General features: G+C 66.2%; 45 protein-coding genes, 1 tRNA gene and 1 pseudogene (1 of these 47 running past the window's edge). 23 read left to right on the forward strand and 24 right to left on the reverse strand.

Annotation, left to right across the window (positions count from 1 at the left end; all coding sequences use genetic code 11):
• From AC1DOP_RS08220 to AC1DOP_RS08240, 5 genes and pseudogenes are all read left to right on the forward strand, one after another.
• Window positions 1-324 (forward strand): annotated as a pseudogene (locus AC1DOP_RS08220) (aminopeptidase); the annotation flags it as partial.
• Window positions 325-330: 6 nt separating this feature from the next.
• Window positions 331-2,781 (forward strand): M1 family metallopeptidase, encoded by a 2,451-nt coding sequence (locus tag AC1DOP_RS08225; RefSeq protein WP_477250739.1) that lies wholly within the window; start codon window positions 331-333, stop codon window positions 2,779-2,781.
• The gene (locus tag AC1DOP_RS08230; protein WP_441934835.1) at window positions 2,778-3,287 is read left to right on the forward strand and encodes a DUF6702 family protein; all 510 of its coding nucleotides are present in this window, start codon (window positions 2,778-2,780) and stop codon (window positions 3,285-3,287) included. The genes AC1DOP_RS08225 and AC1DOP_RS08230 overlap by 4 nt, the downstream gene beginning before the upstream one ends.
• Window positions 3,288-3,298: 11 nt before the next feature.
• Window positions 3,299-5,362, forward strand: coding sequence for a TonB-dependent receptor (locus AC1DOP_RS08235; protein WP_477250740.1), 2,064 nt, complete (start codon window positions 3,299-3,301; stop codon window positions 5,360-5,362).
• A gap of 23 nt (window positions 5,363-5,385) precedes the next feature.
• Window positions 5,386-6,138: a 2OG-Fe dioxygenase family protein gene (locus tag AC1DOP_RS08240; protein WP_441934833.1), complete on the forward strand. Its 753-nt coding sequence runs from the start codon at window positions 5,386-5,388 to the stop codon at window positions 6,136-6,138.
• A gap of 302 nt (window positions 6,139-6,440) precedes the next feature.
• On the opposite strand, the gene AC1DOP_RS08245 is transcribed toward AC1DOP_RS08240, so the two are convergent.
• Complete coding sequence (locus AC1DOP_RS08245) at window positions 6,441-7,688, reverse strand: DUF1501 domain-containing protein (RefSeq protein WP_477250741.1); 1,248 nt, start codon at window positions 7,686-7,688, stop codon at window positions 6,441-6,443.
• Between the two features lie 22 nt (window positions 7,689-7,710).
• On the reverse strand, window positions 7,711-9,279 hold the full coding sequence (locus AC1DOP_RS08250) for a DUF1800 domain-containing protein (RefSeq protein WP_441934831.1): 1,569 nt from the start codon (window positions 9,277-9,279) through the stop codon (window positions 7,711-7,713).
• A 149-nt stretch (window positions 9,280-9,428) separates the two neighbouring features.
• On the opposite strand from AC1DOP_RS08250, the gene AC1DOP_RS08255 reads away from it, so the two are divergent.
• Window positions 9,429-10,550 (forward strand): efflux RND transporter periplasmic adaptor subunit, encoded by a 1,122-nt coding sequence (locus AC1DOP_RS08255; protein ID WP_477250742.1) that lies wholly within the window; start codon window positions 9,429-9,431, stop codon window positions 10,548-10,550.
• A 10-nt stretch (window positions 10,551-10,560) separates the two neighbouring features.
• The gene (locus AC1DOP_RS08260) at window positions 10,561-13,674 is read left to right on the forward strand and encodes an efflux RND transporter permease subunit (RefSeq protein WP_441934829.1); all 3,114 of its coding nucleotides are present in this window, start codon (window positions 10,561-10,563) and stop codon (window positions 13,672-13,674) included.
• 153 nt (window positions 13,675-13,827) lie between these two features.
• Here AC1DOP_RS08260 and AC1DOP_RS08265 read toward each other — a convergent pair whose 3' ends face one another.
• From AC1DOP_RS08265 to pepN, 4 genes are all read right to left on the reverse strand, one after another.
• On the reverse strand, window positions 13,828-14,610 hold the full coding sequence (locus AC1DOP_RS08265) for an ElaB/YgaM/YqjD family protein (RefSeq protein WP_441934828.1): 783 nt from the start codon (window positions 14,608-14,610) through the stop codon (window positions 13,828-13,830).
• 291 nt (window positions 14,611-14,901) lie between these two features.
• A tRNA-Thr gene (locus AC1DOP_RS08270) sits at window positions 14,902-14,977 on the reverse strand.
• 64 nt (window positions 14,978-15,041) lie between these two features.
• A complete protein-coding gene (locus tag AC1DOP_RS08275) occupies window positions 15,042-16,043 on the reverse strand; it encodes a class 1 fructose-bisphosphatase (protein WP_441934827.1) in 1,002 nt (333 codons plus the stop codon).
• A gap of 23 nt (window positions 16,044-16,066) precedes the next feature.
• Window positions 16,067-18,721 (reverse strand): aminopeptidase N, encoded by a 2,655-nt coding sequence (pepN, locus tag AC1DOP_RS08280; protein WP_477250743.1) that lies wholly within the window; start codon window positions 18,719-18,721, stop codon window positions 16,067-16,069.
• A 211-nt stretch (window positions 18,722-18,932) separates the two neighbouring features.
• On the opposite strand from pepN, the gene AC1DOP_RS08285 reads away from it, so the two are divergent.
• A complete protein-coding gene (locus AC1DOP_RS08285) occupies window positions 18,933-19,574 on the forward strand; it encodes a DUF4136 domain-containing protein (RefSeq protein ID WP_441934825.1) in 642 nt (213 codons plus the stop codon).
• A gap of 163 nt (window positions 19,575-19,737) precedes the next feature.
• On the opposite strand, the gene AC1DOP_RS08290 is transcribed toward AC1DOP_RS08285, so the two are convergent.
• Genes AC1DOP_RS08290 through AC1DOP_RS08305 form a run of 4 tightly spaced genes read right to left on the reverse strand, consistent with a single transcriptional unit; the run spans window position 19,738 to window position 22,195 of the window.
• Window positions 19,738-19,884, reverse strand: a complete 147-nt coding sequence (locus AC1DOP_RS08290; RefSeq protein WP_441934824.1) for a hypothetical protein — start codon at window positions 19,882-19,884, stop codon at window positions 19,738-19,740.
• Window positions 19,885-19,889: 5 nt separating this feature from the next.
• Window positions 19,890-20,864, reverse strand: a complete 975-nt coding sequence (locus tag AC1DOP_RS08295) for a quinone oxidoreductase family protein (protein ID WP_441934847.1) — start codon at window positions 20,862-20,864, stop codon at window positions 19,890-19,892.
• Window positions 20,865-20,885: 21 nt separating this feature from the next.
• On the reverse strand, window positions 20,886-21,263 hold the full coding sequence (locus AC1DOP_RS08300; RefSeq protein WP_441934823.1) for a methylglyoxal synthase: 378 nt from the start codon (window positions 21,261-21,263) through the stop codon (window positions 20,886-20,888).
• 8 nt (window positions 21,264-21,271) lie between these two features.
• Window positions 21,272-22,195, reverse strand: a complete 924-nt coding sequence (locus AC1DOP_RS08305; RefSeq protein ID WP_441934822.1) for a DMT family transporter — start codon at window positions 22,193-22,195, stop codon at window positions 21,272-21,274.
• Between the two features lie 108 nt (window positions 22,196-22,303).
• Between AC1DOP_RS08305 and AC1DOP_RS08310 the strand changes: the two genes are divergently transcribed.
• The 3 genes from AC1DOP_RS08310 to purD all read left to right on the forward strand — a co-directional run bounded on the left by AC1DOP_RS08310 (window position 22,304) and on the right by purD (window position 25,165).
• Window positions 22,304-23,074 (forward strand): DUF2182 domain-containing protein, encoded by a 771-nt coding sequence (locus tag AC1DOP_RS08310; RefSeq protein WP_441934821.1) that lies wholly within the window; start codon window positions 22,304-22,306, stop codon window positions 23,072-23,074.
• A gap of 73 nt (window positions 23,075-23,147) precedes the next feature.
• Window positions 23,148-23,873 (forward strand): YebC/PmpR family DNA-binding transcriptional regulator, encoded by a 726-nt coding sequence (locus tag AC1DOP_RS08315; protein WP_441934820.1) that lies wholly within the window; start codon window positions 23,148-23,150, stop codon window positions 23,871-23,873.
• A gap of 23 nt (window positions 23,874-23,896) precedes the next feature.
• Window positions 23,897-25,165: a phosphoribosylamine--glycine ligase gene (purD, locus tag AC1DOP_RS08320; protein WP_441934819.1), complete on the forward strand. Its 1,269-nt coding sequence runs from the start codon at window positions 23,897-23,899 to the stop codon at window positions 25,163-25,165.
• Between the two features lie 103 nt (window positions 25,166-25,268).
• On the opposite strand, the gene AC1DOP_RS08325 is transcribed toward purD, so the two are convergent.
• Complete coding sequence (locus AC1DOP_RS08325; RefSeq protein ID WP_477250744.1) at window positions 25,269-25,577, reverse strand: GIY-YIG nuclease family protein; 309 nt, start codon at window positions 25,575-25,577, stop codon at window positions 25,269-25,271.
• A gap of 169 nt (window positions 25,578-25,746) precedes the next feature.
• Here AC1DOP_RS08325 and hemF point away from each other — a divergent pair, with 169 nt between their 5' ends.
• The 7 genes from hemF to AC1DOP_RS08360 all read left to right on the forward strand — a co-directional run bounded on the left by hemF (window position 25,747) and on the right by AC1DOP_RS08360 (window position 32,168).
• Window positions 25,747-26,658, forward strand: a complete 912-nt coding sequence (gene hemF / locus AC1DOP_RS08330) for an oxygen-dependent coproporphyrinogen oxidase (protein ID WP_477250745.1) — start codon at window positions 25,747-25,749, stop codon at window positions 26,656-26,658.
• Window positions 26,655-27,314, forward strand: coding sequence for a nicotinate-nucleotide adenylyltransferase (locus AC1DOP_RS08335; RefSeq protein ID WP_441934816.1), 660 nt, complete (start codon window positions 26,655-26,657; stop codon window positions 27,312-27,314). Before hemF ends, AC1DOP_RS08335 begins: the two co-directional genes overlap by 4 nt.
• Window positions 27,314-28,039: a ribosome silencing factor gene (gene rsfS, locus AC1DOP_RS08340; protein WP_477250746.1), complete on the forward strand. Its 726-nt coding sequence runs from the start codon at window positions 27,314-27,316 to the stop codon at window positions 28,037-28,039. Before AC1DOP_RS08335 ends, rsfS begins: the two co-directional genes overlap by 1 nt.
• A gap of 22 nt (window positions 28,040-28,061) precedes the next feature.
• Window positions 28,062-28,532 (forward strand): 23S rRNA (pseudouridine(1915)-N(3))-methyltransferase RlmH, encoded by a 471-nt coding sequence (gene rlmH / locus AC1DOP_RS08345; protein WP_075793150.1) that lies wholly within the window; start codon window positions 28,062-28,064, stop codon window positions 28,530-28,532.
• Window positions 28,533-28,555: 23 nt separating this feature from the next.
• Window positions 28,556-29,176, forward strand: a complete 621-nt coding sequence (locus AC1DOP_RS08350) for a Maf family protein (protein ID WP_477250747.1) — start codon at window positions 28,556-28,558, stop codon at window positions 29,174-29,176.
• Between the two features lie 101 nt (window positions 29,177-29,277).
• Window positions 29,278-30,756, forward strand: coding sequence for a ribonuclease G (gene rng / locus AC1DOP_RS08355; protein ID WP_477250748.1), 1,479 nt, complete (start codon window positions 29,278-29,280; stop codon window positions 30,754-30,756).
• A gap of 308 nt (window positions 30,757-31,064) precedes the next feature.
• Window positions 31,065-32,168: a glycosyltransferase family 9 protein gene (locus AC1DOP_RS08360; protein ID WP_477250749.1), complete on the forward strand. Its 1,104-nt coding sequence runs from the start codon at window positions 31,065-31,067 to the stop codon at window positions 32,166-32,168.
• 6 nt (window positions 32,169-32,174) lie between these two features.
• On the opposite strand, the gene AC1DOP_RS08365 is transcribed toward AC1DOP_RS08360, so the two are convergent.
• From AC1DOP_RS08365 to AC1DOP_RS08395, 7 genes are all read right to left on the reverse strand, one after another.
• Window positions 32,175-32,993: an ABC transporter substrate-binding protein gene (locus tag AC1DOP_RS08365; protein WP_477250750.1), complete on the reverse strand. Its 819-nt coding sequence runs from the start codon at window positions 32,991-32,993 to the stop codon at window positions 32,175-32,177.
• 16 nt (window positions 32,994-33,009) lie between these two features.
• Window positions 33,010-33,702 carry an energy-coupling factor ABC transporter ATP-binding protein gene (locus AC1DOP_RS08370; protein WP_477250863.1) on the reverse strand — a complete coding sequence of 231 codons (693 nt, stop codon included), beginning with the start codon at window positions 33,700-33,702 and terminating at the stop codon, window positions 33,010-33,012.
• A 23-nt stretch (window positions 33,703-33,725) separates the two neighbouring features.
• On the reverse strand, window positions 33,726-34,427 hold the full coding sequence (locus tag AC1DOP_RS08375; RefSeq protein ID WP_441934810.1) for an ABC transporter permease: 702 nt from the start codon (window positions 34,425-34,427) through the stop codon (window positions 33,726-33,728).
• 125 nt (window positions 34,428-34,552) lie between these two features.
• Window positions 34,553-35,422 carry a formate dehydrogenase accessory sulfurtransferase FdhD gene (locus tag AC1DOP_RS08380; RefSeq protein WP_477250751.1) on the reverse strand — a complete coding sequence of 290 codons (870 nt, stop codon included), beginning with the start codon at window positions 35,420-35,422 and terminating at the stop codon, window positions 34,553-34,555.
• A gap of 4 nt (window positions 35,423-35,426) precedes the next feature.
• Entirely contained in the window at window positions 35,427-38,231 is a 2,805-nt protein-coding gene (gene fdhF / locus AC1DOP_RS08385; protein WP_441934808.1) for a formate dehydrogenase subunit alpha, read from the reverse strand.
• Window positions 38,228-39,952: an NAD(P)H-dependent oxidoreductase subunit E gene (locus tag AC1DOP_RS08390; RefSeq protein WP_477250752.1), complete on the reverse strand. Its 1,725-nt coding sequence runs from the start codon at window positions 39,950-39,952 to the stop codon at window positions 38,228-38,230. Before AC1DOP_RS08390 ends, fdhF begins: the two co-directional genes overlap by 4 nt.
• Window positions 39,953-40,087: 135 nt before the next feature.
• Window positions 40,088-41,782, reverse strand: coding sequence for an OFA family MFS transporter (locus AC1DOP_RS08395; RefSeq protein ID WP_477250753.1), 1,695 nt, complete (start codon window positions 41,780-41,782; stop codon window positions 40,088-40,090).
• Window positions 41,783-41,912: 130 nt separating this feature from the next.
• On the opposite strand from AC1DOP_RS08395, the gene AC1DOP_RS08400 reads away from it, so the two are divergent.
• A complete protein-coding gene (locus tag AC1DOP_RS08400) occupies window positions 41,913-43,034 on the forward strand; it encodes a substrate-binding domain-containing protein (RefSeq protein WP_441934805.1) in 1,122 nt (373 codons plus the stop codon).
• The gene (locus AC1DOP_RS08405; protein WP_441934804.1) at window positions 43,031-44,542 is read left to right on the forward strand and encodes a class I adenylate-forming enzyme family protein; all 1,512 of its coding nucleotides are present in this window, start codon (window positions 43,031-43,033) and stop codon (window positions 44,540-44,542) included. Before AC1DOP_RS08400 ends, AC1DOP_RS08405 begins: the two co-directional genes overlap by 4 nt.
• On the opposite strand, the gene AC1DOP_RS08410 is transcribed toward AC1DOP_RS08405, so the two are convergent.
• Window positions 44,539-44,775 carry a hypothetical protein gene (locus tag AC1DOP_RS08410; protein ID WP_441934803.1) on the reverse strand — a complete coding sequence of 79 codons (237 nt, stop codon included), beginning with the start codon at window positions 44,773-44,775 and terminating at the stop codon, window positions 44,539-44,541. The two genes, AC1DOP_RS08405 and AC1DOP_RS08410, sit on opposite strands and share 4 nt — an antisense overlap.
• A gap of 165 nt (window positions 44,776-44,940) precedes the next feature.
• On the opposite strand from AC1DOP_RS08410, the gene AC1DOP_RS08415 reads away from it, so the two are divergent.
• Together AC1DOP_RS08415 and AC1DOP_RS08420 are read left to right on the forward strand one after the other, a co-directional pair.
• The gene (locus AC1DOP_RS08415; protein ID WP_441934802.1) at window positions 44,941-47,193 is read left to right on the forward strand and encodes a family 1 glycosylhydrolase; all 2,253 of its coding nucleotides are present in this window, start codon (window positions 44,941-44,943) and stop codon (window positions 47,191-47,193) included.
• Window positions 47,194-47,405: 212 nt separating this feature from the next.
• Window positions 47,406-48,350, forward strand: coding sequence for a VirK/YbjX family protein (locus AC1DOP_RS08420; protein WP_441934801.1), 945 nt, complete (start codon window positions 47,406-47,408; stop codon window positions 48,348-48,350).
• Window positions 48,351-48,569: 219 nt separating this feature from the next.
• Here AC1DOP_RS08420 and waaF read toward each other — a convergent pair whose 3' ends face one another.
• From waaF to AC1DOP_RS08435, 3 genes are read right to left on the reverse strand one after another with little or no spacing between them, the layout of a single operon-like run.
• Window positions 48,570-49,607 (reverse strand): lipopolysaccharide heptosyltransferase II, encoded by a 1,038-nt coding sequence (gene waaF, locus AC1DOP_RS08425; RefSeq protein WP_441934800.1) that lies wholly within the window; start codon window positions 49,605-49,607, stop codon window positions 48,570-48,572.
• Entirely contained in the window at window positions 49,604-51,349 is a 1,746-nt protein-coding gene (gene msbA, locus AC1DOP_RS08430) for a lipid A export permease/ATP-binding protein MsbA (protein WP_477250754.1), read from the reverse strand. Before msbA ends, waaF begins: the two co-directional genes overlap by 4 nt.
• A complete protein-coding gene (locus AC1DOP_RS08435; RefSeq protein WP_441934798.1) occupies window positions 51,327-52,307 on the reverse strand; it encodes an O-antigen ligase family protein in 981 nt (326 codons plus the stop codon). The genes msbA and AC1DOP_RS08435 overlap by 23 nt, the downstream gene beginning before the upstream one ends.
• 316 nt (window positions 52,308-52,623) lie before the next feature.
• On the opposite strand from AC1DOP_RS08435, the gene AC1DOP_RS08440 reads away from it, so the two are divergent.
• The gene (locus AC1DOP_RS08440) at window positions 52,624-53,445 is read left to right on the forward strand and encodes a glycosyltransferase family 2 protein (RefSeq protein ID WP_441934797.1); all 822 of its coding nucleotides are present in this window, start codon (window positions 52,624-52,626) and stop codon (window positions 53,443-53,445) included.
• 221 nt (window positions 53,446-53,666) lie between these two features.
• Here the strand turns inward: AC1DOP_RS08440 and AC1DOP_RS08445 are convergent, their stop codons facing one another.
• Together AC1DOP_RS08445 and dnaE are read right to left on the reverse strand one after the other, a co-directional pair.
• Window positions 53,667-55,217 (reverse strand): methyl-accepting chemotaxis protein, encoded by a 1,551-nt coding sequence (locus AC1DOP_RS08445; protein ID WP_477250755.1) that lies wholly within the window; start codon window positions 55,215-55,217, stop codon window positions 53,667-53,669.
• A gap of 178 nt (window positions 55,218-55,395) precedes the next feature.
• Window positions 55,396-57,671, reverse strand: the 3' portion of a protein-coding gene (dnaE, locus tag AC1DOP_RS08450) for a DNA polymerase III subunit alpha (protein WP_477250756.1). The gene runs 1,219 nt beyond the window's last position; only the last 2,276 of its 3,495 coding nucleotides appear in the window; its start codon lies beyond the right edge, outside the window; the stop codon is at window positions 55,396-55,398.

Genomic DNA, 57,671 nt, shown 5'->3' on the forward strand with positions numbered 1-57,671 from the left:
CTCGAGATCACGCTCGCCAGCGGCAAGAAGTACGTCGAGCGCGTGCCGGCCGAAGTGTGGCGCTACAACCCGAAGAAGATCACGAAGCTGATCATCACCGACGAGCCGATGACCAGCCTGGTGCAGGACCCGTACTGGGAAACCGCGGATACGGACCTGAGCGACAACGCCTGGCCGCGCAAGGTGACGCCGTCGCGCCTGGAGCTGTTCAAGTCGCAGCGTGGCGGTGACGACATGATGAAAGACTATAACGAGAAACTGAGCGAAAAGCTGAAAACCAAGGAAAAAGCGGACGACAAGGACGCCCAACCGATCGCGAAATAAATGAACATGACCATGAAACGCCTGCCCGCCAGCCTCGCCGCCTTTTCGCTGATCGCCGCCATCACCGGCTCGGCCTTCGCCCAGCAATTCGACGACAAATTCCGCCAGCTCGACGAGCTGCTGCCCACGCCCACCGACACCCGCACCGCCTCGGGTGCACCGGGCCACGCCTACTGGCAGCAGCGCGCCGACTACAAGATCCGCGCCCAACTGGACGAAGCGAATCGCGCCGTGAGCGGCAGCGAGACCGTTACCTACCACAACAACTCGCCGGACACGCTGAACTACCTGTGGGTGCAGCTGGACCAGAACATGTTCCGCGCCGACTCGGACAACCGCAATATCTCGAGCTACCCCTCGCGCGAGGCATGGCGCACGGCCGGCGCCGGCGGCCCGGGTGGAGCTCAACCTGGCCTGCAGTACGAAGCGGCCCGCTTCCTGGTCGAGAGCCGCAAGTTCGACGGCGGCTTCAAGATCGCCAGCGTCACCGGCACTGATGGCAAGCCGCTGCGCTACGTGATCAACAAGACCATGATGCGCATCGACCTCGACCAGCCGCTGAAGCCGGGCTCGCGCTTCTCCTTCAATATGGCGTGGTCCTTCAATGTGCCGGAGACGAACGTGCTGGGCCGCCGCATGGGCTTCGAACGATTCGATAAACAAGATAAAAACGACCTGTTCGAGATCGCCCAGTTCTATCCGCGCATGGCCGCCTACTACGACGCCCACGGCTGGCAGAACAAGCAGTACCTGGGCGACGGCGAGTTCACGCTGGAATTCGGCGACTACGACGTCGAGATCACGGTGCCGTCCGACCACATCGTCGCCGCCACCGGCGAGCTGCAGAACGAAGGCGAAGTCCTGACCAGCGCCCAGCGCGAGCGCCTGAAGCAGGCGCGCAGCGCCACCCAGCCGGTGATCATCGCCAGCCAGGCGGATGCGGAAGCCCGCGAGAAGGGCCGCGCCACCACCACCAAGACCTGGCGCTTCAAGGCGAAGAACGTACGCGACTTCGCCTGGGCCACCAGCCGCAAGTTCATCTGGGACGCGCAGGGCTTCAGGAAGGGCGGTACCGACGTGCTGGCCATGTCCTTCTATCCGAAGGAAGGCAACCCGCTGTGGGAAAAGTATTCGACCCAGGCCATCATCCACACCATCGACCAGTACAACAAGTATTCCTTCGACTACCCTTACCCGGTGGCGATTTCCGTGAACGGCCCGGTGGGCGGCATGGAATACCCGATGATCTCGTTTAACGGCGGCCGCCCGACCAAGGACAAGAAGACCGGCGAGCTGACCTACTCGCGCAGCACCAAGTATGGCCTGATCAGCGTGATCATCCACGAGGTCGGCCACAACTACTTCCCGATGATCGTCAACTCGGACGAGCGCCAGTGGACCTGGATGGACGAAGGCATCAACTCCTTCATGCAGTTCCTCGCCGAGACCGCGTGGGAAGACAATTACCCGGCCCGCCGCGGCGAAGCGCGCAACATCGTCGACTACATGAAGAGCCGCAACCAGCAGCCGATCATGACCAACTCGGAATCGATCACGAACCGCGGCAGCAATGCTTACGCCAAGCCGGCCACCGCGCTGAACGTGCTGCGCGAGACGGTGCTGGGCCGCGAACTGTTCGACTTCGCCTTCCGCACCTATGCCGAGCGCTGGAAGTTCAAGCGCCCCACTCCGGCCGACTTCTTCCGCACCATGGAAGACGCTTCCGGCACGGACCTCGACTGGTTCTGGCGCGGCTGGTTCTACACCACCGACGCGGTGGATGTGAGCGTGGACGGCATCAGCGAGTACACGATCGGGACCAAGGATCCGGAAGTCGAGAAGAAGTGGAAGAGATCCCTGAAGGACCAGGAACCGGTGTCGATCACCGACCAGCGCAACAGGGGCAGCCTGCCGCGCCGCGTCGACGCGCATCCGGAACTGAAGGATTTCTACAACGAGCACGACGACTTCACGGTCACCAACAAGGACCGCAACAAGTACAATGAAACCATGGAGGGGCTGGAGGATTGGGAAAAGGCGCTGCTGAAGGAAGGCAAGCACCTCTACCTGGTCGACTTCAGCAACAAGGGTGGCCTGGTGACCCCGCTGATCCTCGATATCACCCTGGCCAGCGGCAAGAAGTACGTCGAGCGCGTGCCGGCCGAGGTGTGGCGCTACAACCCGAAGAAGATCACGAAACTGATCATCACGGACGAGCCGATGACCAGCCTGGTGCAGGACCCCTATCTGGAAACCGCCGACATCGACACCAGCGACAACGCCTGGCCGCGCAAGGTGACGCCGTCGCGCCTGGAACTGTTCAAGAGCCAGCGCCCGCAGGACGACATGATGAAAGACTATAGCGAGAAACTGAAAACGAAAGACGCCAAGAAGGACAGCAAGGAAGCCGTGAAGGATGCCGAGCAGTCCATCGAAGCGGGCAGGAAGGTGCAATGAGCTTTCACCGTTATCGTGGCTTTATCGCCCGGTGTGCAGCGGCCGCCGTCCTGGCGGGCGCCTGCGCGCTGGCGCCGGCGCACAACTTCCACGCCGGGATCACCGACATCAGCTACAACGAGCGTACCGGCAGCCTTGAAGTCGTGCACACCTATATGGCGCACGACGTTGAGGCCCTGCTGACCAATCTGTACCAGCGCCAGTTCGACCTGTCCGACCCGGACGACCAGGCCGTGTTCCGCAAGTATGTCGAAAAGCAGTTCTGGCTGGCGGACAAGGACAAGCGCCGCCTGCCGCTGAACTGGGTCGGCATGACGGCCGACGCCCAGAGCGTCGTCGTGTTCCAGGAAGTGCAGCAGACGCCGGCCTCGAAGGTCGAGTTCCTCCACGACGAAGTGATGATCGACTTCCTGCCCGACCAGCTGAATACCGTCAACCTGACGGTGGCCGGCAGCATCCGCACCTTCGGCTTCAGCAGCAATCACCCCGAGTTTTCAGTACATTAAGTTCCAGTTCAATGCGTCTTCGAGTCCTGCCTTGCGCGCTGGCCGCGCTGTTTTCCCCATTGTTGGTTCACCCCGCTGCACATGCCGACGATTTCGTGATCCAGCGCGTACTGGTCGAAGGGTCACGCGCGAGCCAGCTCGGCCTGCTTGACTCCGCGAATGCCGGCAGCGTCAGCCAGAAAGAGCTGGAGATGCGCACCATCTACCGTCCCGGCGAACTGCTGGAAGCGGCGCCCGGCCTGATCGTCAGCCAGCACAGCGGCGAAGGCAAGGCCAACCAGTTCTACCTGCGCGGCTTCAACCTCGACCACGGCACCGACCTCGCCACTTACGTGGACGAGATGCCGGTCAACCAGCGCTCGCACGCCCACGGCCAGGGCTGGACCGACCTGAACTTCCTGATCCCGGAACTGACCGCCCGTCTCGACTACCGCAAGGGACCGTACTCGGCTCGCGAAGGCGACTTCGCCTCGGCCGGCAGCGCCTCGGTCACCTATGCGAACCGCCTGGTGCGCGATGTGGCCACGCTGAGCGTCGGCCAGAACGGCTATGCGCGCAGCGCGCTGGCGGCGTCCAGGGATGCGGCCGGCGGCGCCCTCACCTATGCGCTGGAACTGCTGCACAACGATGGTCCCTTCACCCATCCGGACGATTACCAGAAGGTGAACGGCGTGCTGCGCTACAGCCGCGGCTATGCGAACAATGGCTGGAGCGTCACCGCGATGGCCTATCGCGGCCGCTGGAATTCCACCGATCAGATCCCCGAACGCGCGGTGGACGACGGCCGCATCGGCCGCTTCGACCTGGTCGACGACAGCGACGGCGGCGAGGCGCGCCGCTACAGCCTGTCCGGCGTGTGGCGCCAGACCTCGGCCGACTCGATGTCGAAGGTGAGCGCCTACCTGATCCGCAACCAGCTCGACCTGTGGTCGAACTTCACCTACTACATGGAAGACCCGCTGCATGGCGACCAGTTCGCCCAGCCGGACCGCCGCGTGACCGGCGGCTTCAATGCCCTGCACACCTGGCATGCGCACCGCACCGACACGGTCACCTCGGACCTGAGCGTCGGCCTGCAGGCCCAGAGCGACAATATCTTCAACGGCTTGCAGCACACCCAGGGGCGCCAGACCTTGGAGACCACGCGCCAGGACCACATCGTCGAGACCAGCCGCGCCGCCTGGATCGAGAGCGCCACGCGCTGGGGCGAGTTCTTCCGCGCCATCGTCGGCCTGCGCGCCGATCACTACCGCTTCCGCGTGAAGAGCGATTTGGCCGCCAACTCCGGCAGCGCCGGCGACACCCTGGTCAGTCCGTCGATGAACCTGGTGTTCGGCCCGTGGAAGAGCAGCGAGCTGTATCTGAACTATGGCCAGGGCTTCCACAGCAACGATGCGCGCGGCACGGTCGCCACCATCGATCCGAAGACATTGGCGGCGCTCGGCCAGTCGCCGGGCCTGGTGCGCTCGCGCGGCATGGAGATCGGCCTGCGCCTTGATGCGATTCCGAAGATGCAGACCGCGCTGTCGCTGTACCGCCTGGATTTCGATTCGGAGCTGAGCTATGTCGGCGACGAAGGCACCACCGAGGCCGGCTCACCCAGCCGCCGCTACGGCATCGAATTCTCGAACTACTACAAGCCGGGGAAGTGGCTGTCGATCGACTTCGACGCCGCCTTCGCGCGGGCCCGCACGCGCGACGTGGAGCCGGGCGAGGACCGCATTCCGGGCGCGGTCGAAGGCGTGGGCCAGCTGGCCATCACCGCCAGCCAGCTCGGCAAGAACGGCGCCTGGGAAGGCGCGCTGCGCCTGCGCTACTTCGGCCCGCGTCCCCTCATCGAGGACAACAGCGTGCGCTCGCATGCCAGCACCACGCTGAACGGCCGCATCGGCTATCGCATCGCCAGGGACCTGCGGCTGGAGCTGGAAGGCTTCAACCTGGCCAACAAGAAGGTCTCGGCGATCGACTACTACTATGCGTCGCAGCTGCGCGGCGAGAGCGAGCCGCGCGAGGACATCCACTTCCATCCGCTCGAATCGCGCTCCTTCCGCCTTACCCTCATCAAGAATTGGTAGGCAAAAAGTGCTACGCTAGCGGGATGACTACACCGCAACCACCCTATACCGACCCGTCGCGCATCGCCGATGCGCTGCGCACGGACGGCTATGCGCTGCTGCGTCCGCAAGACGTGGCAAGCCTGGCCGGCTGCTCCCTCGACGAACTGCAGGCCCTCGCGCCGAGCTGGGACCGGCTGGAACTCGACAACTACCTGAAGGACGGCGGCCGCTACCGGCGCCGGCGCCACTCCTGCTTCGTCGACGACGGCGGCGCGCTCACGCAGAGTCCCCACCGCGCCCACTGGCAGCCGGTCGAATACAACGCCCTGCACGGCGGCATGCACCGCCTGTTCGTACCGATCGAACCCGGCACCGCCGAGCAGCCGGCCTGGAACAAGCTGCTGCGCTCACTCGGCGCGGTGTGCTCGACGGTGAAGGGCGAGCAGACCTGGTATGTCGAGGCGCACCAGTTCCGCATCGACACCGCCGACGGCATCGGCCGCCCGACGCCGGAAGGCGCCCACCGCGATGGCGTCGACTTCGTGGCCGTGATCCTGATCGGCCGCGAAAACATCAAGGGCGGCGAGACCCGCGTGTTCGAAGCCGAGGGCCCGAAAGGCCAGCGCTTCACCATGCTGGAACCCTGGACCATGCTGCTGCTCGACGACGCAGCCGTGATCCACGAATCGACGCCGATCCAGCCGCTGGGGGAGCATGGACATCGGGATACCCTGGTGCTGACCTGGCGGGCCGGGGCGTTCCAGGGCGATGATGTGGAGACCACGGGAGCGTAAGCCACCACGAAACGCAAGACCGTCGTTCCCGCGCAGGCGGGAACCCAAGTTCTGTCCGCGCTGACGATACGCATGCAAACTTGGATCCCCGCCTTCGCGGGGACGACGGTTTGAATCGCGGGGACGTCGTCTTTAAAGCTACGGGCAAAAAAAAACCCGCTACCTTGCGGAGCGGGCGGAATCCAGATTCCGGAGAAAACTGGAGGAGACGGTTCAACTATAGCGCCATTTATTGTGCACCGCAATACGGTAAAACTACGATAGCGCGTTGACCTCGTCCTCCAGTGGGACCGCTCCTACAATCAGGCCTTGAGCACGCGGAAGGACGCTGCTTTTTGCGGCATTGCGGGAAAGACCTGGCTCAGCTGCTTATCGCTCAAAAGTAAATGCTGTTCGGCGATTTGCGCCAGGACCGAACGGAAATCGGTCGTCACCGGCAAATCGCGGCCTTCGTTCAGCGCAGCCTCTTCCAGGCCCTGCCAGTCGCCGTAGACCCGGCCGCCGCTGACCTTCCCTCCCATTACCCACATCACGTTCCCGTGGCCATGGTCGGTGCCGCCGGTGCCGTTCTCGCGCGCGGTGCGGCCGAACTCCGACATCACGACCACCACGGTATCGTCGAACAGGCTGCCCAGGCGTTCGGCCAGCACCGCCAGGCCCTGGCCCAGCGGCGCCAGGCGGTTCGCCAGCTGGCCGGTGCCGGCGCCCTGCGCCACGTGGGTATCCCAGCCGCCCAGCGCGACGAAGGCCATCTGGATCTTCGGATCGTTGCGCATCAGCGTCGCCAGGCGCGCGGCATCGTCGGGGAAGCCGTTCGGCAGCGGCGCGCCGCGATCGGCCGCCTGCATCTGCGGCGTCTCGGCGGCGGCCATCATCACTTCGCGGTGGGCCTTGCGGCCATCCTCGTAGGCGCGGCCGAAGCGCGGGTGGCCGGCGTAGAGCTGGTCGAAGGCGGCGCCGACGGCCGGGCGGTCGAGGATGTCGGCACGGGTAGCCGAGGCCACGTTCGGCAGGTTGACGGCCGCGGCCTGGCCGGCCAGGATGCGCGGCATGACGGGGCCGATGCCCAGCAGGCGGCTCGGCGTGGCGGTCCCCGGCAGGGCCGTGACCAGGCGGTTCATCCAGCCATCCGGCGTGCTCTTGCGGCCGGGCGTGGCCGATTCCATGTAGTCCTGGGCGTCGAAGTGCGAGCGGGTGGCGTCGGGCGAGCCGCTGGCATGCACGAAGGCCAGCTTCTTCTGCTGCCACAGCGGCTGCAGGCTGGCCAGCGCCGGATGCAGGCCGAAGTAGCCGTCCAGGTCGAGCGCGCCGTTCTCCATGCCGGGGCTGGCCAGGCCGATGCCGGGACGCAGGCGCAGGTAGTTCTCGTCGCCCACCGGCGCCACCACGTTCAGGCCGTCCACCGCCCCACGCAGCATCACCACCACCAGCTTCCTGCGGGTCGGGCTGTCGGCGGTGCCGCTGCCTGTGACCGCCCAGGCGTGGCGGCCCAGCGGCAGCATGATGCCGGCGCCCAGCGCCAGCGTGTTCAGGAAATCCCTGCGTTGCATGGTCGTTCTCCAGGTATCGAGGTTAGTGCTGCATGAAGTCGGGACTGCCCAGCAGCATGGCCGCGCGCAGATTGTCCGGGCTACGCGCGATGGTGTCGGCGGTGCGCGGCGACAGCGAACCCGCCAGCGTGGCCCGCAGACTGGCCGCATCCAGCGGCACCGGCGGTGCGGGCGGCGTCGGCGGGGGCGGCGCGAACATCGCCGGGGAGGCGTCGCTGCCGGCCAGGTTCTGCATCGGCGGGGCCGGCGGCGGCGGCGCCAGCAGCGGCCTGGTCGCCAGCGGCAGCCGGCCCTGGGCCAGCGCGGTGGCGAAGGCGATGCGGCGCGTCAGGGCGTCCGGGTTCAGCCAGGCCTCCTGGGTATTCTTGTAGCCGTCCGGGGTCTGGCAGCCGTACAGCGGCATGCCGAGCTGGTTCATGGTGTTCACCAGCGGACCGACGTTGACCAGCGGCGCACTGCCGGCGCGCGCGGCCGAGACCACGAACTGGTAGGGCGTCTTGAACTTGGCGCCGGCGGCCTCGCTGTCCATGAACTCGCTGCTGGAGAACAGGGTCTTCAGCACGGCGCGAATATCGCCCTGGCTGGCCAGCCAGGTCCGGCTCATGCGCTCGACCAGGGCCGGCGGCGGCGTATCGCTGACGAAGTACTGGGCCAGCTGGAAGCTGATGTGGCGCGCGGTGGCCGGGTGCATGGCCAGCACGTCGAGCGCGTATTCGCCTTCGTCCTGGCCAGTAGGCAGAATCTCGTGCCCGAGCCAGGTCTTGGCGCCCTTGTCGTGGCGGCCGGCGTCGAAGCGGAAGGTTTCACCCATGCGCACCAGGCGGCGCTGGTCGAAGGTCCAGCCGGTCAGCATGCGCGCCAGCTCGGTCACGTCGCGCTGGGTATAGCCGGCGTCCACGCCCAGCGTGTGCAGCTCCATCAGTTCGCGCGCATAGTTCTCGTTCAGGCCTTGCGCTCTGCCTTTCGCATTCGGCCGCGGCGTCGAGGAGACCACGTTATCGAGGTAGAACAGCATTGCCGGGTGCTTGGCGGTGGCGCCCAGCAGGGCGCGGAAGGAACCCAGTGCGTAGGGACGGATAGCGTCGCGCTCATAGCTGGCCACCAGGGCGCGGTCGATGCCCTTGCCGGCGAAGACGTTGAAATGGTTGAACCAGAAGTCGACCATCACCTCCTCGAGCTGGCGCGGACTCTCGACCGCGCGCAGCAGGCGCGCCTCGGCTTCCTCGCGGGTGGCGCGTCCCTGCTCGATGCGGCGGCGCTGCTTGGCGCCTTCTTCCTCGTTGCGCACTTCCTTGCGCAGCTCGATGTAGTCGCCCAGGGCCGTGCCGGCGCTGCGCTTGACGGTCTCCAGCGCATCCAGGCGCGCCGACAATTCCGGCGGCATCGGGATGCTCTCGGGGTGCAGCTGCTCATCGATGTACTGCTGCGCACCCATGCGCTGGACGCGCTCGATGTCGCCCGGACGCGGACCGAAGGCCAGGCGGTTCAGCACATGCACCGCCTGCTGGTCGGGCGCGAGCGGCGCCGCGTGGAGCGCCGGTGTGAAAAGCAGGCTTGCTGCGAGGATGGCGAGCAAAGGACGGCTGGTCATGGTGAACGCTCCGGAGGTTTATCGAACAATCATCTCTACCAGGAAGTGTAGATAGGACTGCCTCTTTGCAAAAGTAAGGATTTGTAACCGCAGTCGCCGTACATACACGAGGCGCCGCGCCGCCTTCCTTTTGCTACACTGTCGTGACCATGACCAGACTCCGCCCCCTCCTCGTTCTCCTTCCGGTGGTCGTGCTGGCCGGCCTGGCCGGCGTCCTCGCCACCGGCCGCGCCGCCGACGACAAGAAGGCGGCGGCACCCCGTCCGGCGCTGACCGTCACCACGGCGCGCCCCGCCAGCGCACGCCTGCCGCTGCGCCTCGCCGCCAACGGCAACGTCGCCGCCTGGCAGGAAGCCGTGATCGGCAGCGAGTCGAACGGCCTGCGCCTGCGCGAGGTGCGCGTCAACGTCGGCGACGTCGTCAGGAAGGGCCAGGTGCTGGCCGTGTTCGACGCCGACGTCGTCAACGCCGACCTGGCCCAGGCCAGGGCCGCCCTGCAGGAAACCGAAGCGAATGCCGCCGCCGCTCAGGCGGACGCCGAGCGCGCGCGCGCCCTGCAAAGCTCGGGCGCGATGAGCGCGCAGCAGGTCACCCAGTACATCACCGCCGAGCGCACCGCCAACGCACGGGTGGCAGCCGCGCGCGCCACCCTGTCGCAACAGCAGCTGCGCCTGAAGTACACCCAGGTGGTGGCGCCGGACAGCGGCGTCATCTCGGCGCGCAGCGCCACCGTGGGCGCCGTCGCCGGCGTGGGCACGGAACTGTTCCGCATGATCCGCCAGGGCCGGCTGGAGTGGCGGGCCGAGGTCACGGCGGCCGAACTGCCGCGCATGAAGCCTGGCCTGAAGGCCGAGGTCAGGACCGCCGGCGGCGCCGTCGTCAAGGGCACGGTGCGCACGGTGGCCCCGACCGTCGATCCGCAGACCCGCGTGGCCCTGGTCTACGTCGACCTGCCGCCCAGCCTGTCGCCTGACGCGCCATTGAAGGCCGGGATGTTCGCCGGCGGCCGGTTCGAACTGGGCGAGTCCGATGCGCTGACGGTGCCGCAGCAGGCGGTCGCGGTGCGCGACGGTTTCGCCTATGTGTTCCGCCTGAATCCGGACAACCGCGTCAGCCAGGTCAAGGTCACCACCGGACGCCGCCTTGGTGAGCGGGTCGAGGTGGTGGCCGGGCTGCCGGCGGATGCGCTGGTGGTGGTCAGCGGCGCCGGCTTCCTCAACGATGGGGATTTGGTGCGCAACGTGGTGCCGGTCGCCATGCCGGCGCGCTGAAGGGACGGCGATGAATTTCTCGGCCCTTTCGATCCGCAACCCGATCCCGGCGATCATGCTGTTCGTCCTGCTCACGCTGGCCGGCATCCTCGCCTTCCGCGCCAACAAGGTGCAGGACTTCCCGGACATCGAGCTGCCCATCGTGACCGTCACCGCCACCCTCGACGGCGCCGCCCCGGCCCAGCTCGAGACCGAGGTCGCGCGCAAGATCGAAGACTCGGTGGCGACCCTGCAAGGCGTCAAGAACATCTACACGCGGGTGCTGGACGGCGTGGCCACCGTCACCGTCGAATTCATCCTCGAGAAGGACTTGTCGGACGCCGTCAACGACGTGCGCGACGCCGTCTCGCGGGTGCGCGCCGACCTGCCGGCCGAGATGCGCGACCCCAGCGTGACCAAGACCATCACCGCCGGCCGCGTGGTGCTGACCTTCACCGCCGAGGCGGCGCAAGCCAACGGCAAGCCGGCGCTGGATGCGCCCGACCTCAGCTGGTTCATCGACAATACCGTCTCCAAGCGCCTGCTCAGCGTGCCGGGCGTGGGCGCGGTCAAGCGCGTCGGCGGCGTGTTCCGCGAAGTGCGGGTCGAACTCATTGAAGCGCGGATGGCGGCGCTGCGGGTATCGGCCCTGGACGTCTCGCGCCAGCTGCGCAACGTGCAGCGCGAAGAGCCCGGCGGACGCGGCGACGTCAGCGGTGCCGAGCAGTCGGTGCGCACCCTGGCCACGGTGCGGACGGCCCAGGAGCTGGCGCGCATGGAGATCCCGCTGCCGGACGGCCGCCATGTGCGCCTGAACGACATCGCCACGGTATCGGACAGCATCGCCGAGCCGCGCGCCCTGGCCGAGCAGGATGGCCACACCGTGGTCGGCTTCGAGATCTTCCGCACCCGCGGCGCCGGCGAGACCGAGGTCGCGGAGGGCGTGCGCGCCGCCGTGCGCGAGCTGCAGGCGAAACATGGCAACGTGGTGCTGCGCGAAGTGATCGACAATGCCCGGCCGGTGCAGGAAAACTTCGACGCTTCGATGGAGATGCTGTACGAGGGCGCGATCCTGGCCGTGCTGGTGGTGCTGTGGTTCCTGCGCGACTGGCGCGCCACCATCGTCGCCGCCACCGCCCTGCCGCTGTCGGTGATCCCGGCCTTCCTCGGCCAGTACCTGTTCGGCTACACCCTGAACATGGTGACCCTGCTGTCGCTGGCGCTGGTGGTGGGCGTGCTGGTCGACGACGCCATCGTCGAGATCGAGAACATCTCGCGCCACCTCCGCATGGGCAAGACGCCGATGCAGGCCGCGCTGGAAGCGGCGGACGAGATCGGCATGGCGGTGATCGCGACGACCTTCTCGCTGGTCGCGGTGTTCCTGCCGACCGCCTTCATGAGCGGCATCCCCGGCAAGTTCTTCAAGCAGTTCGGCTGGACCGCGGTGCTGGCCATCCTGGCCTCGCTGCTGGTGGCGCGCCTGCTGACGCCGATGATGGCGGCCTACTTCCTGAAGCCGGCCAGGCAAACGGAAGAGAAGGACGGCCCCATCATGCGCCGCTACATGCGCGCCATGCAGTGGTGCCTGCGCCACCGTGGCCTGACCATGCTGGCGGCGGCCGCGTTCTTCGCCGCCTCGATCTCGCTGGTGCCGCTGCTGCCGACCGGCTTCATCCCGGCCGGCGACCGCGCCCAGACCCAGATCAAGGTCGAGCTGCCGCCCGGCGCGACCCTGGAGCAGACGCGCGCGGTAACCGAGCAGGTGCGCCAACTGGCCCTGCGCGACCCGCTCATCAAGACCGTGTTCAGCTCCGTCGGCGGCGGCTCCAGCGGCGACGTGTTCGCACCGGGCGCCGCGGCCGAAGCGCGCCGCGCCGTGCTGACCGTCACCACCGTGCACCGCGACGACCGCAAGGAATCGCTGGCCCGGATCGAATCCCGCCTGCGTGCAAGACTCATGGACATCCCGGGCGCACGCTTCACGGTCGGCCCGCCGGAATCCGGCGTCAAGATGCAGCTGGTGCTGCGCAGCGAGGATCCGGTGGCCTTGACGGCCGCCGCGCGCCAGGCCGAACGCGAACTGCGCACCCTGCACGGCATCGGCAACGTCAGCTCGAGCGCGTCGCTGGTGCGGCCGGAGATCATCGTGCGTCCGGACTTCGCGCGCGCCGCCGACCTGGGCGTGACCGCGGCCAGTATCGGCGAGACCGTGCGCGTGGCCACCGCCGGCGACTACGAGCAGGTGCTGGCGAAAATGAACCTGTCCGAGCGCCAGGTGCCGATCCGCGTGAAGCTGCCGGACGCGGTGCGCGCCGACCTCGATGCCATCGGACGATTGACGGTGCCGGGCAAGAACGGCCCGGTCCTGCTGGCCAACGTCGCGGACATCACGATGGAAAGCGGCCCGGCCCAGATCGACCGCCTGAACCGCAGCCGCAACGTGACCCTGGAAGTGGAGCTGAACGGCCGCTCGCTGGGCGAGGTGAACACCGAGGCGCGCGCCCTGCCCGCCCTGCGCAAGCTGCCGGCCTCGGTAACGATCGCCGAGCTGGGCGACGCCGAAGAGATGCGCAAGCTGTTCGCCAGCTTCGGCACGGCGATGCTGATCGGCGTGCTGTGCATCTACGGCGTGCTGGTGCTGCTGTTCACCGACTTCCTGCAGCCGGTGACGATCCTGGCCGCGCTGCCGCTGTCGATCGGCGGCGCCTTCGTGGCCCTGCTCCTGACCCACGATGCGCTGTCGATGCCGACCATGATCGGCCTGATCATGCTGATGGGGATCGTGACCAAGAACTCGATCCTGCTGGTCGACTACGCGATCCTGGCGCGGAAGGCGGGCATGAACCGCTTCGACGCCCTGGTGGACGCCTGCCACAAGCGCTCGCGCCCGATCGTCATGACCACGATCGCGATGGGCGCCGGCATGCTGCCGCTGGCCCTCGGCCTGTCCGGCGACCCGAGCTTCCGCTCGCCGATGGCGGTGGCCGTGATCGGCGGCCTGATCACCTCGACCCTGTTGAGCCTGCTGGTGGTGCCGGCGGTGTTCACCTATGTGGACGATGCCGAGCACTGGTTCGGACGGATGGGGAGGAAGTTGCGGAAGCAGCCGCGGCAGCGGGCGCGTGAGGAAAGCGCGGTCAAATGAACGTCGCCCCCGCGCAGGCGGGGGCCCAAGTTGGCCGGCGCTACCGAAACGCGTGCAAGACTTGGGTCCCCGCCTCCGCGGGGACGACGTTCTGAAGCCAACAAAAAAGCCGGCCCACGGGCCGGCTTGCTCACCTACCAATCGATCTAACGATCAATAATCGCGACGGCCACCACCCAGGATCTTGGCCAGCAGGAAGCCCACACCCGCAGCAATCGCCACGGCGGTACCCGGGTTCTGGCGCACGTATTCGCGGCCCTGGTCCATGTACTGGCCATAGGCGTCGGTCAGCTGTTCCTTGCGCTGACCCAGGCTGTCGCCCGCGCCGCTCAGCATGCCCTGCAGCTTGTCCACGCCGGCGTGGGCGGTCGTTGCCAGGCGGTCGACCACCGGCTGCACGCTGTTGACGGCCTTGTCGACCATCGGCTTGGCGGCGTCCGCGGCCTGGTCGATCTTGCCGTGCAGGTCCTGGGCCTTCTGGTCGACCAGGTTTTGTGCCTTGTTCGCCATGTCCTTCATGTCGCCGCCGGTGCCGGAACCGGTGGCCGAGCCGGTGCCCATGCCGCTCTGGCTGCTGCCCGACGAACCAGTGGGACCCATGCTGGAGCCGCCGCGGTTGAGGTTGGACGAGCCGGTCGAACCGGTCGAACCGGTCGAGCTGTTGGTGCCGCTGGCGGTCGAGCCGCTGGCGCTCATCGCACCCATCGAGCCGACGCCCTGCGACGAGGTCGAGGTCGACGACGAGCCGGCATTGCTGATGCCGCCCACGGCGCCGGTGCTCGACGCGGTCGCGCCGCCGGTGCTCGATCCGGTCGAACCCATCTGGTCCTTGCCCTGGTTCGGCTGGCTGCTCTTGTTCAGGCTACCCGAGCTGTTCGAGCTGCCCTGATTACCTGCATTGCTACCTTTTGCTTCGCTCGGCTTTTGATTATCCATGATGTATTCCTCGTAAAATTTTGACGAACGCGGAGTAGACCGATACTCGACCATCAACACATTGACCCTGAACACTTTCAGGAGTTCCGCGCATAGGGATGATCCATTTCGGGTTTCGCTGGGTAGGGCCGCGATGCCGGTTCGACACCGGTTGCGCAGCGTCGCGATAGAAAAAATACAACTTACGGTCGATGGGGACTGTGCGCTGACTAACAGAGCTGTTGGATCGTGGAGAAAGGGAGCGTTGGAAAGCAAAAAGGCACCCCGATGGGATGCCTTTTACGCCAAAACTGGTGCCGCTGACCGGAATCGAACTGGTGACCTTCGCATTACGAATGCGCTGCTCTACCGACTGAGCTACAGCGGCGGGAGCCGTATTCTAACAAACAACTTCGTCAACTGGCTAGCCCGGCTCGGCAATTTTGTCCAGCTTACTCCTGGTGGTAACTGGTCACGCGCTCGACCTCGCTCTTCGAGCCGAGGAAAACCGGCACGCGCTGGTGCAGCTTGGTCGGCGGAATGTCGAGGATGCGCTGGCGGCCGTCCGTAGCGGCGCCGCCGGCCTGCTCGACGATGAAGGCCATCGGATTGGCTTCGTACATCAGGCGCAGCTTGCCCGGCTGGCTGGAATCGCGCAGGTCAGCGGGGTACATGAAGATGCCGCCGCGGTTCAGGATGCGGTGCACGTCGGCCACCATGGAGGCGATCCAGCGCATGTTGAAGTCCTTGCCGCGCGGACCGGTTTTACCGGCCAGCATTTCGGAGACGTAGCGCTGCACCGGCGGATGCCAGTGGCGCTGGTTCGACATATTGATCGCGAATTCCTTGGTCTCTTCCGGAATCTGCATGTCCTTCTGGGTCAGGACCCAGGAACCCATCTCGCGGTCCAGGGTGAAGCAGTTGACGCCGTCGCCGGTGGTCAGCACCAGCATGGTCTGGGGGCCGTAGACGGCGTAGCCGGCCGCTACCTGCTTGGTGCCCGGCTGCATGAAGTCGGCTTCGGTCGGGGCGGTCATGCCTTCCGGCGCCTTCAGGACCGAGAAGATGGTGCCGATCGAGACGTTGACGTCGATGTTCGAGGACCCGTCCAGCGGATCGAACAGCAGCATGTATTCGCCCATCGGGTAGCGGTTCGGGATCGGGTGGATCGATTCCATCTCTTCCGAGGCCATGGCCGCCAGGTGGCCGCCCCATTCGTTGGCTTCGAGCAGGATCTCGTTCGATATGACGTCGAGCTTCTTCTGCACCTCGCCCTGGATGTTCTCAGTGTTGGCGCTGCCCAGGATGTCGCCGAGGGCGCCCTTGCCGACCGAGTGGCTGATGGTCTTGCAGGCGCGCGCGACCACCTCGATCAGGAGGCGCAGCGAGGCCGGGATGTTGTTGTGGAGGCGCTGCTCCTCAACCAGGTATTGGGTCAGGCTGACACGTTTCATGGACTTCCTTTGGTTTGTAATAGTTAATTGGCGAGTGCTTTGCTGACGACTTCACGCACGTCGTTCGACAGCTTGCCCTGGCCGGCCACCTGCTGCAGCGCCTTCTTCATGTGCGCCTGCAGGGCCGGCGAAAAGCGGCGCCAGCGGTCCATGGCGCGCGACAGGCGGCTGGCCACCTGCGGGTTGAGCGCATCCAGGGCGATCACCTGCTCGGCCCAGAAGGCGTAGCCGCTGCCGTCCGGGGCGTGGAACTGCACCGGGTTGTTGACGCAGAAGGCGGCGACCAGGCTGCGCGCGCGGTTCGGGTTGCGCAGCGTGAAGGCCGGGTGCTTCATCAGCTCGCGCACGGCCGCCACGTCGGTGGTCGGGGCCGATGCCTGCATCATGAACCACTTGTCGACCACCAGGGCCTCGCCCTGGAACTCGTCGTAGAAGCGCTGCAGCGCATCGCGGGCGCCGGGTGCGCGCGCATGCACGAGGGCGCTCAGGGCGGCCGCGCGGTCGGTCATGTTGGTGGCTTCGTCGAACTGGCGCTGGGCCAGGGCGATCGATTCCTCGTCCGGGGCCGCGCACAGGTAGCTCAGCGCCAGGTTCTTCAGCGCGCGTTTGCCGATCGAGGCGGCGTCCGGGCTGTACTCGCCCGGGGTCTGGTTGGCCTGGTACTGGGCCAGCAGCTCGGTGCGCAGGCGGGCGCCGATGTCGGCGCGCACGAACTGGCGCGCGGTATGGATCGCCAGCGGATCCACCACGTCGAGCTGGTCGGCGATCATGGTTTCCGAGGGCAGCAGCAGCGCCTGTTCGCGGAAGGCCGGATCGAGGCTTTCATCAAGCAGCATCTTGCGCATCGCTTCGACGAAGACGTCGTCCAGGTCGAGCGCGTCCGGACCACCGTTGGCGCCGGCCATGCCGGTCAGCTTGAGCAGGCGGCCCATGGCCAGGCGCTGGCCGGCTTCCCAGCGGTTGACCGGGTCGCTGTCGTGGCTGAACAGGTGGACCAGTTCGGCGTCGCTGTAGCCGTGCTTCAGGATCACCGGGGCCGAGAAGTCGCGCAGGATCGATGGCGTCGGCTGTTCCTGGACGTCGGTGAAGACGAAGGTCTGGTCGGCATCGACCAGCTCCAGCACGGCCGTGGTGCCGGGCTGCTGGCCGTCGATGGTCAGCGGCAGGTCGCGTCCATCCTTGCCCAGCAGGCCGACGGCCACCGGAATGTGGAAGGGCAGCTTGTCCGGCTGGCCCGGGGTCGCCGGGCAGGACTGGATCAGGCGCAGGGTATAGGTTCTCGCCTGTTCGTCGTAGCGGGTCTCGGCCTGCACGATGGGCGTGCCGGCCTGGCTGTACCAGCGTTCGAACTGGGTCAGGTCGCGGCCGTTGGCGTCGGCCATCGCCATGCGGAAGTCGTCGCAGGTGACGGCCTGGCCGTCGTGGCGGTCGAAGTACAGGTCCATGCCCTTGCGGAAGCCTTCGCGGCCCAGCAGGGTCTGGAGCATGCGGACCACTTCGGCGCCCTTCTCGTACACCGTAACGGTGTAGAAGTTGTTGATCTCGACGAAGGAGTCCGGGCGCACCGGATGGGCCATCGGGCCGGCGTCTTCCGGGAACTGGGCCTGGCGCAGGGTGCGCACCTGGTCGATGCGGGTGACCGCGCGGCCGGTGTCTGTGCCGATCATGTCGGCCGAGAATTCCTGGTCGCGGAACACGGTCAGGCCTTCCTTCAGCGACAGCTGGAACCAGTCGCGGCAGGTGACGCGGTTGCCGGTCCAGTTGTGGAAGTATTCGTGGCCGACCACGGCTTCGATGCCCTGGAAGTCGAAGTCGGTGGCGACGCGCGGATTGGCCAGCACGAACTTGGTGTTGAAGATGTTCAGGCCCTTGTTCTCCATCGCGCCCATGTTGAAGTCGCCGACGGCGACGATCATGAAGCGGTCGAGGTCGAGCTCGAGGTCCCAACGCTCCTCGTCCCAGCGGATGCTGCGCTTGAGCGACTGCATCGCGTAATCGGTCTTGTCGAGGTTGCCCTCTTCCACCCACACCTGGAGTAATGCCGTGCGGCCGTCCTGGAGCTTGAATTTTTCCTCCTGGCAGACCAGGCGCGCGGCCACCAGGGCGAACAGGTAGGACGGCTTCTTGAACGGGTCTTCCCACTTGGCGTAGTGGCGGCCGTCGGGCAGCTCGCCCTCTTCGACCAGGTTGCCGTTCGAGAGCAGGACCGGATATTTGTCCTTGTCGGCGCGCAGCATGACCATGTACTTGGCCATCACGTCCGGACGGTCCGGGAACCAGGTGATGCGGCGGAAGCCCTCGGCTTCGCACTGCGTATAGAAATTGCCGTTCGAAACGTAGAGGCCGCTGAGCGTCGTGTTACTCTCGGGAACGCAAATTGTCTCGATCTCCAGCGTGACGCTGTCCGGCGTGTTCGGGATGCGTAATACCGTGCCGTCGATCGTGTAATCGCCCTCGGCCAGGGTTTTGCCGTTCAGGCGGATTGCCACCAGTTCAATATCCTCGCCGTACAATTCGATGTCGCGCCGGCTGCTGTCCGGATTGCGGCGCATCGTCATCCGGTTGGCGACGATGGTGCGGGCGGGATCGAGGTCAAAACCGAGCTCCACGGTGTCGACCTGGTAGCTGGGGGCAGTGTAGTCCTTGCGGTAGATGGTCTGGGGCGTATCGGTGCGCATGGTTGGGGTCCGCGAACGATGGTGGAATGAATGCTTATTTTACCAATAGCGGCGGCATGCTTCGATTCCACGTTCGTCTGCGGTTTTTATATGTATCGCACTGTAGCTGCCGTAACCGCCCGTAAATGTATTTCTGAAAATTGAACAGCAGGCGTAAACTGTATTCGTGAAGAATTCCGATTGAAACAAAGATAGTCAGATGGAGCATGTCATGAAACGCATAATGATCGCGGCGGCGGCATCCTTGAGCCTGCTGCTGGGCGGCTGCGCGACCACGATCCGCAGCGACGTCACCACCTTCCACCAATGGCCGGCCCAGATCGCCGACAAGAGCTACGCCTTCGAGGCCCCGGCCCCGCAGGACAACACGCTCGAGTTGCAGAACTACGAGAACCTGGTGCGCGACCAGCTGAGCCGCCTCGGCTTCCACGAGGCGCCGCAGTCGGCGGCCCTGAAGGTGGCGGTGCGTTTCGTTACCGTCGACGTGCCGACCCAGGTGCTGTATCCGTCCTATGCGCCCTTCTATCCCTATTCGGCGCGCTTCGGCTACGGCGGTTTCCGCCGCCGCTACTGGGGCGGCGGCTGGTACAACCCATTCTACGACCCGTTCTGGGGCCCGGTGCCGCGCTACGACGTGGAAGAGGAACACCGCTATCACCGCCAGCTGCAGATCTCCATCAGCTCGGCGACCGACAGCAAGCGCCTGTTCGACGTGACCGTGCGTAACGTCAGCAAGACGATGTCGACCCCGGCGGTGATGCCGGCGCTGGTGCAGAGCGCCTTCGAAGGCTTTCCGGGGCCGAATGGCGGGGCGCGGGTGATCGAGTTGAAGCAGGAGCCGCGCAAGGGTTGAGTTTCAGCCCTTGAATGAAAACGGGACGCGCTGCTCGAGGGCAGGCGTCCCGTTTTGTTTGCCCGTCGTTCCCGCGATTACTCGTCGCTCCCGCCTGCGCGGGACGACGCATTGAAGCTGCGGGAACGACGTACTGAAGCTGTGGGCCGCCGCACACTTCACTTCAGGCCAAATACCTCTCCGAAAAAAACGTAATCGCCACAATCAGCAAAACCGCCAGCGCCAGCACCGCCAGCAGGCGGCCAAAGCGCGGGCTGTCGTCCTGCTGGGGCTCGATCGGGGGTTCGTTGTCGTCGCTGAACTCTCTCATGGCTGTCATGGCAGAAGGATGGTCTTGCCGGTGGTGCGCCGCGATTCCAGCGCGATGTGGGCCTGGGCTGCGTCCGCCAGCGGGAAGCGCTGGTGGATCTCGATCTTGATCTTGCCGCTGGCGACCATCTGGAACAGGTCGGCCGCCATCGCTTCCAGGTCTTCGCGCTTCGCCGCATAGGTCTGCAAGGTCGGGCGCGTGATGTAGAGCGAGCCGCGCGAGACCAGTTCGGAGAGCGCGAAGGGCGGCACCGCGCCGGACGAGTTGCCGAAGCTGACCATCAGGCCCAGCGGCTGCAGGCAGTCGAGCGAGCGCAGGAAGGTGTCCTTGCCGACCGAATCGTAAACCACCGGCACCTTCGCCCCGTTCGTGATCTCCAGCACGCGCTGTACCACATCCTCGGTGTTGTAGTTGATGACGTGGGCCGCGCCATGCTGCCGGGCCAGTTCCGCTTTCTCGTTTGACCCCACCGTGCCGATCAGGTTCACGCCGAGAGCGCGCGCCCACTGGCAGGCGATCAGGCCGACGCCGCCGGCCGCCGCGTGGAACAGGATGGTGTCGCCGGCCTTCAGCGGATAGGTACGGCGGAACAGGTACTGCACCGTCAGGCCCTGCAGCATCATCGCGGCGCCGGTCTCGAAGTCGATCTCGTCCGGCAGCTTGACCAGGGTGTCGGCCGGCATCACGCGCAGCTCGCTGTAGGCGCCGTTCGGACGCGCCGCATAGGCCACGCGGTCGCCCGGCCGCACATGGGTCACGCCCTCGCCCACCGCCTCGACCACGCCGGCGCCCTCCTGCCCCAGGCCGCCTGGCAGCGGGGCCGGATACAGGCCGTTGCGGAAATAGACGTCGATGAAGTTCAGGCCGATCGCATGGTTGCGCACGCGCGCTTCACCGGGGCCGGGCTCGCCGACCTCGACCTCGGCCAGTTCCATCACCTCGGGACCGCCGGTACGCGCGTAGCGGATCGCTTTTGCCATTGCCATTCTCGTTCTCCTTTGTCAGGACAGTTCCATCAGCCGGGACAGGACCAGGCGCGCGCTCGAGACATTCGTCGCGCATGGGATGTTATGGACGTCGCAGGCGCGCACCAGGGCGTTGATGTCGGGTTCGTGCGGCTGCGGGGTCATGGGGTCGCGCAGGAAGATCACACAGTCGATCTCGCCGTTGACGAGGTGGGCGCCGATCTGCAGGTCGCCGCCCAGCGGGCCCGAATGCATGCGCGTGACATCGAGGCCGAGCTCGTTGTTCAGGCGGCCGCCGGTGGTGCCGGTGGCGGTGAGCGTGCAGCGGCCCAGGAACTCCCGGTACTCGGCGGCGAGCGCGATCATGTCGTCTTTTTTCTTGTCGTGGGCAATCAGGGCAATGCGTGGTTTCATTTTTTCCCTCAGGTTCTTTTCAGCGACAGCATATAGATTCCCGCCAGCACCAGCCCGGTCCCGGCCAGTTGTACGGTCGTGATCGGCTCACCCAGCAGCGCCCAGCCCAGGAACAGCGTGGACACCGGGCCGATCATGCCGGCCTGCGAGGCGGTCGCGGCGCCGATGCGCTGTACCGCGATCATCGTCATGAAGACCGGGAAGATGGTACAGAATATTCCATTCACGAGCGAGAGGCCGTAGACCTGCAGCGGCTGGATCAGCAGCGAGGCCGGGCGCAGGATGAAGAACTGGGCGATGCAGGCCACGCTCGAGACGCACATCGCGTAAGCCACCAGGCGCAGCGAACCGATGCGCCTGACCATCTCGCCGGTGCCCAGCAAGTAGATCGCATACGCCACCGCCGAGCCCAGCACCAGCAGGGAACCGGTGACGATGCTGCCGGCGCCGCCCTGCAGGTCGTGCACGAACACCAGCACGATACCGCAATAGGACAGGCCCAGCGCCAGCCATTGCGCGCCGCCGATGCGGCGCTTCAGGAACACGGCGGTAATCAGGAGCACGAAGGTCGGCGTCAGGAACAGGATCAGGCGCTCCAGCCCGACCGAGATGTATTGCAGGCCCAGGAAATCGAGGTAGCTGGACAGGTAGTAGCCGATCAGGCCCAGGCCCACCAGGCGCCAGCGGTCGACGACGGACAAAGGCGGCTGGGTACGCATCTTCCAGATCGCCACACCCGCAAATACCGGAAGCGAGAACAGCATTCTGAAGGCGATCAAGGTTACTGCATCGATGTGGTAGCGATACAGCAGTTTGGCGACGACAGCTTTGGTGGAGAACAGGACGGCGCCGGCAATGGCGATGGCGAGGCCGCCGATCAAGGCCGGACGTGGGACCGGCGCAACGGAAATGTCGATTGCAGATTTGCTCATCGAAAGATTGTAGTGCGAATCCGGATTTCCGGCTGAGGGCGGCTGCGAACGCCGCAAGGTGGTAGTGGTCCAACCGCCGCTGACCCACTTCAACGAGGAGATGTTCATATGAGCACTGCTGGCGGCGTCAAGCGCAGCGGCTCCGAACGCACCGTCGTATTGGCCCTGCTGGGCCTGCTCGCGGCCCTGTGCTGGGCCTACCTGCTGTACCGTGTCGGCCGCATGGCGCCGCTCGGCCTCGGCGCCGCCGGCAAGACCGCCGCCGCCCCTTGGCACGCCGGCGACCTCGGGCTGCTGTATGCGCTCTGGGTGGTCGTGATCGCGGCGATGATGCTGCCGGCGGCGGCGCCCTCGGTGCTGCTGTACGCACGCGTCAAGCGCCTGCGGCGCGAACGCTGGGTCTATGCCGGCACCCTGGTGTTCATGCTCGGCTACCTGTTCGTCTGGTGTTGCTGCGCGCTGGCGGCGGCGCTGGCGGCCTGGCTGCTGCACGATACCGGCGCGCTCGACGAGAGCATGGCGATCGCCGACCCCACCGTCGGTGCGCTGGCGCTGGCGGCGGCCGGGGTCTACCAGTGGACGCCCGCCAAGCACATCAGCCTGGACAACTGCCGCACACCGCTGGCCTTCGTCCTGACCCATTGGCGGCGCGGCACCTGGGGCGCGTTCCGGATGGGCATCGCCGATGCCCGCTATTGCACCGGCTGCTGCTGGCTGCTGATGGCGCTGGTGCTGCCCTTCGGCGTCCTCAACCTGCCCCTGATCTGCGGCCTGATCGCCCTGATCCTGGCCGAAAAACTGCTCCCCGGCGGACACCTGCTGGCCTGCGCCACCGGACTCGGACTGGTGGCCTGGGGCACCGCGCTGTTGTTTCCCTGACAGTTTTTGAGCAAGGGCGCTATGATAAAATGTCGAGGATTAAATCCATACCGTCTAAGGGAATCTCGACATCATGGCTGGACACAGCAAATGGGCCAATATCAAGCATAAGAAGGCCGCCACCGACGCCAAGCGCGGCAAGATCTGGACTCGTCTCATCAAGGAAATCACGGTTGCAGCCCGTATGGGCGGCGGCGACATCGCCTCGAACCCGCGCCTGCGCCTGGCAGTCGACAAGGCCGCCGACGCCAACATGCCGAAGGACAACGTCACCCGAGCGATCCAGCGCGGCTCGGGCGGCCTCGAAGGCGTCAACTACGAAGAAATCCGCTACGAAGGCTACGGCATCGGCGGCGCCGCGATCATCGTCGACTGCATGACCGACAACCGCGTCCGCACCGTGGCCGAAGTGCGCCACGCCTTCAGCAAATACGGCGGCAACATGGGTACCGAAGGTTCGGTGTCCTTCATGTTCAAGCACGTCGGCCAGTTCCTGTTCGCGCCGGGCGTGGAAGAGGACAAGCTGATGGAAGCCGCGCTGGAAGCCGGCGCCGACGACGTCATCGCCGACGACGAAGGCGGCTTCGAAGTGCTGTGCGACCCGAACGCCTTCGCCGGCGTCAAGGACGCGCTGGAAAAGGCCGGATTCAAGGCCGATTCCGCCGAAGTCATCATGAAGCCGGACACCGAAACGGTGTTCACCGGCGAAGACGCGCAGAAGATGCAGAAACTGCTCGACGTCCTGGAAAACCTGGACGACGTGCAGGAAGTGTATACGAACGCCGTCATCGAAGAGTAAGCAAGGACCCACGAAAGGCCCCCATGAAAATCCTGGTAGTCGGCTCTGGTGGCCGTGAACACGCCCTGGCCTGGAAACTGGCCCAATCCGACCGCGTCCAGACGGTCTACGTGGCGCCCGGCAACGGCGGCACGGCGCACGATGCGCGCCTGGTCAACATCGACATCACGGATCCGGCCGCGCTGGCCGACTTCGTGGTCGCCGAGCACGTCGCACTGACCCTGGTGGGTCCGGAAGCGCCGCTGGCGGCCGGCATCGTCAACCTGTTCCGCTCGCGCGGGCTGAAGGTCTTCGGCCCGACCCGCGAGGCGGCCCAGCTGGAAAGCTCGAAGGACTTCGCCAAGGCCTTCATGGAGCGCCACGGCATTCCGACCGCGAAGTACCAGACCTTCTCGGACCCTGTCCAGGCCCATGCCTGGATCGACGCCAACGGCGCCCCGATCGTCATCAAGGCCGACGGCCTGGCGGCCGGCAAGGGCGTGGTGGTCGCGATGTCGCTGGAAGAAGCGCACCAGGCGGTCGACCACATGCTGTCGGATAACCGCTTCGGCGATGCCGGCGCCCGCATCGTGATCGAGGAATTCTTGGCCGGCGAGGAAGCCAGCTTCATCGTCATGTGCGACGGCAAGAACGTGCTGGCACTGGCCACCTCCCAGGACCACAAGCGCCTGAAGGATGGCGACCAGGGTCCGAACACGGGCGGCATGGGCGCCTACTCGCCGGCGCCGATCGTGACGCCGTCGATGCATGCGCGCGTGATGCGCGAAATCATCAATCCGACCATCCAGGGCATGGCCAGGGACGGCATCCCCTACTCCGGCTTCCTGTACGCCGGCCTGATGATCGACGCCGCCGGCAACCCGAAGACGCTGGAATTCAACTGCCGCATGGGCGACCCGGAAACCCAGCCCATCATGGCGCGCCTGAAGAGCGACTTCGTGACGGTGCTGGAACACGCCTGCAACGGCACGCTGGACGCCGTGGAACTGGAATGGGACCGCCGCACCGCGGTGGGCGTCGTGATGGCCGCCGCCGGCTATCCGGACGACCCGGTCAAGGGCGACGTCATCGACGGCATCCCGGCCGAAACGCCGGAATGCATCACCTTCCACGCCGGCACCCGCCTCGTCGACGGCACCCTGCAAACCTCGGGCGGCCGCGTGCTGTGCGTGGTGGGCCTGGGCGACAGCGTCAAGATGGCCCAGAAGCAGGCCTATGAAACCGTGGAGAAGATCCACTTCAATGGGGCGCAGTATCGGCGCGACATCGGCTGGCGCGGCGTCAAGCAGTAAGTTTTCCGCGCACTAAGAAGACGGGACGTTTGCCAAGGCAGCGTCCCGTTTTTTTGGCACCACCGTCGTCCCCGCGAAGGCGGGGATCCAAGGACCAGCCAAACTAAGCCGTAATGTCAGCGTAGAGATCACGCCAATCAGGATTCATTTTCTGGACCAGATTCACCTTCCAATCTCTGTTCCAACGCTTGATCAGTTTTTGTCGACGCGCTGCTTCCATGATGTAGGTATGCACCTCATACCAGACGAGATGTGTCAGTCGATATTGCTTCGTGAATCCATCGAAAACGCCTTCACGATGCTGCCAGACGCGCTTCAGCAGATCGGTTGTGCTGCCGACATATAAAGTTCCATAAGGGCGATTCGTCAGGATGTAGACATAGCTGTGCTTTTCCATCATTGCCGAACCCATGATTAAAACACCGATGTTCCGTTTACATGGCTTGCGCAGCCATGCGTCCCCTCAATAAGAACTTGGGTCCCCGCCTTCGCGGGGACGACGGTGGCGCGGGAATGACGATTCAACAGCCAGTGGTGTACAATCCCCGATCCATTTTTTTTCCAGCCACCACCTCACCCACATGTCCACCCCGAACCCTGCCGCCGTCAAGGCCTGGCTGCTCGATCTGCAGGCGCGCATCGTGCAGGCGCTGGAGGAAGTCGATGGCAAGCCGTTTTTGCGCGACACCTGGGAACGTGCCGAGGGTGGCGGTGGTGTTTCGCGGCTGATCGAAGAAGGTAATGTGTTCGAGCGCGGCGGCTGCAATTTCTCTCACGTGCAAGGCAAGAGCCTGCCGCCGTCGGCGATGGCCGCGCGGCCGGAACTGGCGGGGCGCGCCTGGGAAGCGATGGGGGTGTCGCTGGTGCTGCATCCGCGTAATCCCTATGCGCCGACCGTGCACATGAACGTGCGCTTCTTCGAGGCGACGCTTGATGGCAAGGAGCCGGTCTGGTGGTTCGGCGGCGGTATGGACCTGACGCCCTATTACGCCGAGGAAGGCGATGTGCGCCACTTCCACCAGATCTGCCACGATGCGCTGGCGCCTTTCGGCGAGGACCTGCATCCGCGCTTCAAGCGCTGGTGCGACGATTATTTCTACCTGAAGCACCGCAAGGAAGCGCGTGGCGTCGGCGGCATCTTCTTCGACGACTTCAACGAGATCGGTTTCGACCAATCCTTCGCGCTGGTGCAAAGCGTGGGCAAGGGTTTCCTCGATGCCTATCTGCCGATCGTCAAGGCGCGCAAGGACCAGCCGTATGGCGAGCGCGAACGCGACTTCCAGGCTTACCGCCGCGGACGTTACGTCGAGTTCAACCTGGTCTGGGACCGCGGCACCCTGTTCGGCCTGCAGTCGGGCGGGCGCACCGAGGCGATCCTGATGTCGATGCCGCCGATCGTGAAGTGGCGCTACGACTGGCACCCGGAACCGGGCAGCCCCGAGGCGAAGCTGTACAGCGACTTCCTCGTCCACCGGGATTGGCTGGCCCCGTGATCCGCTGCATTGCCCTGCTGGGAGGCAGTTTCGACCCGGTACATGACGGCCACGTCGCGCTGGCCGAACTGTTCGCGCACCTGCTTCATCCGGACGAACTGCGCATCATGCCGGCCGGACGGCCGTGGCAGAAGAAGGCCGGCCTGGAAGCCGGCGATGCCGACCGCGTCGCGATGCTGGAACTGGCGTTCGCACATGCGGCCTGTCCGGCCATCGTCGACCTCCGGGAAATCGAGCGCGACACCCCGACCTACACGGTCGAGACCCTGCGCGAACTGCGCGCCGAACTCGGACCCGATGCCTCGATCGTGTTCCTGATGGGCGCCGACCAGTTGCAGAAGCTGGACAGCTGGATCGACTGGAAGGACTTGTTCGCGCTGGCGAATTTCGGCGTCGCCGCGCGGCCGGGCTACCGGCTCGACGCCGCCTTTCTTCCGCCCGCGGTGGCGCAAGAACTGACGCCGCGCCTTGCCACGCCTGAAGAAGTTCGTGCGAGCAAGGCCGGAAAAGTCTGCCTGGCACATACGCTGGCGGTCGATATTTCGGCCACCGAAGTACGTGCGGCTTTAAAGGACAATGCGCCATCAAAGGTAAGCGCGCTCCTTGCGCCGCAAGTGCTAGACTATATTCAACAACATAACTTATACAAGAGCTAATGGATATCAAGAAACTGCAAGCGATCGTCGTCGACGCCCTCGAAGACGTCAAGGGCCAGGAGATCGCCCTGTTCGACACGACGAACCTGACCAGCCTGTTCGACCGCATCGCGGTCGTGTCGGGCACCTCGAATCGCCAGACCAAGGCACTGGCTGCCTCTGTCCGCGACAAGGTCAAGGAAGCAGGCGGCGACGTGGTCGGCATGGAAGGCGAAGACACCGGTGAATGGGTGCTCGTCGACCTGGGCGACATGATCGTGCACATCATGCAGCCGGCCATCCGCCAGTACTACCGCCTGGAAGAAATCTGGGGCGAGAAGCCGGTCAAGCTGGGCGCGGCCAAGCGCAAGTCCACCTCCGAAGGCCAGGAAGCCGCCGCCGCCCCGAAGACCAAGGGCAAGCACCTGGCGGCCAACCAGGAGCAGCCGGAAGCCAAGCCGGTCAACGAACGCAAGCCGGCCGCCAAGCGCGCCACCGCTGCATCGAAGACCGCCGGCGAAGCGGCTTCTGCCAAGAAGCCGGCGGCCAAAACGCCGGCCGCCAAGATCCCGACCGGCGCCCGCGTGAAGGTTGCCGTGCCGAAGGCCGTCGCCGCATCCGCTGCCGCCGCGAAAGCCGCCAAGGCCGCCGCACCGAAGCGCGCGACCAAGGCTGCCGCTCCGGCCGCCGAAGGGGCAGCACCGGCCAAGAAGGTCATCCGCCGCATCAAGAAGGCCGACGAATAATCCCGTCGGATAAGTTTCAATAATGCAGTTGATCATTGCCGCGGTCGGCCACAAGATGCCGGCCTGGATCGAGACCGGTTTTGCCGAGTACGTCAAGCGCATGCCTCCCGAGCTGCGCATCGTGCTCAAGGAAATCAAGCCGGTCGAGCGTTCGGGCAGCAAGACCGCGGCCACCGCGATGGCGCTCGAACGCGAGCGCATCGAAGCCGTGTTGCCGAAGGGGGTGCGCATCATCGCCCTCGACGAGCGCGGCAAGGACCTCACCAGCGTCGGCCTGTCCCAGCAGCTGGAAGCCTGGCAGCAGGATGGGCGCGATGTCGCCTTCCTGATCGGCGGTGCCGACGGCCTCGATCCCGAACTGAAAGCCCGCGCCGATGGGCTGATCCGCATCTCGAGCATGACGCTGCCGCACGGAATCGTGCGGGTCATGCTGGCGGAGCAGCTGTATCGTGCCTGGTCGATCACCCAAAACCATCCCTACCACCGCGTTTAGGAAGCGTTCCGGCTTCTTCGAAGATGAAATTTCTCGATAAAAAGATCTACCTCGCCTCGAAGAGCCCACGCAGGCGCGAACTGCTGCGCCAGGTCGGCGTGGAATTCGAACTGCTCAGCCTGCGTACCGATCCCGCGCGCGGCGAGGACGTGAGCGAGGACGAGCATCCCGGCGAGGTGCCGCTCGACTATGTGGCCCGGGTGGCGCGCGAGAAAGGCGCCTTCGCCTGGAAGGTGCTGGCCCTGCGCCGCATGCCGCTGCGCCCGGTGCTGTCGGCCGATACCACCGTCACCATCGACGGCCGGATCCTCGGCAAGCCGGCCAATACCCAGGAAGCCGTGGCCATGCTGGAGAGCCTGTCCGGCCGCACCCACCAGGTGCTGACCTCGGTGGCCCTGCACTACATCGACATCGCCGAGCAGGTGACCCAGGTGTCCAATGTGCGCTTCGCCAAACTGAGTCCGGCCGACATCAAGGCTTATTGCGCCACCGCCGAGCCCTACGACAAGGCCGGCGCCTACGGCATCCAGGGCCTGGCGGCGCTGTTCATCGAACATATCGAGGGCAGCCATTCGGGCATCATGGGCTTGCCGGTGTTCGAGACGGCGCAGCTGCTTCGGAAGGCTGGCGTTAGGTCCTTCTGAACGGGCGCCGGGGTCTCAGGTATTTTGGCTGGAACGGTCGAGCTGTCCACCCTACGCTGGTATGATGGCGCCTTGAACATTTCACGCACGGCCCTAGCCACATGACTGAAGACATCCTGATCAATATCACCCCACAGGAAACGCGTGTCGCGCTGGTGGTACAGGGAGCCGTGCAGGAGCTGCACATCGAGCGCACGCTCACGCGCGGCCTGGCAGGCAATGTCTATTCGGGCAAGGTGGTACGCGTGCTGCCCGGGATGCAATCGGCCTTCATCGACATCGGCCTGGAACGTGCCGCCTTCTTGCACGTGGCCGACATCTGGGAAGCCCGTCCCCACGACAACAATGGCGGCGGCAACGTCAACGCCGCGCCGACGCCCATCGAAAAAATCCTGTTCGACGGCCAGGTGCTGACCGTGCAGGTGATCAAGGACCCGATCGGCACCAAGGGCGCGCGCCTGTCGACCCAGATCTCGATCGCCGGCCGCATGCTGGTCTACCTCCCGCAGGACAAGCATATCGGCATCTCGCAGAAGATCGAGAAGGAATCCGAGCGCGAGGCCCTGCGCGCGCGCATGCAGGGCCTGCTGCCGCCGGAAGAAAAAGGCGGCTACATCGTGCGCACCCAGGCCGAAGACGCTTCCGACGCCGACCTGGCGGCCGACATCGACTACCTGCGCAAGACCTGGGGCGCGATCCTGCAGGGCGCGCGCACCCGTCCCGCCACCAGCCTGCTGTACCAGGACCTGAACCTGGCCCAGCGCGTGCTGCGCGACTTCGTGCACGACGAGACGGCGGCGATCCTGGTCGACTCGCGCGAGAACTACCTGAAGCTGGTCGAATTCGCCCAGGTCTACACGCCCAGCGTGCTGTCGCGCCTGCAGCATTACACCGGCGAGCGCCCGCTGTTCGACCTCTATGGCGTCGAGGAAGAGATCCTGCGCGCGCTGGGCCGCCGCGTCGACCTGAAATCGGGCGGCTACCTGATCGTCGACCAGACCGAGGCGATGACGACCATCGACGTGAATACCGGCGGCTTCGTCGGCGGACGCAATTTTGCCGACACCATCTTCAAGACCAACCTCGAGGCGGCCCACGCGATCGCGCGCCAGCTCCGCCTGCGCAACCTGGGCGGCATCATCATCCTCGACTTCATCGACATGGAGAACAACGAGCACCGCAACGCCGTGCTGGCGGAGCTCAAGAAAACCCTGTCGCGCGACCGCACCAAGGTGTCCGTCAGCGGCTTCTCGGCCCTGGGCCTGGTCGAGATGACCAGGAAGCGCACCCGCGAGTCGCTGGCACACATCCTGTGCGAGCCCTGCCCGGCCTGCGGCGGCAAGGGACAGGTCAAGACCTCGCGCACCATCTGCTACGAGATCCTGCGCGAGCTGCTGCGCGAGGCCAAGCAGTTCAACCCGCGCGAATTCCGCATCCTGGCATCGCAGGAGGTGGTCGACCTGTTCCTGGAAGAGGAATCGCAGCACCTGGCGATGCTGGGGGACTTCATCGGCAAGACGATCTCGCTGCAGGTCGAAAAAGGTTATCACCAGGAGCAGTACGACGTGATTCTGATGTGAGCTTTACACGTCAGTTTCGCCAGATGTAACTCATGCATTTGTCATAGTACTCAGATGCTGTTGCTGCTACAGGACAATAGCGTTAAAAATCCCGATAGGGGCAACGCACTTGCCCAGTTTGGACTACAATTTGTGACAATTTGCTGATAATTCGAGAGTTGGCGGTACCGCGGTTTCAAGCGATGGCTTGCTATGAGCGGCCAGCCGACCGCTAGGCGCTGCCAAACGTCCGATCGACGGTTGGCAGGCTTCCTGATTGACCACTGGCGGCGTCGGTTTTTGTGCTGACTAGCGACCCGTAAGAGACAATGAACGACCCACTCATCCCTGCCGATTTGCTGAAGAAGTCGGACAAGATCCTGTTCATCGCCCATCTGGCGTTGGGCGATTATACATATCTGCAGAACTGCTTCCAGGCGTTCGCGCGGGCTTACCCGCACCTGAAGCTGCACCTGTGGGTCGACGAAGTCCGCCGTACCAGCGACTCGTCGCAATGGCCGCATCTTAAAAAGAACGTGCTGTACGACTGGCTCGATGCCTGCGATTTCATCGAGAAGGTCTACAAGCAGAACTACTCGCCGGACCTGTTCGAGGCCTCGATCAAGGAAGCCCGCGAGGAGCACTACCCGATCGTGGTTTCGCTCGGCACCCTGCGCCCGCATTTCTACGCCAACCTGGCCCGCCGCATCAGCCCGGACGGCTTCGTGGTCGGCCTGAAGAAGCCGATGGGCCTGTCCGGCCTGCCGCATTACTTCACCTACCGCAAGCTGGACGCCGCCCTCGATCCGGACGTGGCCGACCGTTCGATCGCGCCCCACATCAGCGACGTGCATGCGGAGTGGTTCCGCCGCCTGGCGAACGTGAACATCCCGCCGGCCGAGCGCATCCCCTTCGTCCACATCCCGGAACGCTTCGTCGAGGGCGCCAAGGCCCGCCTGCACGACTGGGGCTTCGACAAGCGCCAGGGCAAGCTGGTGTTCATCAACCCCTTCGCCAAGACCCGCAAGCGCTGCTGGCCAATCGAACGCGTGGCCGAACTGATCACCACCATGCGCGGCCAGCCGGAATGGCGCGACGCCTGCTTCATCGTCAACGCGGTGCCGCAGGAAGTCGAGCGCGTGAAGACCATGCTGACCGAGCGCCAGCTGGACCGCACCCAGCTGTTCAGCGCCAACGAGAACTTCTTCCAGCTGCCGGCCATGCTGGCCCAGTGCGACCTGATCGTCTCGGTGGAAACCGCCGTGATGCACCTGGCGAACGCCGTCGGCGTGCCGGTGGTGGCGCTGATGCGCCAGAAGACGCCGGAATGGGCGCCGGTCGACAAGGCCAACAGCACCGTGATCACGGCGCACCAGCGGCGCGATTGGGTGAAGGCGATTCCGGTGCAGGATGTGATGCACGCGCTGGCGTGATCCACCCTACCGTGCGGACGGGAAAAAGAGCTGCTCCCCAGCCGGTTTGAACGCCGCAATCTTCGCCTGCCCCTCCGGCGAAGTAATCCAGTCGATCAGCTGCTTCGCCCCCTTGTAGTTGATGTCCTTGTGCTTCTCCGGATTCACCGCGATGATGCCGTAGGGGTTGAACATGCGCTTGTCGCCTTCGACCAGGATCGCGAGGCCGGTCCTGGCTTTATACGCGCCGTAGGTGGCGCGGTCGGTCAGGGTGTAGGCGTTCATCTCGGCCGCCATGTTCAGCACCTCGCCCATGCCCAGGCCGGCCGACACGTAGTTGCTGCCCTGCGGCTTGGCACCGATCTCCTTCCAGTAGCCTCTCTCCATCACGTCGGTACCGGAATTGTCGCCGCGCGAGATGAACTTCACCTTGGTCGAGGCGATCTTCCTGAAGGCGCCCAGCACGTCGTGCATGCCCTTGACGCCGGCCGGGTCCGAGGTCGGGCCGACCACGATGAAGTCGTTGTACATCACGTCGTGGCGGTCGACGCCCCAGCCGTCAAGCACGAACTTGTCTTCGAGCTGGCGCGCGTGCACCAGGGTGACGTCGACGTCGCCGTTCTTGCCCAGCTCCAGGGCCTTGCCGGTGCCGACCGAGATCACCTTGACCTTGATGCCGTACTTCTGCTCGAAGCCGGGCAGCAGCCAGGACAGCAGGCCGGAATTCTCGGTACTGGTGGTGGTGGACAGGCGCAGCACTTTCGCATCCTGGGCCTGGGCCGGCGTAGTGGCCATCCCGAGGGTGGTGCCCAGGACCAGAGCGAGACTGAACAGACGGCGTTGCATGGTGTTCTCCTTGTTGTCAACGAACTTCGAGCTTCCCGTCGCGCAGCTTGAGGCGATGCACGCCGGGCAGGCCAATCAGGTCGCGGTCGTGGCAGGCGATGATGACGCTGCCTCCTGCTTCGACCACGGTGGGGATCAATTCGATCACCTGCTCGCGCGCCTGGCCGTCCAGGTTGGCGGTCGGTTCGTCGAGCAGCAGCAGTTTCGGCGACAGCACCCGGGCGCGCGCCAGCGCCACGCGCTGCCGCTCGCCGCCCGAGAGCCTGGCCGGATCGGCGTCGCGCAGGTGGGCGACGCCGGCCCAGGCCATCGCCTCCTCGACCCTGGCGGCCGCCTGGGCCTTCGGCAGGCCGCGCACGTGCAGGCCGTAGCCGATGTTGTGGGCGACGCTGGTCGAGAACATCACCGGATGCTGGTGCACGTAGACGATGGCTTCGCGCATCGCCTTCGGGTAGGGATGCGGGTTCACTTCCTGGCCCTCGAAGCGCATGCTGTCGACCTCGGCGCGTTCCAGGCCGCCCAGCACGCGCAGCAGGGTGCTCTTGCCGGCGCCGTTGATCCCGGTGAGCACGTAGGCGCTGTGGGTCGCGACCTCCATGCAGCCGATGTCGTACAGCAGGCGCTCGCCGTAGCGCTTGCGCAGGCCCTTCACGCCCAGCAGGGCGCGGCGCCGCTCGCCGCCGCTGCGCACCGCGGTACCCCTGACCATGCCCTGCAGCGAAATCGGCTGGATCATGCCCTGTCCTTCGCCGCATGGGCATCGCCCTGCAGCAGCATCAGCGCGCCGTTCATCAGCAGCGCAATCGATACCAGCACGATGCCCAGCGCGATCCCCTGCGCGAACTCGCCCTTGCTGGTTTCCAGGGCGATGGCGGTGGTGATGGTCCGCGTCTCGCCCTCGATATTCCCGCCCACCATCAGCGCGCAGCCGACTTCCGAGATCACCCGCCCGAAGCCGGACAGCACCGCCGCCATCACGCCGAAGCGGGCCTCGTGCAGCACCCGCAGCATCACCTGCAGGCGCGAGGCGCCCAGGGAGATCGCGGTCTCGGCATAGCGCGGATCGATGGCCTGCACCGCGGCCAGGGTGAAGGCCAGCAGCACCGGCAAGGCCACCACGAACTGGCCGGCGACGATGCCCGGCTGCGAGAACAGCCATTGCAGAGACCCCATCGGCCCGTGGCGCGACAGCAGCAGATACAGCAGCAATCCGATCAGCACGGTAGGCAGCGACAACGCCGCCTGCGCCAGCCAGATCGCGATGCGGCGCCCCGGAAAGCGGTGCAGGCCGATCAGGTAACCCAGCAGCACCGCCGGCGGCGTCGCCAGCAGCAGCCCGAACACGCTGGTCTTCAGCGAGACCCAGATGATGCGCCACAGGTCGGGGTCGCCCGTGAACAGCAGCGTGAAGGCGCGCAGGGTCGCGTCGAGCACGTTACATCGTCGTCCCCGCGCAGGCGGGGACCCAAGTTCTGCGGGCGTCACGATCGCGTTGGCAAACTTGGCCCCCCGCCTGCGCGGGGGCGACGTGGGGAATTGTCGCGGGAACGACGTAGTGCTTATGCATAGTGCCGCTGACGCTCCGCCTCCAGCGCGTCGAGGAAATCCGGTTCGAACACCAGCCGCTCCGCCCCCGTCAGCAGCAGGAAATGCCGGCCGCTGCAGCGCGCCAGCAGCGACATGCCGACCTTCTCCGCCACCATATGCCCCATCTGGGTGGTGCCGGAGCGCGACAGCAGGAAGGGGATGCCCATCTGGGCGCCCTTGATCACCATTTCCGAGGTCAGGCGGCCGGTGGTGTAGAAGACCTTGTCCCCGCCCTCGACGCCGTCCAGCCACATCAGCCCGGCGATGGCGTCGACTGCGTTGTGGCGGCCCACGTCCTCGACGAAATACAGCAGCTCGCCCGTGTTCGAGAACAGCGCGCAGCCGTGCACCGAACCGGCCTGCTTGTAGACCGACTGCTGGGTGCGGATGGTCTCGACGATGCGGTAGACGACCGACTGGGTCAGGCGCGCCTCATCAGGAAGACTGATGGAATCAACCTCATCCATCAGCCCGCCAAATATGGAACCCTGGCCGCAGCCGGTGGTGACGACCTTTTTCGCGGTGCGCTCCTCGACGCCGGTAATGCCCTTGCGGGTCACCACCGCCACCGCGTCCACCGACCAGTCGACCTGGATCGATACCACCTCGTCCAGCGAACGTATCAGGCGCTGGTTGCGCAGATAGCCCAGGGTCAGCGCTTCCGGCGCGCCGCCCAGGGTCATCAGGGTCACGAGTTCGCGCTTGTCGACGTAGATGGTCAGCGGGCGCTCGGCCGGGATGTGCAGGACGGAACGGCGTCCACGCTCGTCGATGGCCGTCACCTCGTGGGTGAGGCTGGCGCTTGCCTGGGACAGCAGAGGTCGATAGCGATGCTCGTTCATCTTGCTATTCTGCCACGGCAGCCAGAATCTGGCCGCCACCATAGGAACCCTGGCGTCCCACCTCCCCACCAAGGCGCACCTGGATCGCGCAGTACTTGAACTCGGGGATCTTGCCGAAGGGGTCGAGCGCCGAGTTGGTGAGCCGGTTGATCGCCGCCTCGTAGTAGCAGAACGGCACGAAGATGGCGCCGCGCGGCGAACTGTCGTCGGCGCGCGCATACAGGCTGACTTCACCGCGGCGCGAGGTGATGGTGATGACTTCGCCCGGCTTGCCTCCCATCGCCTCCAGGTCGAGCGGATGCACCAGGGCCACCGGATCGGGCTCGATCGCATCCAGCACGCCGGCGCGCCGGGTCATGCTGCCGGTATGCCAGTGCTCGAGCTGGCGGCCGGTGATCAGGACCATCGGGTACTCGGCGTCCGGACGCTCGTTGGCCGGGATGATGTCGGCCGGGACGAAGCGCGCCCTGCCCTTCTCCTCGCCAAGCCCGCGCGGGAAGTCTTCGACGAAGACCACCGGCTGGCCGGGGTCGCCCTCCGCCGTGCAGGGGTAGGTGACGGCGCCTTCGCGTTCCAGCCTGTCCCAGGTGATGCCGCCGATGCTGGGCATCAGCCTGCGCATCTCGTCGAACACCTCGGACACGTGGCCGTAGTTCCACCGCAGGCCTAGCTGCTTGGCCATCTGCTGGATGATCCACAGGTCCTGCCTGGCATCGCCCGGCGCTTGAATCGCCTGGCGGCCCAGCTGGACCACGCGGTCGGTGTTCGTGAAGGTGCCGGCCTTCTCGGCGAAGCTTGACGCCGGCAGGATCACGTCGGCCAGGTAGGCGGTCTCGGTCAGGAAGATGTCCTGCACCACCAGGCAGTCGAGCGCGGCCAGCGCCTCGCGCGCGTGATTCGCGTCCGGGTCGGACATGGCCGGGTTCTCGCCCATGATGTACATGCCCTTGATGCCGCCGGCAAGGATGTCGTCCATGATCTCGACCACGGTCAGGCCGGGCTTGTCGTCCAGCTGGGCGCCCCAGGCGGCTTCGAAGCGGGCCTTGGCCTGCGGGTTGTCGACGCGCTGGTAGTCCGGGTACATCATCGGGATCAGGCCGGCGTCGGAAGCGCCCTGCACATTGTTCTGGCCGCGCAGCGGATGCAGGCCGGTGCCGGGACGGCCGATCTGGCCGGTCATCAGGGCCAGCGCGATCAGGCAGCGCGCGTTGTCGGTGCCGTGCACGTGCTGCGAGACGCCCATGCCCCACAGGATCATCGAGCCCTTCGAGGTCGCGTACAGGCGCGCCACGTAGCGGATGGTGTCGGCATCGATGCCGCAGATCGGCGCCATCGTTTCCGGGCTATAGCCTTCGACGTTCTTCGCCAGCTCGTCGTAGCCGATGGTGCGGCTTTCGATGAAGCCCTTGTCGACCAGGCCTTCGGTGACGATCACGTGCATCATCGCGTTCAGCAGCGCGACGTCGGTGTCCGGCTTGAACTGCAGGTAGCGGTGGGCATGGCGCCCCAGTTCGGAGCGGCGCGGATCCATCACGATCAGCTTGGTGCCGGTGCGGACCGCGTTCTTCATCCAGGTGGCGGCCACCGGGTGGTTCACGGTCGGATTCGCGCCGATCACGACCACGACCTCGGCGCGGGTCACGTCCATCACCGGGTTCGAGACCGCGCCCGAGCCGATCCCCTCCAGCAGCGCGGCCACCGAGGACGCGTGGCACAGGCGGGTGCAGTGGTCGACGTTGTTGCTGCCGAAGCCGGTGCGCACCAGTTTCTGGAACAGGTAGGCTTCTTCGTTGCTGCCCTTGGCCGAGCCGAAGCCGGCCAGCGCGCGCTTGCCATGGGTGTCGCGGATGCGCGCCAGCGTGCCGCCGGCCAGTTCGAGCGCCTCTTCCCAGCTCGCTTCGCGGAACACCTCCATGACGGTGCTCGGGTCCATCGTGAAGTCGCCAGTCTTGGGCACGCCCGCGCGGCGGATCAGCGGTTTCGTGAGGCGATGCGGATGGTGGGCGTAGTCGAATCCGTAGCGGCCCTTCACGCACAGGCGGCCATGGTTGGCGGGGCCGTCGCGGCCCTCCACGTAGAGGATCTTGTTGTCCTTGACGTTGTAGGTCAGCTGGCAGCCGACGCCGCAATACGGACAGACCGAATCGACTTTTTTATCGGGGATGGAGAGCGCCGCATCGCGCGCCGGGCTCAGGGCGCCGGTCGGGCAGGCCTGCACGCATTCGCCGCAGGCCACGCAGGTGGAATTCCCCATCGGGTCATCCTGGTCGAACACGATTTTTGCGTTTTCGCCGCGGAAGGCCAGGCCGATCACGTCGTTGACCTGTTCGTCGCGGCAGGCGCGCAGGCAGCGCGTGCACTGGATGCAGGCGTCGAGGTTGACGGTGATCGCGGCGTGCGTGGCGTCCTGCTGCGGTTCGCTGCGCGTGGCCGGGAAGCGCGGCTTGCCGACGCCGAGCTTCGCCGCCCATACGTCGACTTCGTTATGGCGGGTGTACTCCTTCTCGGGCATGTCCGAGGCCAGCAGCTCCAGCACCATCTTCTGCGCCTTGACGGCGCGCTCGCTGTCGGTGGTGACCTTCATGCCCTGGATTGGCGCGCGGCAGCAGGACGGCGCCAGCACGCGCTCGCCGTCGATCTCGACCATGCAGGAGCGGCAGTTGCCGACCGCTTCCAGTCCTTCGGCATAGCAGAGGCGCGGGATTTCGATGCCTTCGCGGTCGGCGACTTCGATCAGGGTTTCGTGGCGCAGCGCCTGCACTTCCCTGCCGTTGATCGTGAAGGTGACTGTCTGGAGGCTCGCGTTCATGGTTGCACCTGCTGGCTTGCGTTCAAACTGAGTTCATGCGGGAAGTACTTGATCACGCAATCGAAGGGATTCGGCGCGGCCTGGCCCAGGCCGCAAATCGATGCGTCGCGCATCACCTGGGACAGTTCGCCCAGCAGCCCGGTATCCCACTGCGCCTGCTCCATCAGGGCCACGGCCTTGGCGGTGCCGGCGCGGCAGGGCGTGCACTGGCCGCAGGATTCGTCCTTGAAGAAGCGCAGCGTGTTCAGGGCCGCGGCCTTGGCCGTGTCCTGGGTTGAGAGCACCACCACGGCGGCCGAACCGATGAAGCAGCCGTAGGCTTGCAAGGTGTCGAAGTCGAGCGGGATGTCGCCCATCGAGGCCGGCAGGATGCCGCCCGAGGCGCCGCCCGGCAGGTAGGCGTAGAACTGGTGGCCGTCCTGCATGCCGCCGCAGTATTCCTCGATCAGCTCGGTGATCGTGATGCCGGCCGGGGCCAGCTTGACGCCCGGGTCGCGCACCCGGCCCGAGACCGAGAACGAGCGCAGTCCCTTGCGCCCATGGCGGCCGTGGCTGGCGAAGTGTTCCGGGCCCTGCTCGACGATGTCGCGCACCCAGTGCAGGGTTTCGACATTGTGTTCCAGGGTTGGACGGCCGAACAGGCCGACCTGGGCCACGTAGGGCGGACGCAGGCGGGGCATGCCGCGCTTGCCTTCGATCGACTCGATCATGGCCGACTCCTCGCCGCAGATGTAGGCGCCGGCGCCGCGGCGCAGGACGATCTCCGGCATGCCGTCCATGAAGGGCTCGGCGCGTAACAGCGCCAGCTCGGCTTCCAGCATGGCGCGCAGGCCGTGGTATTCGTCGCGCAGGTAGATATAGATGGTCTCGATGCCGACCGCCCAGGCGGCGATCAGGGCGCCTTCCAGGAAGCGGTGCGGGTCGCGCTCGAGGTAGACGCGGTCCTTGAAGGTGCCGGGTTCGCCTTCGTCGATGTTGATTGCCATGAGGCGCGGACCCGCTTCGGCGCGCACGATGCGCCACTTGCGGCCGGCCGGGAAGCCTGCGCCGCCCAAGCCGCGCAGGCCGGAGGCTTCCAGCGCAGTGATCACGCTCTCGACCTCGCGGCGGCCTTCGACGCAGTCGCGCAGCAGCGCATAACCGCCCTTGCCGCGGTAGGCCGCCAGGCCGTCGTGGTTCTGGTGGATATCGGTGGTTTCCTTCGTCGCCACCTTGGCCAGCAGGGTTTCCACGCTCGCGCGCGGCACCGGATGCTGGCCGACCAGGGCCGCCGGCGCCTGCTCGCAGCGGCCGACGCAAGGCGCCGCCAGCACCCTCACCTCGGTGCCGAGGATGGCCGGCAGCTTGTCGAGCAGTGCCTGGGCACCCGCCATCTCGCAGGACAGGCCGGCGCAGACGCGCACGGTGATCGGGGCCGGCGCTTCCTCCCCGTCGCGCAGCACGTCGAAGTGGTGATAGAAGCTGGCGACTTCGTAAACCTCCGATTGCGCCAGTTTCAGCTCCTGGGCCAGCGCCGCCAGGTGCCTGGCTGCCACGCAGCCGAACGCGTCCTGGATCCGGTGCAGGTATTCGATCAGCAGATCGCGCCGGCGCGGGCTGTCGCCCAGCAGGTCCTGCACCTCGCGCAGGGCCTGGGGGTCGGCACGCCGGCCCTTGGGCGCCTCGCGCTTGCGCTGGCGGCTGGCGCCCTGCACGGCGATGGGGATGACGGGATGGTTCATGGCGGTATTCCTGTAATGCGTGTTACGTATTTCGATCGATTTGCCAAGGTCCGGTGTCGTGGGGTGGGCACTCCGTGCCCACGCGTGACGGTCAACGTAAGGCAGGCGTCACGCGTGGGCGGAGGACCGCCCACCCTACTTGAAGAGAACGATCGCCTTCTGCAGCGTGATCCACATGCCGATCGCCAGCGGAATGCCGACCGCGGCCCAGGCCAGCAGCGTCACCAGCGCGCCGCCCGCGGCGACCGGTGCCGCAGTCATGGCGGCGGCGCCGGACACGCCGGCGACCACGCTGTCGCTGCCGGCGGCAGCGGCGGCACGGCTGCCGGCCGAGGCGGCGACGTCGCGCTCATGGGCGCGGCGCTTCTCTTCCGCCAGTTCGGCGTCGCTCATGAAGTACTTGTCGGCCACCGGGCGCACCAGCAGGTTGCAGACGAAGCCCAGCACGAGTAAAGCGGCCATCGCGTACATCGCGGTGTCGTAGGCCTGGGCCTTGGCGACGCCGTGCGCGATCTGGTATTCGCGGATGTAGTTGACCAGGTTCGGGCCCAGCAGGCCGGCGGCGGCCCAGGCGGTCAGCAGGCCGCCGTGGATCGCGCCCACCATCTGGGTGCCGAACAGGTCGGCCAGGTAGGCCGGCACGGTCGAGAAGCCGCCGCCGTACATCGACAGGATGATGCAGAAGGACAGCACGAACAGGGCCAGGTGGCCGCCGTGCGCGAAGCTCGGGATCGCCGAGTACAGCACGAAGCCCAGCACCAGGAACACGAAGTAGGTCATCTTGCGGCCGATGTAGTCGGAGCAGGTGGCCCAGGCGAAGCGGCCGCCGATGTTAAACAGCGACAGCAGGCCGGTGAAGCCGGCAGCGATGGTCGCGATCTGCGCCTTCTGCGCGGTGTCCAGTTCGTTGAAGGCGGCGGTCACGCCGATCAGGCGGCCGCCGAACACTTCCTGCAGCAGCGGCGACGCCATCGCCAGGATGCCGATGCCGGCCGAGACGTTCAGGAACAGCACCAGCCACACCAGCCAGAACTGCGGGGTGCTCCAGGCGCGCTTCACGTGCACGTGGCGGTTGGTGATCAGGGTCTTGCCGCTCTTGGCGGGGGCGGTCCAGCCTTCCGGCTTCCAGCCGTTGGCCGGCACGCGGTAGGACAGCGCGCCCACCATCATGAACACGAAATAGATCGCGGCCAGGGCCAGGAAGGTTTCCCACACGCCCACCGAGGTCGGGGTGGCGAAGTGCTTCATCAGCTTGTCGGCCAGCGGTGCGCCGATCATGGCGCCGCCGCCGAAGCCCATGATGGCCATGCCGGTCGCCATGCCGCGGCGGTCGGGGAACCATTTGATCAGGGTGGAAACCGGCGAGATATAGCCGAGACCGAGGCCGATGCCGCCGATGACACCCGAACCCAGCCACATCAGCCAGATCTGGTGCTTGTAGATGCCCAGCGCCGAGATCACCAGGCCGCCGCACCAGCACAGCGCCGAGACGACGCCGGCCTTGCGCGGACCCGCGTGTTCGAGCCAGCCGCCGAACAGCGCGGTGGACAGGCCCAGGAACAGGAAGAACAAGGAGAACATCCAGCCCAGCATCGAGATCTTCCAGTCGCAGGTGGTGGACGTGATCTCGGCGAAAAAGCTCATGTCGGCCGGGCAGGCCAGCGATTCCTTGATGCCGATGGCCTTCGACAGCGGCAGCCAGAACACCGAGAACCCATACGCCATGCCGATGCACAGGTGAATCGCCAAGGCCGCCGGCGGCACCAGCCAGCGGTTGAAGCCGGGTCTGGCGATGGTGTGCTCCTTGTCCAGCTTATCCAGTAATGCCATGTCTCCTCCGTATTTTTTATTCGAACTAATATGTTTTAAAAAGCATATACTTCTGGCTTACTTTTACTGCAATGCCAAGCGTATCATGGCCTCTTTCTGTCAGAAATAGGCTTTATTTAGCATATAAACCATGCTCAAGGTCCACATCCGCCCGCACTGGGAAATCAGTTTCAACAATGACGCGCCGCTCGACACGGCAACCCTGCTGGCGCTGCTGCTGGCGATCCAGGACCAGGGGTCGATCGCGGCGGCGGCCAAGGCGGCCGGCCTGTCCTACCGCTATGCCTGGGGTGTGCTGCGCGAAGCCGAGGAGCTGTTCGGCGAGCCCCTGCTCGAAACCGGGCGCGGACGCGGCACCCGCCTGACCCTGCTCGCGCAAAAGCTGGTGTGGGCCGACCGCCGCATCGCCGCGCGCCTGTCGCCGACGCTGGACAGCCTGGCATCCGAACTCGAGACCGAACTGGGCAAGCTGCGCATGCGCGGCATCGGCATGCACTCGGTGCGCATCGATGCCAGCCACGGCTTCGCGGTGGCCTCCCTCACCGGCTACCTAGACAAGCTCGAACTGCCGGTCGAGCTGCGCTACCGCACCAGCCTGGATGCGGTGGCCGCGCTGGCGCGGCGCGAGTGCGACCTGGCCGGCTTCCACGTCCCGGAGGGCGAATTCGAAGAAGCGACGGCGCGCCGCTACCTGCGCTGGCTGGATCCGGAGCGGCACTGCCTGGTCCACCTGTGCGAACGCCAGCAGGGCCTGCTGGTCGCGCCCGGCAATCCGCTCGGCATCGCCGGCCTGGGCGACCTGGTGCGCCCTGGCCTGCGCTTCGTGAACCGCCAGGCCGGCTCCGGTACCCGCATGCTGCTCGACATGATGCTCGACCGCGAGGGCATCGACCGTGAAGCGATCAACGGCTGGAACAGCGCCGAGTTCACCCACTCGGCGGTGGCTGCCTACATCGCCAGCGGCATGGCCGACGTCGGCGTCGGCATGCGCACCGCGGCCGAGCAGTTCAAGCTCGGCTTCATCCCGCTGGTACGCGAACGCTACTTCTTCGCCGTCCACCTGGACGCCCTCCAGGACAGCCTGATGGCCCAGCTGCTGGCGATCCTGCGCCAGCCCGGCTATCACCGCCTGGTCGACGCCCTGCCCGGCTACGACGCCAACCGTACCGGCAGCATCGAATCGCTAGCGGAAGCCTTCGGCGCCGCGGGCGCATCGCGCCGGGCCCCGTCCGAAGCGGGAGCGGCAACATGACGCACATCGACGTGGAAGCCCTGCTTACCGCCCTCCCTGCGCGCATCGACGCCATCGTGCGCCGGCATGCGCGGACGGCGCCGGACGCGCCGGCCCTGCGCGAAGACGGCCGCACGCTCGGCTATCGCGAGCTGGAAAACGGCATCGACGCCTGCGCCGCCTGGCTGCGCGACCTGGGTGTGCAGGCCGGCGAGCGGGTGATGCTGGTCAGCGAGAACTGCGTGGCCCAGGTCGCGGCGCTGTTCGCGATCGCCAGCCTGGACGCCTGCTTCGTCAATGTGAACGCGCGCCTGACGGCGCCTGAGCTGGAGACGATCCGCAGCCATTGCGGGGCGCGCGTGGTGCTGTACACGGCCGCCGTCTCTGCCGATGCGGCCGCCCATGCGGCAAGCGCCGGCGCGGGTGCCCATGCGCACGGCGGGCTGGTGGCCAGCGTGCATGCGGACAGCGCCGAGCCGGTGCCGGCCGCCGGATCGCCGGCCGCCCTGGTCTACACCACCGGTACCACCGGTAATCCCAAGGGTGTGATGCTCAGCCATCGCAACCTGCTGTTCGTGGCGGCCGTCTCGAGCCGCCTGCGCGGCCTGGCACCGGGCGACCTGGCGTACGGCGTGCTGCCGGTCTCGCACGTCTATGGCCTCAGCTCGGTGCTGCTGGGGACACTCTACGCGGGCGCCTGCCTGCAGCTCGCGCCGCGCTTCACGCCGCAGGCCATGCTGGAGGCGATCCGCGGCGGCGAACTGACTATCGTGCAGGGCGTGCCGGCCATGTATGCGCGCCTGCTGGAGCTGTGCGCCGCCGAAGGAGGCGGGCCGCAGGGCTCCCCGGCGCCGCTGGCCTCGCGGCTGCGCTTCGCCTACGCCGGCGGCTCGCCGCTCGACCCCACGCTCAAGCGCGACGTGGAGCGTCTGCTCGGCGTGCCGCTGCATAACGGCTACGGCCTGACCGAGGCAGCGCCCACGGTCAGCCAGACCCGCCTGGATGCGCCACGCGCCGACACCTCGGTCGGCCATGCGATCCCGGGCGTCGAGCTGCGGGTCGACGGGACCGACGGCAAGCTGTTCGTGCGCGGTCCCAACGTGATGCTGGGCTACTACCGCGATCCGGCGGGCACCGCCGCCGTGCTGGACGCGGACGGCTGGCTCGACACCGGCGACCTGGCGCGTCAGGGTCCGGACGGCGCCCTCTTCATCGACGGACGCAGCAAGGAGCTGATCATCCGTTCCGGTTTCAAGGTCTATCCGCTGGAGGTGGAGACGGTGCTGAACGCGCACCCGGCGGTGACGCAGTCGGCGGTGATCGGGCGCGCACTGGAGAGTGGCAACGAGGAAGTCGTGGCCTTCGTCCAGCCGGCGGCCGGCACGGCCCTGGCGGCGGACGAGCTGCTGGACTGGGCCGGCGCCCGCCTCGCCCCCTACAAGCGCCCCGCGCGCATCGTCTTCATGGACAGCCTGCCGGCGGCGCCGAGCGGCAAGGTGCTCAAGCACCGGCTCAAATTGCAGGCTTAACGGCGCCGTTTCTTCCAGTCGTAATCGGGTCCGGTCACGTCCACGCCCGGATGCCCGACCACGTCCGGGTGCTCCGAGCACATGGTGATGAAGCGCACCGCCTCGCCCGCGCGCTGGCGTGCGCGCAGCTCTTCCATGAACTTCATGGCGGCGATCATGTCACTCGTATCGAAGGGCTGTGCATGCGGCACGCCGCTCTCGTCCTCGATGGTGGTCCAATACACCATATACATCCATCTCTCCTCTTTCCTCGTCGATTTCGCGGCATTTTCTCATCTTTCCCTCGCCTCCTATACGTAGGACTTGTCCTAAATCGAGTCTATATGTTCGGTGGACCACAAAAGAAGATGGGTCCGCCGACTAGGCTTAGACCTTGGTTCAAAACCGCAGGAAGACTCATGAATCTGAACAACCATATCCAGCCCGCAACATCGCCGCTCCAGCTCTGGGGCGGCCTCGAATGCACCGTCAACCGCGTACGCGACAATTACTTCTCCCAGATGGAACGCAACGGCCATGCAGCCCGCCTGCAGGACCTGGAGCGCTTTGCCTCGCTCGGCATCCGCGCGATCCGCTACCCAGTCCTGTGGGAGCGCACCGCGCCCGACGGCATCGACAGCGCAGACTGGTCATGGCCGGACGAACGCCTGCCCGTACTGCAGCAACTGGGCGTCACGCCCATCGTCGGCCTGGTCCACCACGGCAGCGGCCCGCGCCACACCAGCCTGGTATCGAGCGACTTCCCCGAGAAGCTGTCGGAATACGCCGGCGCGGTGGCGCGGCGCTACCCCTGGATCGAGTACTACACCCCGGTCAACGAGATCTGCACCACCGCCCGCTTCTCCGGCCTGAACGGGGTCTGGTACCCGCACGGCAGCAGCGAAGCGACCTTCGTCCGCGCCCTCATCAATCAGTGCCGCGCGACCGTGCTGGCGATGCGCGAGATCCGGAAGGTCAATCCGGACGCGAAACTGGTGCAGACCGACGACCTGTCGCGCACCTACGGCACGTCCGAAATGGCGGAGTTCACGAATTTTTTCAACGAGCGCCGCTGGCTCGGCTGGGACATGCTGTGCGGCCGGATCGACGAGAACCACGCCCTGTGGGACTACCTGCTGGAATCCGAGGCAAGCGCCGAGGAACTGCTGTGGTTCAGGGAGAACCCCTGCCCGCCCGACATCATGGGCGTCAACTATTACATCACCAGCGAGCGCTGGCTCGACCATCGCCTCGATCGCTATCCGGACAGCCGCCATACCCAGTACCGTGGCGTCCCGCATGTGGACATCGAGTGCCCGCGCGTGCTGGCCACGCCGACCCCGGGCATCGGGCCGCTGCTGCAGGAGATCTGGGAGCGCTACGGTCTGCCGATCGCGATCACCGAGGCCCATATCGACGCCAACCGCGAAGACCAGCTGCGCTGGCTGGTCGAGATCTGGAACGCCGCCAAGAAAGTGCAGCAGAACGGCGCCGACATCCGCGCCGTCACCGTCTGGGCCCTGCTCGGCTCCTTCGACTGGAACTGCCTGGTGACCGAATGCCGCGGCTACTACGAGCCCGGTCCCTACGACGTGCGCGGCCCGCAGCCGCGCCAGACCGCGGTGGCGCACCTGATGCGCGAGCTGTCCACCGGCCGTCCGCTGTCGCATCCGGTGCTGCAGGGCCAGGGCTGGTGGCGCCGTCCGGGACGCCTCTGGGCCAAGCCGGTGGCGACCCGCGAAGCGGTCGCCGACATCAACGACCGCGGCGCCTTCCGCTCGACCTTCCCGCAGCCGATCCTGATCACCGGCGCCACCGGCACCCTGGGCCGCGCCTTCGCCCGCATCTGCGAGCGGCGCAACCTGGCCTGCCACGTGCTGAGCCGCCAGGAGATGGACATCGCCGACCCGGCCTCGGTGGAAGCGGCGATCGTGCGCTACAAGCCCTGGGCGATCGTCAATGCCAGCGGCTATGTGCGGGTCGACGATGCCGAGCGGGAGCTCGAGCGCTGCATGCGCGAGAACGCCCACGGTCCCACCGTGCTGGCGCTGGCGGCGATCCGCCACGCGGTGCGCTTCCTGACCTTCTCCAGCGACCTGGTGTTCGACGGCAGCCTGGGCCGCCCTTATGTCGAATCCGACCGGGTGGCGCCGCTGAACGCCTATGGCCGCAGCAAGGCCGAGGCCGAGCGCCGTGTGCTGGATTCCGACCCGCAGGCACTGGTGGTGCGCACCAGCGCCTTCTTCGGTCCATGGGACGAGCACAACTTCGTGACCCAGGCGCTGGCGGCCCTGTCCGCCGGCCGGCCTTTCGCGGCGGCCGGCGACATGACGGTGTCGCCGACCTATGTGCCGGACCTGGTGAATGCCTGCCTCGACCTGCTGATCGACAAGGAGTCCGGCATCTGGCACCTGAGCAACGGCGAGGCCATGAGCTGGGCCGAGCTGGCCCAGCGTGCCTGCGCCGCCGCCGGCATCGATCCGGCCGGCCTCGAGGTGCGTACGGCTGCCGAGCTCGGAATGACGGCGCCGCGTCCCCTCCACAGCGCGCTGACCAGCGAGCGCGGCCTGATCCTGCCCTCCTTCGGCGACGCCCTGGGACGCTATCTGCGCGAGCGTGAACTGGGCGGGGAAAGCTTCGGCCAGGAAGAGTCGGCGCATTACGCCAGCTGATCAGTTCGTTTGATCAAAAAGCAACAGCCGCGCCAATTTTGGGCGGCTGTTGCTGTTTATATGCTTGACGAATAGCATTGTATTTACCATCGGGACTTCTTTAGTTACACTGTGTTACATAGCGTTACGTTACGCGATTCCGTGTTCACAGCCATGTCCGCCTGCCTTGTCTTATCGATCTCTTTTCCTCTTGCCAGCGCAGGGAGCCCGGAATGAAGCTTTATCGTGAAGAACGGGGCTGGGCCGAACGGCTCATCGCCGCCGCCACGCCGTCCGTCACCCTGGACTCGGCGGTTCCTTCCCACCTGTCGCGCCTGCCGCTGCTGCGCGAGCGGATCAAGATCCGCGTGCGCGCCCTGCTGCATCCGCTGCAGACCCCGGCCTGGCTGCACCTGCTGAATTCCCATCCGGCCTTCTCGGAATACGTGCGCAACTGCCCGCGCTTCCTGTACAAGGTCTACCGCCCGTATAACAGCCAGGCCCTGACGGCCGGGGAAAGGCTGGCGGCGATCCAGGCCCACTACCAGTTTATCTTCCGCCTCGGCCTCGGCCAGACGGTGGCGCGCGCCAGCATCGGGCCGGTGGTGCTGGCGGCTGCCGAAGGCAAGAGCGGCCTGCCCTACGAGATCCAGCTGCGCACGGTGAACATGTTCGACCGCGAAGGCGAACTGGTCATGCAACTGGCCCAGGACGGCAAGGTGATCTACACGGTGGCCTTCACGATCGCTCCGCGCGCCGGCCGTCCGGCCATCAGCATCGGCTGCGTCCAGGGCGGCAAGCTTGACGACGCCCGCGAAGCGATCCGCCTGGCCACCCGTGACCTGCACGGCCTCCGCCCCAAGCAGTTGATGGTGAGCCTGGTGCGCCAGCTCGGCTTCGAATACGGCTGCGAGCGCCTGCACCTGGTCTCGAACCGCAACCGTGTGATCTACACGGCGATCCGCCTCGGCCGCGTGCTGGCGGATTACGACCTGCTGTGGGAAGAGATGGGCGCCGTCAGGAACGCCAGCGGCGACTACGAACTGGAGTGCGCCCCGATAGCGGCGCCGGACCTGGAAAACATCCCGTCGAAGAAGCGCTCGGAAGCAAGAAAGCGCCACGAACTGCTGTGCGGCCTCGCCGAAGGCGTCTGCCTCAACCTGCGCGCCCGCAGCTGACCATCAAATTCGGGGTCATCAAATTCGGGGTCAGAGCACTTTTTTGAGCAATGGCCCCAGATAAACCTTTTGGTCCGGCCGAGGGCCCGAAGGCGCTCCCTTCCGGGCGATGCCGACGCTGCGGTCTGCAAAGGTAGTCCTTGGCGATTGCCCGAGGGCTTTTGCCAAAAAAAGTGCTCTGACCCCGAATTTTTAAAAAGTGCTCTGACCCCGAATTTTTCAGGTGCGGGTCAGGATGGGGGCCAGTTCGTTCCAGACGCGATCCACGCTCATCTTGTTCATGCAGTCGTGATGCCCCAGCGGGCATTCGCGCTTGCGGCAGGGCGAGCATTCCAGGCGCAGGGAGACGGTGCGTGCGATTTCCGACAGCGGCGGCGCGTAGTCCGGATCGGTCGAGCCGTACAGCGCCACCACCGGGCGGTTCAGGGCCGAGGCGATGTGCAGCAGGCCCGAGTCGTTGGAGACCACCGCGCGCGCCTGCGCCAGCAGGGCGATGGCGTCGTCCAGCGAGGTCTGGCCGGCCAGGTTGAGGATGAGGCTGGATGCGGCGCCGGCCCTGGCCAGGACCTGGTCGCAGGCTTCCTGGTCGTTCGGCGATCCGAGCAGCGCCACCTGCACGCCCGGCACCGTGTCCGCCACGCGCGCCGCCAGCTCGCCGTAGTGGGCCGGCGGCCAGCGCTTGGCGATGCCGAACTCCGCGCCCGGGGCGAAGGCCACCAGCGGGCGCTGCAGGTCGATGCCGAGGCGCCGGGCGACGGTCTCGGTTTCTTCGCCGGCCACGATCAGCGAGGGCCGCGCCAGCTGGCCCGGCAGCGGCAGCTCGGGCTCGCGCGCCAGCGCCGCGTAGAACGGCACCATCGAGCGCGGCGGGCTGTCGTCGTGGTGCATCACGTTGACCATCCCGTAGCGCATCTCTCCCTTGTAGCCGACCCGTTGCGGAATCCGCGCGAGCCAGGGGATCAAGGCATATTTCAGGGTGTTCGGCAGCACATAGGCGTCGCGGTAGCCGCGCTTGCGCAGCTGCCGCGCCGTCTTCAGGCGCTCGCCCAGCTGCAGGGCGCGGTGCCGGAACGGCGTCTCCATGATCTGGTCGGCTTCCTGGATGCGGCGCCACACCGGCACCACCTGCGGCGGCGCCAGCACGTCGATGGCGCGCTCCGGGTGGGCCTGCTTGAGCAGGCGCAGCAGGGGCTGGGCCATCACGGCGTCGCCGATCCAGTTCGGCGAGATGACGAGGGTGCGCTCCTGGCCGTTCATGTCGCTTCCGCCGGGGTCGTGAACTGCAGCCGGTACAGGTTGGCGTAGGCGCGGCCCAGCGCCAGCAGCTCGTCGTGGGTGCCCTGTTCGACGATGCGGCCCTGCTCCATCACCACGATCAGGTCGGCGCGCTCGATGGTCGACAGGCGGTGCGCGACCACGAAGGTGGTGCGGCCAGCCATCAAGGTATCGAGCGCGGCCTGCACGGCGCGTTCGGATTCGTTGTCGAGCGCCGACGTCGCCTCGTCGAGGATCAGGATCGGCGCATCCTTGTAGATGGCGCGCGCGATCGCCACGCGCTGGCGCTGGCCGCCGGACAGGCGCATGCCGTTCTCGCCGATCATGGTCTCGACGCCGTTCGGCAGGCGCGCCACCACGTCGTCGAGGTGGGCCGCCTTGATCGCCGCCGCCAGCCGCGCATAGTCGACCTGCTCGGCGCCGTAGGCGATGTTGGCCTTCAGTGTGTCGTCGAACAGCACCACGTTCTGGCCCACCAGGGCCAGCTGGGAACGCAGGCTGGGCATCCGGATGTCCTGGTAGGGCACGCCGTCCAGCAGGATGCGGCCGCTCTCCGGCTCGTAGAACCGCGCGACCAGATTGACGAAGGTGGACTTGCCGCCGCCCGACATCCCGACCAGGGCCACGGTCTGGCCCGGCTCGACGTCGAGCGACACTTCGTCCAGCGCCCGCGCCTGGACGTTCGGGTAGCGGAAGGAAACGCGCTCGAAGCGCACCCGGCCTTGTGCGCGGCCGAGCGAGCGCGTGCCCGGATCGTGCTCGACCGGCTCGTCGATCAGCTGGAACACGGTCTCGGCGGCCGCAATCCCGCGCTGCATGGGGCCGTTCACTTCGGCCAGCGCCTTCAGCGGCGTCAGCAGCATCAGCATCGAGGTGACGAAAGCGGTGAATTCGCCCTGGGTCATGCCGGCGCGCAGGGCCAGCATCACCACCAGCGACAGCGCCAGCGAGGTCGCGATCTGGGTCACCGGCGTGGTGGCGGCAAAGGCGACCGTCATGCGCTGCGAGAAGCCGCGCAGGGCTTCGCTGCGCTGATGGAAGCGCCGGTTCTCGTAGCGCTCGCCGGAGAACACGCGAATCACCTGGTAGCCGCGCGCGGCTTCCTCGACCACCTGGGTCATCTCGGCGGTGACGCGCTGGTTCTCCCGGTTCAGGTGACGCAGGCGCTTGCTGGTGGTGCGCACGATCACCGCGGTCAGCGGCACCACCACGATCGCCACCAGGGTCAGCTTCCAGTTCAGGTGCAGCAGATAGCCCAGCAGGCCGATCACCACCAGCGTGTCGCGCACGAAGGCGACGAACACCGACTGGATCATGTCCACGACCTGGCGCACGTCGGCCACCACGGTGTTGATGATCTTGCCGGTGGACTCCTGCTGGAAGCGCGCCGCCGGCAGGCGCAGCAGGCGCTCGAAGGCCATCGCGCGCAGGTCGTTGGTCATCCGGCTCAGCACCCAGTTGTTGTAGTAGGCGGTGGCGAAGGTGCCGACGCCGCGCAGGACGAACAGCGACACCAGCACGCCGGGAATCCACCACAGCGAGAAGCCGGGCGTTTCGCGGAAGCCTTCGTCCATCAGCAGCTGCAGCGCCTTGGCGACCAGCGGTTGGGTGGCGGCCGTCAGCGCCATCGCCAGCAGCGCCAGGAAGGCGCGCCCGCGATAGGGTTTCAGGATCGCCCAGAGGCGCTTGATGATGACACTGTTATCCAATTTTTTCTTTCGCATTCAGGCAGAAGCCCATGAGCAGGAACACCATGAGCGCGTAAAACAGGCTGCCTTTCACCGACCAGAAGATCACTTCGGTCAGGCCGAAGCTCACGTAGCTGGTCACAACCAATACGCCGGCCAGCGCGACCGCCGCCTGCGGACCGCCGGGCGCGCCGCGCAGCTGACCCGCGAAGAACAGCAGCGGCGCCGCCATCGTCGCCAGCCACAGCGCGAAGCCGACCACGCCGCCGGTCGCCAATTCCTGCAATCCGTCATTATGCAGGTGCGGCAGCGACAATACCACCGGGTCGAGCCTGCCTTCGTGGGCATATTCGGCCAGGCGCGCGCGGCAGGCCTGGAAATCCATCCCCAGCAGCGGATGCTCGGCGATCAGCATGGAAGCGCCCTTCCACAGCTCGAGCCGGGTACCGACCCGGGTAAAGACGTTGCCGCCGTCGACCCAGGTGCGGACGTCGCTCACGCCTTCGTCGAAGCGCGCCTGCATGCCGCTGGCCGGCACGAACCAGGACACCAGCACCACCGCCGCGCCGACTGCCAGCAGGGCGCGCACCCGGGCGCCGCCCAGCATCCGCGCATGGCGCAGGAACAGCAGCGCCGCCAGCGCCAGCGCCAGCCAGCCGCCGCGGCTGCCGGTCAGCAGCGAGGACGCCAGCCCGGCCAGCGCGCCGAAGGCCGCCAGCCTGGACTGCCGCGGCTCGTCGCGCAAGTCGATCGCGGCCGTCACCGACAGCAGCGCCAGCAGCAGCGCCAGGTCGCCGAAGGTGATCGCATTGATCAGGCCGCCCGGGCGGTCGATTCCCAGCACCAGCCGCTGCCAGGCCACGAAGGGCAAGGCCGCCATCGCGCCGGCGATCACGCCCCACCACAGCATGCGGCGCGGCGGCCGCAGCGCCAGTACTGCCGCCAGCGCACTCACCGCAAAGAACATGCGCGCCGGCTTTTCCACCGTGTTCATATTTGCTCCGCGCACCAAGGCACAGCCCAGCACGAACAAGAAGTGCAGCAGAAAGGCTAGCACGACCCAGCGCACCTGCGGCCAATGGCGCGCCAGCGCGTCACGGCACGGCTTGAACGAGATCAAAGCGGTGATCAGGAACAGGAAACTACCAAGACTGACGCCGAACAGGGTGACGAGGCTTAGAAACGGAAACAGGAAGGCAAGGGAGCCGGTCCAGAGCTGCACTGGATCCCTTGGATTCGTCGAATTACTGTTCATTGATGTTCTTGTGGGATACTCTTGCCCCTGAATACAGCAGTGTACATCGGACCATATGCGGCACGCACAGACAATCTCGGTCGTGATCACCACCTACAACCGGCCGGATGCGCTGGCCGCGGTGGTGCGGGCATGTTTCATGCAGAACGACAAGAATTTCGAAATCATTATCGCTGATGATGGCTCGACTGCCAACACGCGTAACCTTGTGCAACAACTCGCGGCGGACGCGCCGATGCCGGTTCACCACGTCTGGCAGCCCGACGAGGGCTTCCGCGCGGCGATGGCGCGCAACCGCGGCACCCTGGCCGCGCAGGGTGAATACATCATTTTCCTGGACGGCGACTGCATCCCGCAGCGCGACTTCATCGCGCGCCACCGGGCCCTGTCGGAACCGGGCTGCCTGGTCTCCGGCAGCCGCATCCTGATGAGCGAGCGCCTGACGCGGCGGGTATTGAACGAAGGCATCGAGATTCCGGACACCGGCCTCGCCACCCGCATGGCCTGGCGCCTGCGCGGCGACCTGAACAAGACGCTGCAGCTGGGCCTGCGCTGGCCCGACCTGGGGCGCGTGCGCAACAGCTTCTCCTGGCGGCGCATCAAGAGCTGCAACCTGGCGGTCTGGCGCAGCGACCTGGAACGCGTGAACGGCTTCGACGAGAGTTTTACGGGATGGGGCCACGAGGATTCGGATCTCGTGGTGCGCCTGTTTCACGCCGGCGTGAAACGGAAGGATGGGGCGTTTGCCACCGAAGTATTCCACCTGTGGCACCGCGAGGCGCAGCGGGATCAGGAGTCCAGCAACCGGAAGGTGGTGCTGGAGCGGGCGGCGGCCAAGGTGACGCAGGCGACCGTCGGATTACGCGAACACGCTTGAGCCGTCGTTCCCGCATTCACCCGTCGTTCCCGCATTCACCCGTCGTCCACGCATTCACCCGTCGTCCCCGCGTTCACCCGTCGTCCCCGCGCAGGCGGGGATCCAAGTTCTGCTTGAGCTGTCGAAACGCATGCAAACTTGGGGGGATAGTGCCGGGGGCACTATCCCGCCTTCGCGGGGACGACGGTAGTTTGCACGGACGACGGCAACTTTCGAGGTTTTTAGGCAGCCACCCGGAACACACTGACCGTCCGCGCCAGCTTCGCCGCCTGCTCCTGCATCGCTTCCGACGCCGCCGCCGCTTCCTCCACCAGCGAGGCATTCTGCTGGGTCACCTGGTCCATCTGGGCAATCGCCTGGTTGATGTGCTCGATGCCCGTGCCCTGCTCCCGGGTGGCGCTGCTGATCGCGCCGATCATGCTGCTGACGCGGTTCACGCTGGCGACGATCTCCTGCATCGTGGCGCCGGCATCCAGCACCAGCGTCGCGCCGTCGCCGACCTTCTCGACCGAGTCGCCGATCAGTTCCTTGATCTCCTTGGCCGCCTGGGCCGAGCGCTGGGCCAGATTGCGCACCTCGCCCGCCACCACCGCGAAGCCCCTGCCCTGCTCGCCCGCGCGCGCCGCCTCGACCGCCGCGTTCAGCGCCAGGATATTGGTCTGGAAAGCGATGCCGTCGATGACGCCGATGATGTCGACGATCTTGTTGGACGACGCCTTGATCGCTTCCATGGTGTCGACCACGCGCGCCACCACCTCGCCGCCGCGGTCGGCCACACCGGCGGCCGATTCGGCCAGCTGGCTGGCCTGGCGCGCGTTCTCGGCGCTCTGTTTGACGGTGCTGGTCAGCTCCTCCATCGAGGCCGCTGTCTCTTCCAGCGAGCTGGCCTGCTCCTCGGTGCGGCTCGACAGGTCCAGGTTGCCGCTGGCGATCTGGCTCGAGGCCGTCGCGATCAGGTCGGTGCCGCTGCGCACCTGGGTCACGATGCCGGCGAGGGCGTCGCGCATGGCTTTCATGGCCGCCATCAGGCTGTCGCGGTCGCCTTCGCGCACGATCACTTCCGTGCCGAGGTCGCCGCCGGCGATGCGCCGCGCCACCTCGACCGCATAGCCCGGATCGCCGCCCAGCGAGGCTTCGATCTTGCGGGTCAGGAGCACGACCACCACGCCCAAGGCCGCGCCGATGAGCGTCAGCCAGATCGCCGATTCGCCCAGATTCCGGTAGAAGGCCTGGTCGAGGTCGTCGATGTACAGGCCGGTCATGATGTTCCAGCCCCAGGGTCGATAGGCCAGGGTGTAGGTCAGCTTCGGCACCGGCTTCTGCGCACCCGGCTTGGCCCACAGGTAGCTGGTGAAGCCGCCGCCGTCCTTCGACGCGTTGGCGGTGGCGATGGCGTCCAGGAAGACCTGGCGGCCTTCCGGATCGCGGGTGGCGCTGGTCTTCGAGCCGACCAGCTCGGCCTTGATCGGATGCATCAGCACCTGCTCGCCGTCGAACACGACCAGGTAGCCGGACTCGCCGTAGCGCAGCGCCTTGATGCGGGCCAGCGCCTGCATCTTCGCTTCCTCGATCGTCAGCGCATGGCTGGCCGCCAGCGCGCCGTATTCCTTGGCGATCGACGCCGCCATCTGGCCGGCATCGGCGAGCTGGGTCTTGCGCTCGTCAAGACGGACTTCGCGGTTGTGCAGGGAGTCGAGGACGAATACCGCGAACAGGCAAAGCAGGCTCAGCAGCAGCGGAAGGAAGAGTTTCTGTCGGAAGGAGAGTTTCATGGTGACGACACGATAAGTTGCCCTGGGACACTATCGCCAAAACCGTGCTGAAACTCGATGACAAGAAATTAAATATGGAAGATATTTTTGTGTTCAGTATCTAAACCGAACGTTGTCGCGCGTGGGCACGGTGTGCCCACCCAGGTTATCGATGCGCACCGTGCCCACGCTCGCTGCATCAATACTCGACCGCCACTTCTTTCGCCCCCAGCTGCAGCTCGAGCGCATATTTCAACTCGTCCGACGGCGCCACCCGCCAGCCGTCGCCCAGCTGCACCACGCAGGGAATGCCCTGCGGCGACACGCGCAGGCTGACCGGCAGGCCGTCGTGCTGGCGGTAGGGCTGCAGGATCTCGGCCAGCTTGGCCGGGCTGATCGTGCAGGCGACCTCCATCTCCAGCTTGTGGCCGTACTGGATGCGCGCCTCGGCGATGCCGAAGGCCTTCTCGGCGGTGATGCGCAGGCCGCCGTTGAAGCGGTCTTCCGAGACCTTGCCGACCACCAGCAGGAATTCGTCTTCGCGGAAGATGTTCTTGTTGGCCTCGAACAGCTCGTTGTAGATCGTGACTTCGACCACCGATGTCTTGTCGTCCAGGGTGACGATCAGGATCTTGCCGCGCTGGGTCAGCTGGGTGCGCACGCCGGTGATCACGCCGCACAGCATGCGCGGATCGCGCGACGGCTCCAGGTCCTTCAGCTTGGTCTTGGCGAAGCGCCGCACTTCCTGCTGGTACGAGTCGAACATGTGGCCCGACAGGTAGTAGCCGAGCGCAGTCTTCTCTTCCGACAGCTTCTGCCGGTCGGTCCAGGGCGTGGCCTTCACATACTCCGGTGGTGCGACCAGGTCGGAGTCAATGCCGCCGAACAGGCTGACCTGGTTCGCCGCCGCAGCCGCCTGGCCGGCCGCTTCCATCGCGAAGCCGACGGAAGCCAGCAGCACCGCGCGGTCGACGCCGAAGCAGTCCATGGCGCCGGCGCGGATCAGGGATTCGATGGTGCGGCGGTTGATCTGCTTGCGGTCCACGCGCAGGCAGAAGTCGAACAGGTCCTTGAACTTGCCGCCGTCCTTGCGCGCCGCGATGATGGCTTCGATCGCGCCCTGGCCGGCGCCCTTCACGCCGCCCAGGCCGTAGCGGATGTTCGACACCTGCTTGCCGGTGACGGAGCGCGGCGGGCCTTCCGGCGTGAAGCGGAACTGCGATTCGTTGACGTCCGGCGGCAGGATGGTCAGCTTGCAGACGTCGATCGAATCCTCGACCAGGATCTTGATCTTGTCCGTGTCTTCCATGGCCAGCGACATGTTGGCTGCCATGAACGCGGCGGTGTGGTGGACCTTCAAATACGCCGTGTGATACGACAGCAGCGCATAGGCGGCGGCGTGCGACTTGTTGAAGCCGTAGCCCGCGAACTTCTCCATCAGGTCGAAGATCTCGTCGGCCTTCTCGGTCGACAAGCCGTCCTTGGCGGCGCCGGCGCGGAAGATTTCGCGGTGCTCCGCCATCTCCTCGGCCTTCTTCTTGCCCATCGCGCGGCGCAGCATGTCCGCACCGCCCAGCGAGTAGCCGCCGACGATCTGCGCCATCTGCATCACCTGCTCCTGGTAGACCATGATGCCGTAGGTCTCGGACAGGATGGACTCGGTGCGCGGGTCCGGATAGTCGAACTTCTCGCCGTGCTTGCGCTTGCAGAAGTCCGGGATCAGGTCCATCGGGCCCGGACGGTAGAGCGCCACCAGCGCAATAATGTCCTCGAAGCGGTCGGGACGCGCATCCTTCAGCATGCCCTGCATGCCGCGCGATTCAAGCTGGAACACGGCGACGGTCTTCGCCTCCGTCAGCAGCTTGTACGAAGGCCGGTCGGTCAGCGGCAGCGATTCCAGGTTGAAGCCGGCGTCCTGCGGATCGAGCGCGCGGATGTAGTTCACGGCGCGGTCGAGGATGGTCAGGGTGGTCAGGCCCAGGAAGTCGAACTTCACCAGGCCGGCGGCTTCGACGTCGTCCTTGTCGTACTGCGAGACCACGCCGGCGTCGCCGCCCTGGGTGTACAGCGGGCAGAAGTCGGTCAGCTTGCCGGGGGCGATCAGCACGCCGCCGGCGTGCATGCCGATGTTACGGGTGATGCCCTCGACCTGCTGGGCAAGATCCAGCAGCTGCTGCACCTCTTCCTCGTTCTCGAGGCGTTCCTTGAGCATCGGCTCTTCTTCGATCGCCTCGGCAATCGAGACCGGCTTGCCCGGCTTGAACGGAATCAGCTTGGAGATGCCATCGCAGAAGGTATAGCCGAAGTCCATCACACGGCCGACGTCGCGGATCGCGCCCTTGGCCGCCATGGTACCGAAGGTGGCAATCTGCGAGACCGCGTCGCGGCCGTACAGGTCCTTCACGTGCTGGATCACCAGCTCTCGCTTTTCCTGGCAAAAGTCGATGTCGAAGTCGGGCATCGAGACGCGTTCCG

The organism is Massilia sp. 01N410 (assembly GCF_056399665.1).

Coding starts and splice junctions, on each gene's coding strand:
- AC1DOP_RS08225 (WP_477250739.1), top strand. CDS start 331: ATGACCATGAAACGCCTGCCCGCCAGCCTCGCCGCCTTTTCGCTGATC.
- AC1DOP_RS08230 (WP_441934835.1), top strand. CDS start 2,778: ATGAGCTTTCACCGTTATCGTGGCTTTATCGCCCGGTGTGCAGCGGCC.
- AC1DOP_RS08235 (WP_477250740.1), top strand. CDS start 3,299: ATGCGTCTTCGAGTCCTGCCTTGCGCGCTGGCCGCGCTGTTTTCCCCA.
- AC1DOP_RS08240 (WP_441934833.1), top strand. CDS start 5,386: ATGACTACACCGCAACCACCCTATACCGACCCGTCGCGCATCGCCGAT.
- AC1DOP_RS08245 (WP_477250741.1), bottom strand. CDS start 7,688: ATGCAACGCAGGGATTTCCTGAACACGCTGGCGCTGGGCGCCGGCATC.
- AC1DOP_RS08250 (WP_441934831.1), bottom strand. CDS start 9,279: ATGACCAGCCGTCCTTTGCTCGCCATCCTCGCAGCAAGCCTGCTTTTC.
- AC1DOP_RS08255 (WP_477250742.1), top strand. CDS start 9,429: ATGACCAGACTCCGCCCCCTCCTCGTTCTCCTTCCGGTGGTCGTGCTG.
- AC1DOP_RS08260 (WP_441934829.1), top strand. CDS start 10,561: ATGAATTTCTCGGCCCTTTCGATCCGCAACCCGATCCCGGCGATCATG.
- AC1DOP_RS08265 (WP_441934828.1), bottom strand. CDS start 14,610: ATGGATAATCAAAAGCCGAGCGAAGCAAAAGGTAGCAATGCAGGTAAT.
- AC1DOP_RS08275 (WP_441934827.1), bottom strand. CDS start 16,043: ATGAAACGTGTCAGCCTGACCCAATACCTGGTTGAGGAGCAGCGCCTC.
- pepN (WP_477250743.1), bottom strand. CDS start 18,721: ATGCGCACCGATACGCCCCAGACCATCTACCGCAAGGACTACACTGCC.
- AC1DOP_RS08285 (WP_441934825.1), top strand. CDS start 18,933: ATGAAACGCATAATGATCGCGGCGGCGGCATCCTTGAGCCTGCTGCTG.
- AC1DOP_RS08290 (WP_441934824.1), bottom strand. CDS start 19,884: ATGAGAGAGTTCAGCGACGACAACGAACCCCCGATCGAGCCCCAGCAG.
- AC1DOP_RS08295 (WP_441934847.1), bottom strand. CDS start 20,864: ATGGCAAAAGCGATCCGCTACGCGCGTACCGGCGGTCCCGAGGTGATG.
- AC1DOP_RS08300 (WP_441934823.1), bottom strand. CDS start 21,263: ATGAAACCACGCATTGCCCTGATTGCCCACGACAAGAAAAAAGACGAC.
- AC1DOP_RS08305 (WP_441934822.1), bottom strand. CDS start 22,195: ATGAGCAAATCTGCAATCGACATTTCCGTTGCGCCGGTCCCACGTCCG.
- AC1DOP_RS08310 (WP_441934821.1), top strand. CDS start 22,304: ATGAGCACTGCTGGCGGCGTCAAGCGCAGCGGCTCCGAACGCACCGTC.
- AC1DOP_RS08315 (WP_441934820.1), top strand. CDS start 23,148: ATGGCTGGACACAGCAAATGGGCCAATATCAAGCATAAGAAGGCCGCC.
- purD (WP_441934819.1), top strand. CDS start 23,897: ATGAAAATCCTGGTAGTCGGCTCTGGTGGCCGTGAACACGCCCTGGCC.
- AC1DOP_RS08325 (WP_477250744.1), bottom strand. CDS start 25,577: ATGGGTTCGGCAATGATGGAAAAGCACAGCTATGTCTACATCCTGACG.
- hemF (WP_477250745.1), top strand. CDS start 25,747: ATGTCCACCCCGAACCCTGCCGCCGTCAAGGCCTGGCTGCTCGATCTG.
- rsfS (WP_477250746.1), top strand. CDS start 27,314: ATGGATATCAAGAAACTGCAAGCGATCGTCGTCGACGCCCTCGAAGAC.
- rlmH (WP_075793150.1), top strand. CDS start 28,062: ATGCAGTTGATCATTGCCGCGGTCGGCCACAAGATGCCGGCCTGGATC.
- AC1DOP_RS08350 (WP_477250747.1), top strand. CDS start 28,556: ATGAAATTTCTCGATAAAAAGATCTACCTCGCCTCGAAGAGCCCACGC.
- rng (WP_477250748.1), top strand. CDS start 29,278: ATGACTGAAGACATCCTGATCAATATCACCCCACAGGAAACGCGTGTC.
- AC1DOP_RS08360 (WP_477250749.1), top strand. CDS start 31,065: ATGAACGACCCACTCATCCCTGCCGATTTGCTGAAGAAGTCGGACAAG.
- AC1DOP_RS08365 (WP_477250750.1), bottom strand. CDS start 32,993: ATGCAACGCCGTCTGTTCAGTCTCGCTCTGGTCCTGGGCACCACCCTC.
- AC1DOP_RS08370 (WP_477250863.1), bottom strand. CDS start 33,702: ATGGTCAGGGGTACCGCGGTGCGCAGCGGCGGCGAGCGGCGCCGCGCC.
- AC1DOP_RS08380 (WP_477250751.1), bottom strand. CDS start 35,422: ATGAACGAGCATCGCTATCGACCTCTGCTGTCCCAGGCAAGCGCCAGC.
- fdhF (WP_441934808.1), bottom strand. CDS start 38,231: ATGAACGCGAGCCTCCAGACAGTCACCTTCACGATCAACGGCAGGGAA.
- AC1DOP_RS08390 (WP_477250752.1), bottom strand. CDS start 39,952: ATGAACCATCCCGTCATCCCCATCGCCGTGCAGGGCGCCAGCCGCCAG.
- AC1DOP_RS08395 (WP_477250753.1), bottom strand. CDS start 41,782: ATGGCATTACTGGATAAGCTGGACAAGGAGCACACCATCGCCAGACCC.
- AC1DOP_RS08400 (WP_441934805.1), top strand. CDS start 41,913: ATGCTCAAGGTCCACATCCGCCCGCACTGGGAAATCAGTTTCAACAAT.
- AC1DOP_RS08405 (WP_441934804.1), top strand. CDS start 43,031: ATGACGCACATCGACGTGGAAGCCCTGCTTACCGCCCTCCCTGCGCGC.
- AC1DOP_RS08410 (WP_441934803.1), bottom strand. CDS start 44,775: ATGTATATGGTGTATTGGACCACCATCGAGGACGAGAGCGGCGTGCCG.
- AC1DOP_RS08415 (WP_441934802.1), top strand. CDS start 44,941: ATGAATCTGAACAACCATATCCAGCCCGCAACATCGCCGCTCCAGCTC.
- AC1DOP_RS08420 (WP_441934801.1), top strand. CDS start 47,406: ATGAAGCTTTATCGTGAAGAACGGGGCTGGGCCGAACGGCTCATCGCC.
- waaF (WP_441934800.1), bottom strand. CDS start 49,607: ATGAACGGCCAGGAGCGCACCCTCGTCATCTCGCCGAACTGGATCGGC.
- msbA (WP_477250754.1), bottom strand. CDS start 51,349: ATGCGAAAGAAAAAATTGGATAACAGTGTCATCATCAAGCGCCTCTGG.
- AC1DOP_RS08435 (WP_441934798.1), bottom strand. CDS start 52,307: ATGAACACGGTGGAAAAGCCGGCGCGCATGTTCTTTGCGGTGAGTGCG.
- AC1DOP_RS08440 (WP_441934797.1), top strand. CDS start 52,624: ATGCGGCACGCACAGACAATCTCGGTCGTGATCACCACCTACAACCGG.
- AC1DOP_RS08445 (WP_477250755.1), bottom strand. CDS start 55,217: ATGAAACTCTCCTTCCGACAGAAACTCTTCCTTCCGCTGCTGCTGAGC.